Genomic DNA, 57,671 nt, shown 5'->3' on the forward strand with positions numbered 1-57,671 from the left:
TATTTACCTCAAAATACTCAAAAGTATTTGAAGAAGCGGAAAATAGATTACACACTATTAAAGCAATAATGTTAGCAACTTTAAGAGGTTAATGGTGAATTTTTAAACATTTGCTTATTGTTATTATCTTGATTTGAAAAATTAATTTAATGAAAGGAGGGGAGGGAGATTAAATGCCTGCTCTTAAAAGTGGCAAACGAAGAAAATTTAAATTGCCTGCCGCAATTACCATCTTATTCTTCATTATTGCTATTGTAATTATTGTGTCATGAATTCCAGGGACAGCCAAACCGTATGATCCAGTAACTGGACAATATGGGAAGGCCGGGGTTTTTGAGCTATTCTTAGCACCCTTAGAAGGTTTTGGAGGTAAATTAGACACTATCTTATTTGTTCTTGTCTTAGGGGGATTCTTAAACGTTATTATTAAATCCGAAGCGTTAGGCGCTGGGATTGGTCGTTTAATTGTAAGAATGAAAGGGAAAGAAATTTGAATTATTCCTACTTTAATGTTCTTATTCTCAATTGGGGGAACAACTTACGGAATGGGAGAAGAAACAATTGCGTTATATCCTGTTTTAATTCCCGTAATGCTAGCTGCAAGATTTGATGTTGTAACATCAGTTATGACAATCTTATTAGGAGCTGGAGTAGGGTGTGTTGGTTCATTCTTAAACCCATTCGTAATTGGGGTTTCATTTAGTCGAACAGATACTGCAACTTTTGGAATTACTAACTCAGCTGGGATTATATGACGGATTATTGCTTGATTAGTACTAACGGCTGTAACAATTGCATTTGTAATGTGATATGCGATGCGGGTTAGAAAAAATCCTGAAAAATCACCAATGTATACTGAACGTGAATTTTACTTAAAAGAATTTGGGATGCCAGATAGTATTCCAGAATTCACTAAAAAACGTAAAGCAATTATGATTGTCTTTATGTTGACGTTTATCGTCATGATCTTTTCATTAGTATCATGAAGTTCATTTGGTTATAATGCAGCCACAAATGCTAATGATTGAATTAAAGAACATGCCCCTTATATTGCAAGATTCTTTAGTCCATTTGGGGACTTCTCGTTATTACAAGTAGCGGTTGTCTTCTTAATTTCTTCAATTGTTATTGTGGCAATTGACTGAAAAGGAGAAGAAGAATATGTTAGAACATTTATCGCGGGGGCAAGTGATATTTTATCAGTGTGTTTAGTTATTGCAACTGCTGCTGGAATTGGATGAATTTTGAACAAAACCGGAATGCAAATTAACTTAGTTAATGTGCTTGCTTCGCCAATGAAAAAATTAGTAACAACCGGGTTCATTATTGTTGGATTCTTCTTCTTCTTAATTATTTCAATTTTTATTCCGTCAACCTCGGGATTTGCCGCAGCAGTGTTCCCAATTATTGGGCCGGTAGCGGAAGGAATTCAACCAGGGTTATGGTCGGGTTCAATTACGGCGTTTTCGTTTGCAAACGGAATTATTAACCTAGTTAGCCCAACCAGCTTTATTTTAATGGCAGCATTAAGTATTAGTAAAGTCTCATTAGATAAATATCTAAAAGTAGTGTGACCATACTTAATCGGATTAACTGCTTTAGCAATTGTCTTGTTGGCAATTGGATCACAATTACCAATTAAACCTGGTGGAATGTGATTCTAATTTGCGTAACAGATTAATATTTAATAAAATTGAAAGAAAAGATATTGTAATATCTTTTCTTTTCCTAATTTTAAAAAATTAAATTAATAGTAAATCAAATGATGTTAATTAATATCAGAAAGGAACAATTATATGTCAAGAATTGTTGTCGCTCTGGGAGGAAACGCCTTAGGAAATTCTCGTGATGAGCAACATGAAATAGTGAAAGTAACAGCCAAAGCAATGGTTGATATTATTGTCGATGGTAAAGAACTTGTGATTACCCATGGAAATGGTCCACAAGTGGGGATAATTAATAATGCTTTTGCGCAAGCATCAAAAGTAAATAGTAAAATCCCAATGATGCCGTTCCCTGAATGTGGGGCAATGTCACAAGCTTACATTGGTTATCATTTACAAAATGCGATTTTAAATGAGTTAAACAAGAGAAATATCAAAAAAAATGTGGTAACAATTGTGACTCAAGTGGAAGTTGCTGCTAACGATAAAGCGTTTGAAAACCCAACTAAACCAATTGGTTCATTTTATACTGAACAAGAAGCCAAGGATTTAGCAAGTAAAAACGGATTTACTGTTAAAGAAGATGCCGGACGGGGATGACGAAGAGTTATTGCTTCACCCCAACCAGTTGATATTGTGGAAAAAGACATTATTAAAGATCTAATTAAACAAGGCCATGTTGTAATTACAGTGGGTGGGGGAGGAATCCCTGTTGTGAAAGGTAAAGATGGTTATCAAGGTGTTGATGCTGTTATTGATAAAGACTTTGCCAGTGCGAAATTAGCCGAATTAGTGGATGCTGATCAATTAATGATCTTAACAGCAGTTCCAAAAGTGGCCATTAACTACGGAAAACCAAACCAAACAACATTAGATACTTTAACAATTTCAGAAGCCGAAAAATATATTGGTGAAAATCAATTTGCCCCAGGAAGTATGTTACCAAAAGTTCAAGCCGCAATGAAATTTGCTCAACTTGATGCCAAAAAATTAGCGGTAATTGCTGAACTTTCATTAGCAAAAGATGCTTTAAATGGTAAATCAGGAACAACAATTAAATTAAAATAACAAAAAAATGGTAATGATCTTAATTACCATTTTTTTATATTACTTGTAAAATAATTGCTAGGATTAAACTGTAAAAAATATTAAGACTACTAATTAGGAGGAACAGATAACCCCGACGGTTATTAAAGTTAATATAACCACTTTTTTCATCTAATATTTTCGGATGTAGTTTCATCACCTCAAATCCGATTTCTTCTTCATAATCTGACAAAACTTCTTTTTTGGCAATCTTCTTATTAAGGCGGTTAATCCCAAAGTAATTGTATAAAACAACACATAAAACAACAAAAACAAGGATCCCAAAAAAGATTTTTGAAATAGTATCATGCGCTAATTTATTCTTATCTTGCAGTGTTAACAAGATAATTGTTAAAATAACTTGTAATAATAAGAAAATACCATTGGCAATTGAATAAATTGTTAAGTATTTATGCATTTCTTTTTTCATAAATTAATTCTAACATATTATTATTAATTATCTTAATAATCAAAAAAAAAAAAAAATTTACACGCCTTGTAATTTTTTTTGGTGTGAAAATTTATTCACCTGGAATTAATAGTAAAATTCCCGCCACAAGACCAAAAAATCCGGCAAATAAAATTGAACAAACTCCCAACCCAACTGCTGACTCTGAATTCCCAATTTTTCTTTTAGCTGCTAAGGTCATTGGAATTAGTCAGGCCAAGGGAATTAAAAATAATCCGATTGTACAACATGATAAAATTAACATAATATATGCTGCTTGTTTCACTTATCAAACACCTCTTTCTCTTTTAAAATTGTACTTTTTAATTTTAACATAAAATAATTTTTAGATTAATAATTTAACTTAATAAAAATTTTTAATTTAATGAAAAAAATTATGCGCATTAACATAATTTTTATCGTTCTTGTTTAATAATTGCAAATTCTTCTTGGGAAATTCGAACGCGGGGATAACAAGTTCCTGGTTTTGTTTCATCAAAATATCCAAACACCATTCCTAAGGCAATGTGATATTTTTGGGGATCAACAAGATTATTATACGCTAAGAACTGCGCGGTACTACTTTTAATAACTCCCCATAATTGAAGTTCCAATTTGTAAGTCAGTTGCTTGTAAACTGATAAAGCTAGCAATAATATGGACTTGTCTTCGCTATAAATATCCATATTTTTTTTGCCCTTTAACATATTTACTCATGCCCTCAACGCGTTGTTTTAAAGCATCACCTTGAAAAATTATTCCTAAGCGACTAGTTAAAAATTCTCGAGATGCTAAATAATCACCATGGGCAAATAAGATTAGTGCCGCAATTGATGCTTCTTTCATCCAATTAATATTTGGTCCCATAAAATATTGTTCGGCAGCTTTTGCTTTTAATGTTTTATCTTTTAAGAAAACAATTTTTACGGGTTCTAAACCATTTGAAGTTGGCGCTAATATTCCCGCTTCAATAATCATTTAAAAAAAATCTGCGGCGCTAATTTCTTTATTAGGATCGTATACCCGCACTGATTTTCGAAATTCAATTGCACTTTTTACACTCATTTTATTTATGTTCCTCGTTATAACTTTTCAGTACTATTTTTATTATAGCATTATCAAATTAAATAAAATTTAGGAATCTTGGAATTATTAATATATTGCAATTTAATTATCTTTTGAGGAATATTAATGTAAAATTAAACGGAAAAATAGCATTAAATTATTTTTTCCCCACCGAAATTCAAAGTGTAAATGTTATAATCTTAAATAAGATTAGTGAAACAATGATTAGAGAGGACTAAATTAATGGAATTTTCACACAAAGCAATTGAACAAAAATGGCAAAAATATTGAGAAGAAAATAAAGTTTTTAAGACAACAAATAATAGTAGTAAAAAAGCATATATTTTAGATATGTTCCCGTATCCGTCGGGGATGGGATTACATGTTGGTCACCCCAAAGGTTATACGGCAACTGATATTATTAGTCGAATGCGCCGAATGCAAGGATATGATGTTTTACACCCAATTGGTTGGGATGCTTTTGGATTACCCGCTGAACAATATGCTATTCAAACGGGAAATGATCCCGCAATTTTTACTTTAAAAAATATTGATCATTTTCGGAGCCAGTTAAAAGCGTTGGGGTTTTCTTATGATTATGTGAAAGAAGTTAATACTTCTGATCCGAGTTATTTTAAAACAACCCAATGAATTTTTGAACAGTTATATAAACATGATTTAGCAGAGATGCGTGAAGTTGATGTTAACTGATCAGCTGACTTAGGAACCGTGTTAGCAAATGAAGAGGTATTAGTAATTGATGGGAAAATGGTTTCTGAACGCGGTCATTTTCCGGTGGTTAAAAAACCAATGAAACAATGGGTGTTGAAAATTACTAATTATGCCGAAAAATTATTAGCAGGGTTGGATGAACTAGATTGACCAGATTCAGTTAAAGAATTACAACGAAATTGAATTGGAAAATCAGTGGGCGCTGAAATTAAATTTGCGGTTGAAAATCGCCCCGAAATTATTGATGTCTTTACAACAAGAGCAGACACAATTTTTGGGGTTGAATATATCGTATTAGCACCTGAGCACCCTTTAGTTGATGTTTTAACAACCGCTGATAATAAACCGGCGGTTGCTGAATTTATCAAAAGTATTGAAAATAAAACAGAACTTGATCGGCAAGATACTAGCAAAGAAAAAAGTGGAGTTTTTCTTGGCACTTATGTTATAAATCCTGTTAACAATAAAAAACTTCCAATTTGAATTGCTGATTATGTGTTACCATTTTACGGGACAGGAGCTGTTATGGCGGTTCCTGGGCATGACGAACGTGATTTTACCTTTGCAATAAAATATCATTTACCAATTAGCTACGTAATTGCCGGAGAACATCATAATAATGTTTATGTCAAAGATGGTAAACATATTAATTCAGAATTCCTTAATGGGCTAGACACGAAGTCTGCTATTGAGAAAGCGCTTGAAGTGCTAGGCAAAAAAAACATTGCAACCCCAAAGGTTAGTTATAAATTACGCGATTGGTTATTTTCCCGTCAACGTTATTGGGGAGAACCATTCCCTGTTATCCATTGGGAAGATGACTCAATTAGCTTAGTGGATGAAAATGATTTACCATTAACATTACCAAAAGTAGACAATATTAAACCATCGCAAACTGGTGAATCACCCCTGGCAAATGTTTCAGAATGATTAACAGTTGTTGATAGCATGGGGAAAAAAGGGCGCCGGGAAACTAATACCATGCCCCAGTGAGCTGGAAGTTGTTGATATTATTTAGGATACCTTCTAAAACAAGAGGATGGGACAATGTTAGACATTCAAAGTGCTGAAGCCCACGCGTTATTTAAAAAATGATTACCAGTTAATTTATATATTGGTGGTCAAGAACATGCTGTTTTGCATTTATTGTACGCGCGATTTTGACATAAGTTTTTATATGATATTAAAGTAGTTCCTACTTCTGAGCCTTTTTTTAAACTGGTTAACCAAGGTATGATTCTTGGTGAAGATGGTACAAAAATGAGTAAATCAAAAGGTAATATTATTAATCCTGATAATATTATTCAATCACATGGTGCTGATGCGCTCCGACTATATGAAATGTTTATGGGACCATTAGAAGCATCACTACCATGAAGTACGAAGGGTTTAGATTCCGCTCGAAAATGATTAGATCGTGTGTATCGCTTAGCAAAAAATACTAATTTTATCACTGTTAATGATGGAACTTTAGACTATGCCTACCATACAATGGTGAAAAAAGTTAGTGAGATGTTAGAAAATTTAAACTTTAATACAGCAATTTCACAGTTAATGGTTTTTATTAATGCTTGTTATAAAAATGAAGAACAAATTTACCAACCATATTGAAAAGGGTTCCTTAAATTATTAAGTTGTTTTGCTCCCCACTTAGCAGAAGAATTATGGTTTATGTTAGGACATCAGCACAGTATTAGTTTAAGTGCATGACCAGATTATGAAGAAAAATTCTTAGTTTTAGATAAAATAGTAGTTGCCGTTCAAGTTAATGGTAAATTACGAGCAAAATTAGAAGTAAAAAAAGATACTAGTGAAGACGAACTGCTAATGCTTGCAAAACAGCATTCTAATGTCCAACCATACTTAGAAAATCGCCAGATTATTAAAGAAATTATTGTTAAAAATAAAATTGTTAACTTGGTTGTTAAATAAAAAATCACTTTTTTAAGTGATTTTTTTTATTTACATAAATGTTATTCTTTAGTAAAATAAAATTACTTATTAACTAAAAGTAATAAATAAGGAGAGATGTCAATGCGTTTTATACCGTCAAGTAAAGGACCATGAGGTTTTTTTGACCCCGCGGGTAATTATATGCCAAATGCTCCCTGAGGTGAACAATGATTTGTGAAAGGTCATAGCTATGTTTACCAGTTAATTGGGGTTGCAATTTTTCTTTTGCTAATTGGTTCCTTATTTATTTTTAAAAGATATTATCAAAAAACTGTTAATTTTAAATGGTTCCGAATTTCAATTGGAGTATATCAAATTGCTTCATATTTTGCTTATTATATTATGATGGCAATTTATTTAGCAACAGTGCTTCATACCAATTGGTTATCTGGTCCGATGGACCCTTCCCAAGTCCGTAGTTTAAGTGAAATGATGCCGTTACATTTATGTAGTATCCACCAAATATTATCTGGCTTAATTTTAATTTTTCCTTCAGCTCGCTTTTTTGAAATTTGTGCGCCTTCAGCGTTAATTTTACCAATCTTAGAATTATTACACCGGTTAATGGTTATTGAACGCCGGATAATTTCTTCTTTTATAACTATTTTATCTTACACTCATTAATTATTTTTGCTTATATTTATGTTTATAAATATGGTTTAGTAGAACACCGATATAGTGGGTTAATGTTACGTTGAGAATTATTATGACTGACGATGTTTTTATTTGTCGCGGTAATTTGAGATGGTGTTTTCCAAACTAACATGTTATATGTTGGTCCTAATGGGAGTGAAGAATGAAATAAAGGTGGTTTTAATGTCGGACTTTGAAATACTAATTATTTGGGTGGTAAATATTTATGACCGTTCTCATGAATTCCAATGTTCTTCTTGGGGTTGTCAATTATTTCATTGACGCATATTATGCTATTCTATTTTGCCCAATCATATCATTATGATCGCAAAACAAAAACTTTTAGTGAAGTTTCAAAAGCCGAAAAACAATTATTTAAATCAAAACATGGGTTTAAATTTATTACCCTAACTTTTAAATTTATTTTCTTATCAAATAATAAAATTAAAGAAGCAATCCGCCAGTATGAATTTGAGCGTTATTATGTTACAAATGTGTTAGAAACAAAGAATTAGCAATAATTAGCGGCGACGAAAGATGTTAAAAATATTAGTTATTCACTAATATTTTTAACATCTTTTGTTATATAATAATCACATATAAAGACTGGGAGTTGTTAAAATGTTTAAATTTTCAATTATTGTTAATGAGTATGAAGAATCACAAACTTTAGCTCGCGAAATTAACCAGCAATTAACTAGTCATGGCTTAGTCGAAGATGTGATTAACCCGGATTATGTTTTTGTGATTGGTGGGGATGGAACATTACTAAAAGCAGTTAATGAATTCCAAGATATTATTGATGAAGTTTGTTTTGTTATTATTAAATCTGGTTCCCTAGGTTTTTATGCAAACTATACCAAAGAAACCTATTCCAAAGTAATTGCCGATATTGCAAATGATAGGTGTCATTTAAAACAATTACCATTATTAGAAGTTGCTTATAATAATAATCAAATTAACTATGCGTTAAATGAAGTTAAAGTTGTTGACCATGTTAAAACTTTACGAACAAAAATTTTTATTAATGATGAATTACTAGAATATTTTCGGGGTAGTGGGTTAGTTTTTGCGACAAGTACTGGTTCAACTGGTTATATGCGTGCGATTAATGGCTCAATTATTACTACTAATAAATATAAGTTATGGCAATTAAAAGAAATTGCTCCGGTGGCGAATGTTCGTTTTATTACTATTAATGCGTCATTAATTTTGGATGATAGCCAAGTTATTGTGCTAGAAGGTGAGTTAATTGACAAACGGTTAATTATTGATACTTTTGAATTTGCCCTAAGCGCAAATGAATTAGAAATTAAAATTAGTGAAAAAACTTTAAATATTGTTTATGATGAAGATAATGATTTATCAATGACAGAAAAAATGAAATCATTATTTGCGCATTGCATAATATAAGAAAAGAGGAAATTGATGGATCCGTTAAAAATTATTTTAATTGTTGTCGCGATGATAATTATGATTTTATTTATTTTGATGATGATTTTTTGAAAAAAAATTTTTAATTATCGTAAAGCATTTACCGCAAGCATAAAAATTCCGTTTTCTGTAAATGATTTAATTAGTATTTTAGGTTCAATTAATAATATTGAAGAAGTTAGAGCAACCTTAACCAGATTAAAAGTAACAGTTAAAAATTTAGATGATGTTAATTTAACATTGCTAAAAACAAAGTTTAAACTAAAAAATCCTGAAATTATTAAGAATACTGTTATTTTATCCTTTGGGAATATTAGTTTAGAGATTAAAAATATTATTGACCAACAAAAACTAAATAATTAATCTTTGATATAATAACAATATACTTATGAAAAAAAATATGAAGGTGTTTTACTAAGGAGGCTCATTAGATGAGCAATAATCTTGGATACAATTTTTTTGCAATTAATTTAAATCATCTTTTTTATTCTGAACAAGTTCTTTTATTATCCACCATTTGAATATTAACTTTTATTATTAGTTGGAAGTTAATATTTTATACTTTTAATTTGAAAACTATTAAACAACATTATAAATTATTAACCCGCAGTAGTGCCATTTTAGGGCAGTTATTTATTTACGGTTTTTTAGCAATTAGTTTTGACTATTCACCAGCAAACACCTTACCAATTAATATTTCTATTCTTTTAACAGGAATAACTTTTTGTGAATTAATTTTAATGGTGAGTTTGATGGTTACCAATAATAAACTATGAAAAGCAATCCGTATTATTAATTTCGTAATTTTATTATTAGGGATTATTTATTTATTCTTTAAATTTATTATTTTAGTTGGCGGGCAATTAGACCGTCCTTTAGTAACGGGGTTAAACTTAATGGTGTTTTTAATCTGAGCTTTTATAATTATCCAAATTATTGATTATCGTTTTCAATATTCAAAAGGATTACTGATTAAATTTTTAATATTACCATTAGTTAAAAATGCAAAAACAATTACTTCGCATCATCACCATAAATTTAATTTTCAGTATTTTTCTTGGCTTGTTTTAATACAAATTATTAAGTTATTTGTTGTTTTTAAAATAATTTTAAATAATTTTTATCAGTTTATTAATTTTTTAATTGCCCACTTTAATGCGCACTATCAAAAAAAATGACGAATGCCATAACAAAACTACGACAAATTTTGAACAATGATTTTTACACCAGTTTTTATTATTAAAAAATATTTTAAATAATAAAACAATTAAAGAACAGTTTGTAATTATTAATGGTTGAAAACAGGAAGTTTTAGAATAGTTTGGTCAGATTATTACTAACTATTTTGACAATATAATTCGAAAAGATAGGAGTCGATAAAATGTGAAAATTATTAAGTGCATTAGGAGTATTAAGTTTAGCAAGTACTCCGATAACAACAATTATTAGTTGTAAACCAAAAGCAAATTCAATAAATAATAATCCTTTTGAGGATAATGAATTAAATAACTTACCAGTCCAAATTAGAAGAATGGTTACGAATACTGATTTTATTACTAAACTAATTTTATTGGGCCGTCATGAAAATTTAAACTATAATATTAACGAGATTTTATCAATGTATATCACACCAGTTTCAACTGCCCAATGATTACCATTTTCTTATACTGTTACTGGTGATGGGACCCACGGAACTGTTAAGGGAAAACAGTATGCTATTAATTTAGGAAAATATATTAATGGATTTTTAGATAACATGACTAATTTACGAGTAATTGATGCTAGTTATAATGGTTATGGAGGAACCTATGCTAGTTATATCATGGGAATGTATGGTGATAATTTTTACCGTAATTTTGTTAAAAATAAAATGTTTAGTGATTTTTCTGATAAGAATGGTGATGTTACAAAACCACTTGGTTATAATGCCGGGGCTGGTTTACAATTAAGTGATTATATGAATCGTCGTAACTTGGCATGAGGAATTCAAGATACAGGTGCTTTAACAAACTATTTATTAAATAATGGTTTTCACGGAGGAAATCCCCAGGGAATTGGAGCATCACCTGGTCCAAGTTCTGTTCCAAAAGGAACTACAAATTATGATGGTTATTTATTTTACAATAGTCATCTCTTTAATCCGGACAAAAATTCAGCAACTATTGGTGATGGTCAAAAAATTAATAATATTTTAAAATCCCATAATTTAAAAGTTACCCAAGATAGCAAAAACTATGGTGTTACTTTAACTGATCTAAGTGGGAATTATGTCCTGCCAGAAAACCAACCATATTTTGGTTCAATGCAATCATTTATTACTCAACAAGGTGGTTCATTAAACCGTGCTTCGAAGATTAACCAATACATTTCATTAGTTAAAAACTTTACGGAGTCCGTAACGGGAGCCACTTATGGGACAACTTTAATTAGTCAAATGTTTCCGATGGTTGAAAATATCCAATCTCATGAAGGGTTCTTACTATTTGGAATGTTTTCCGCTGCTGTTGGAGAAACCTTAAAAGAAATGGGAGATATTAATAAATACCCTCAATATAAAGATTTGGGACTAAGTGATAGTAGTTTTCAAACAATTGTTCAAAATTACCTCGATGCGATGAAAACAGCTGGGACAAAAATGATGGGGAGTTATGATAATAGTACAAGTTGAGTGACTCAATTATTAAGCCCATCGGTGGGAATTACGATTCCAAAGTTTATGGATAATGATGCGGATGTTTTTGGTAAATTAAATCTTCTTATTAACCAATTAAAAACAATTTCCCAAGGTTGAAACCAAACACAAAAAGATAAATTTAGTTTAGATTTAATTGGCTATCAAGAAAATGGTACTCCGAAAGGTTTTTTAGCTACTAAATTTTATAATTTAATTTCCCTAGTTCAACCAACCTTAGCTAGCTCATTCTTTAATAAAGACTTTGTAGCATCATTAAATGTTTTAAAATTACTTTCTGGATTAGGAACAACTGCCAAAGCTCTTAGTGATAGTAAAGACCAAATTTTAGCCCTAGGAAAAAAATTTGATGGCCAACAATATGGACAATTAAGTAATACTGACCGAATGTATATTGCTAGTCAACTTGGAAATGATAATGGCAAATATAAGCCAGGATCACTTTTTAAAGTATTATCTGATTCCTTCACTAACCCGCAAGCAGATGCCTATGATGCAATGGCTAAAATCTTTTATAGTTCTAATGCTCCCTTCCGAACAATGGTGGGGGATCAAATGAAAGATGTGCATGATAAATTCTTAGTAAATGCAATTGCTAATGATAATTGAAATATTTCGAATGTTAAAGTTAAGGGTGATAGTAGTGCAATTGGTTCAACAATGAGTTATACGATGGACTATACTGGGTTAGGTGACCCCACAGTATCGTTATATAAAAAAGCCCAACCAAAAATTGGTGATGATTTTAATCCTTACCAACAAGCAACAACTGCGAAGCCATTAGTAGCCTGTGGTAATGAAGATTATATTAAATATGATGGATTGGGTAACTTCCAAGATTATCAAAAAGTTCATCATCGTTATGAAGTAACTTGAAAAAATATTTCAGATAGTCCAGATAATCCTTATTGGGTAATTGTTGGAATTAATAACTTTGATTTAGCAAGTGGTAAACCAGAACAATTCTATAATATATATTAATATATATTCGAATTTTTCAGAATTACTGACTAATTTAAATATTAAGTATTTAAAATGTTAGTAATAATTTAAAGTAATGATAATATTACTTTAAATTATTATTGGTATTTTATCCAATGAATTATAATAAATGAAAAAAAGGAGTTTTTATAAATGTTATTGATTAAACAGTGTATTATATCTGCTTTTAAAAATAAGGCCCAAATGATTGTCTTTACAATTTTAATTTTATTATCTTCGTTATTAGGAACAACATTCTATGTAACTTCCAATAGATTAATTGATGGTAATAATTATATGGGTTATGGTAATTTTCATTATGATTACTCCTTTAATTATATTTCTTCAGGTTATGATGCTAATAATGTTCAAACAATATCACCATGATATACTTTTGATGCTGATTATGCTTCAACAGGTTATGGGGTTGCGGAACTTGATTTTCCAACTTTAACAATTGGAAAAGCTGACTCCGCCTTATTACCAATTAACTTAGCAGCAACTAATTTTACGCCCGGAAAAACTCCCACTGCATTAGTAAGTAGTTTAGATTTTCAGTTGGATAAAAAAGATGTGGAAAATGGTGTTTTTGGTAGTTTATATTGTTTTAACTTTAAAAGTCCAAGTTTTTTAAATTCAACAATTGGCCAAATTTACCAACGTGATATTTGAGGAAAACCAACAAGTGCCCAAAAAACCAAAGCAATCACTTTAATTTCAAATTATATGGATATGATTAATAATTCACAAATTACAACAAATTTAAAATTAACAATTATTGATTTTATTAATCAAAATTATAAAACAACTGGGTGAGATCTTAACCAAGCTGCTGAATTTGCTAATAAATTTATTAATGGTTCAACTTGAGACCCCTTAAAACCAACAGCCTTTGTTAGTTCAACTGATAGTTGAGAAGTGAAAGGAATTTTAAATGATACGCAAAATATTCCAACAATAGAATATGATAAATCAACAAATAAAGAGATAAGAAATGATATTTTAACTTATAATGGTAGTTCAGAAAAATGAGGATTACGAGGGAATATTGGTGTTATTGCACATACTATTAATAAAACAGTGCAAAAATCATCTAATTTTAAATTTTATTATGCCAATAGTCAAAATCCAGAGATTATCAAATCAAACCAAGCAATTTTAGAAAAAGGATCATTTCGTGTTCGTAATTTAGATACTTATGATTTCTTTGATACTTTTGCTCCATTTCGTGGTTATAAAAATCAAGATTTCTTTAACTTATATTATAACTTAATTGGATTTTTAACAAATTTTGAAATTGCAACAAGAAACCAAGCGGTGGTGTGATCAGTAACCGGGAAGAAGTATCGTTTTATTGCGGCATGGTCATCAATTATTGATAGTGAAGGAAAATTCATTCCTATTTATGATGACCCTGATCAGATAAAAATTATTCAACAGTCAAATTACTGAGATAGTTTAAAAGGAATGCGTGACACGGTAATTGTGTCGCCTCAATATGCTAAGGCTACTGGTCAATCGTTTGATTCAAAGATTAGTGTTGGGCAAAGCCAGGAGTTATATATTGGAGCTTATGGGGGGGGATACTCAAGATATTTATCCAACAATCTATGATGATGATGTGATACCTTCTACCGATTCTCAAGCAATTTTATATATTTCGCACCCAATGTTTCAAGAATTATTTGGGGAAAATAATGCCACTGGTTATTTGGATGGTGAATTTCAAGATGTTTCCCGGGGATTATTAACCCATACTGGAAATATTAAAAATAAAGATGCTGACTTTCTTAATTTTAAAAAATATCTAGCGGATAATGTTAATGATTTAAGAAATGTTACCACCGCAATTAATAACAATACTGATAATAATCTTAATAATAATTCAATTTTTAAAACCTATGCAGATAATGCAAATGTTAACCGTCGTTATACGTTATTAAACTCAACAATTAAGTTATATTTAATTATTGCTGTTGTTTGTGTAATTTTATTCTTATTAGTAATTAGTTTTGTTAGTTTTGTATTATTGAAAAAAATAATTGAAAAACAAAAAACACAAATTGGAATTTTAAAAGCCAATGGGTATACTACTTTTGAAATTTCTTCTGCCTATTTATTATATTTATTAATACCAATCATTATTAGCGTTCCGATTGGGTGAGCGTTGGGATTGGTATTACAAATACCAATTATGGATATCTTTAATAACTACTTTATTATTCCAATTAAATTTAGTTCTAATGCGTTCCCACTTCTATACTTTTTCTTATTATTTATTATATTAATTGGTTTAATTGTCGTCTTGACTTGTTATACAATGTTAGGAAAAAGTGTCCTTTTATTAGTAAATGCTAACCAAAATATTAAACCAAACCTGTATTTGAGTAGATTAGTTAGTCGGATTAAATTTAAACGGTTTACTAACAAGTTCCGGTTAATTTTAATTTCAGTATCCTTAAAGAATATTATTTTATTTATGCTAACTTTTATTGTCGCAACGGCTATTTTGACCTTATCATTATTAATTCCCACAACAATTAATAATATTTCCCGGGAATACTATAAAAATATTAAGTATAAAACGGAATACAATCTAAATAATGTCCAATATAATAATCCATTATCTCGTTATGGGCTTTATAATATGACTTCACCCTTACCAGAATTTGATGAAAATAACCCAACCCCTGATCCGATTGGCGAAGATATGGCATTTGCTCAGTATGTAAGAAATAGTAGTGGGGATTCTTGGCAAGGCGTTAATGATCCTGAGTTTCAACAATATTATAGTGAATATGTGACAAATATGTTATTATACAACATTGCGCAATTAAAAGGGACTAACATTTCGTTAGCAATGCTAGACTATATTGTTAAACAAGCACCAGTGGCTAAACAAGATGATGTTGCTAATTTATTACAAACAATTGTATGTAATATGTTACCCCAAGTATTTGGCCAAGAAGCAATTGATAATATTCCCAATGATAGTTATTTACAAAAATGAACTTATTGTGTAGAAAAAGCAACTAACACAATTTTACCTTCGGAAATTAAAGAAATGTGGTCACGTAATAGTACCATTAAAAACCGTTTTTCATTTGGTTTTGGTTCCTTACCATTTGATCGCCAGCATGATGAATTATATACCGGTTATCAAGCAAAACTGATGAATATTAATGGGCAAGATGTTACCGATAATAATATTTTAATTAATAGTTATGGTTATACTAAAGGCAACCTTAATAAAATGAATCTTAATAATGATGATATTTTTAAATATGATCCTAATAATAAAACAATTCCGGTTTTAATTAACCAAGCTGCTGTCAAAACTTATGGACTTGGAGTTGGGGATAAAATTAATTTTGGAACAATGAGTAATGCCCTTCAATACTTAGGAAAAGATAATAAAATGAATGATATTAAATCAGAGTGGTGATATTTTAAAACAGATGATGAGATGGGGAACCAACAAATTTATCAGATGGATTTAAGTAAATTTACTTATTCACCCCAAAATGACAATAGTCAACAAGTATGAGGTTATAATGTTGGAACAACAGACCATCCGAACATTATACCTTATCATCAAATGAAAGATATTATGTTAAAAATTCCAAAGAACTTAATTGATGTTAGTTTTTGAAATAAAACTCCAATTAAAATTAATAGTAATACTGGTCAAACGGAAACGCATCTCTTTTGTAATGAGACCGGGGATTGTGCTGAAAATGGGATTGTAACAAGTGCTGGTGATTCTTATTTAATTAGGGTCTATGACTTAGGGTTTGATCACACCTTAAATAATTTAGGCGATTTAGTATCTTCGGAGTTCCCAACCACATGGTATAACAGTGCAATGACTCTGGGATTATTAAAATCAACTAGTTTAGATAAAATTCCAACCTATAATTTGTCAGATTATCAATATCAAGTTATTGGAATCCAAAATACTTATGACCATCCGCGGATCTTTTTAGACCAACAATATGCTAATAAGGTGTTAGGTTATCCAACGGATGTTAATGCTAATAGCCAGCCATATTGGTTTAACGGGAAATATTCAACGAATGAAAAAGCAGTTGATCAAACTGAACGCTATATCTTAAATTCAACAAATGGTAATTATTCAATGCTGAATTTTAAAGATAATTTTGCCCCGGCAATTACGAATGCTGATTATGTGGGGATGAAACAACAAATTTTAATAAAATTAACTTCAATTACTATTGAAATTGCAACCTTTTTTATTGTTTTAACAATTATTAGTGCTATTATTATTATTTTCTTGATGACGGATGCCTTTTTAGCTAAGTATACCAAATTTATTGCCACTCTTCGGATTCAAGGTTATGCTGTGCGAGAAATTAACAGTATGATTTTAGGAATGTTTATTCCATTCGTGCTAATTGGATGAGCGTTAGGATTTGGACTATTGTGAGTTATTATTAAAGAAGCAGTTAGTGCTGTTTTATTAAATGCGGGCTTAGTAATTCCCTTCACAATGAGTTATTATATTATTCCAATTGTGTTTGTAATCGTCATGTTTATGTTTGCCATTACCTTTTTAATTTCTTCAAAAAAAATCTTAGCAATGAATGTTCAATTATTAGCAACAGTTAATGATGAATAATTACCACAAGATATTTAATTTAATTAATTTTTTGGTAAAATTAATCAGATAATTATATCTTTATATAATTATCTTTTAATTAAGACAGAAATTCCTTTTACTTGTCTAATTAATTAAACCCTTTTAATTTAATGAAAAAAACTAAAAATAGAACTAAGAAGCGTACTTTATGACATTTATAAAGAGTAAGTTTAAGCACCTTTTAATGGGGGTTACCCTATTGATGTTTATTCTAATGTTAGATTTAGGAATCGGATTAAGTGCCTCTGGAATGGTGGGAATGGATTTACAGAAGTTTATTAATAGCGTTGAACGATCAATTGATCACTATTTGCCAAAAGGAAAAGTGGTGCTAGATTCGAAAGGTGGCGCTTTTAAGTTAGCAAAAGATATATTAAAAGTGCCTATAAAAGTGATGCAATTTCAATTTTAACAACCCAAGAAATTAATAGTAGTGTTAAAGATGAATATTTAAAATATGCTGATGATTCTTTTGATAGTTGATGAGGAGCATATTTTGGGTCGGATAAAAAGGATATTGATTTAAATGAGTTTTCACATGAACTAGTGCAATTTGATATTAGTGTCGCTAAAAAATTCCGTAATTATGGTTATACTCATTCAGGAATTGAATGGTTTAGCCATCATGCTCTTGGTAATTTATTGAAAACTAATTATAAAGATAGTGTCACTTATAAAGATGCAAGTCATCAACAAATAATCCTTGACCAAAATAACTATGATTCTAATATTGTGGGAGGGACAACAGATGCCACAGGATTTATCCCAACCAATAATCCCATAACAACATCTTTAGGAACTTATATTGTTAACAACAAAGTATGATTTTTAAATACCCAAATTGATAACATTATTAAAGCAAACAATGCATTAGTATTACCGTTTACGGCAAATTCAAAAACATGAATTACTAATAATTTAGAAACTTATGATAAAAATACTGATAGTGTTACTCGTAAAGAAATAGCAACAGTTAATGACTATTATCAACCTAATTTTACCAAAGCATTTTATCAAACTCTAATAGGAGCTGTTTTCCTAATTATTTTAACCCCAATTTTTGGGTTAGTATTTATTGGCTTAACAACCTATGGATATTTAAAATTCCCGAATGGACTAAAATAAACAAAAAATAAGTTATGGTTACAAAACCATAACTTATTTTATTATTATTTATTTTGAGAGTTGAGAATTTAATATAATTCCATTAGTAAAAGATTATTAATGGGGATTTATATTAAGTTGATAATTAATGGGAAAGAAAATATGTTGGGTGGATTTACTTTCCCTATTAATATAATATGTTAATATTTTATGAAAAAAAGTAATTTCATAAATTAGAAAATTATAATTTAACATTAATAATCTTATCCATTTTTTTGTTTAAGTTTGTTTAGATATTAATACTTTTGGTTATTAATATAATGAAGGATCTTATCTTATTAACAGAAACTTAATAAACAAGACAATATGGAAAAGAATTTATTGATTAGAATAAAATTCTTTTTTTTATTTTTTATAATTTTAGTTTAAAATATGTCTAGGAATAAGATTAAGTAAAACAGATTTATTCAGTTTACGATATAATTTAAGTAAATGAGTTTTATTAATCAAAGGAGCGAGTCTTGATGAGTGCAGATCACAACAAACGATTTTATGTTACAACTCCAATTTATTATCCGAGTGCCGAATTACATATTGGGCACGCGTACACAACTACTTTAGCAGATGTCTTAAAACGTTATAAAAAATTAGATAATTACGAAACATTTTTTTTAACTGGTAGTGATGAACATGGGGAAAAAATTGAAAAAAAAGCCAAGGAGGCAAACATTAGACCCCTAGAATTTACTACTAAAATTGTCAATAATTTTAAATTGTTATGACAAGAATTAGGCATTGACTACGATAAATTTATCCGCACAACTGACCCGCAACACGAAGCTGCTGTGCAAAAGATTTTTAGTAAGTTATATAATAATGGAGATATTTATGCTGGTGAATACGAAGGATTATACTGTGTTAACTGTGAAGAATTTGTGACCGAATCACAAATTGATAAAGAAAATCTAACCTGTTTAATTTGTGATAATGTTTTAAAAATTGTTAAAGAAGAAACGTACTTCTTTCGTGTCTCAAAATATAGCAAATTTTTAATAGATTATTATAATAACCATCCAGATTTTATTGAACCAGTAAGTAGTAAGAATGAAATGTTAAATAATTTTTTCTTACTAGGATTAACTGATTTATCAGTAACACGTACTAGTTTTACCTGGGGAATTAAAACATTAGAAAATCCGACCCATATTATTTATGTTTGAATTGATGCATTATCAAATTATATTACAGCGTTAGGATATTTATCAGATGATGAAACATTATTCCAGAAATTTTGAAATAATCCAGAAGTTGAAATTGTTCAATTATTAGGAAAAGAAATTGCTCGTTTTCATATGATTTATTGACCAAGTATGTTAGAAAGTTTAGGATTGCGTCAGCCTAATAAGTTACTTTCGCACGGTTGGATTTTATTTAAGGATACTAAAATGAGTAAATCAATTGGAAATGTTGTTAGTCCGTTATACTTAATTAAAAAATATGGCCGTGATGCTTTACGATTTTATTTATGTTATGAAATTCCAACAGATCACGATGGAAAGTTTTCTTATGAAATGTATTTAGAATCTTATAATACTAATTTAGTTAATAATATTGGAAACTTAGTATCACGGGTTACAAATATGGTAACTAAATATTTTAATGGTCAATTAACGGCAAATGGTGATCTTCATAATGATTTAATAACTAAAATTAAAGAAACAATTAATAATTATCATTTGGCGATGAATAAGTATCAAATTTCGAAAGCCTTAACCGAAGTGTTAGCACTATGTCAGTATGCGAATAAATATATTGAACATAATAAACCATGAGAATTAGCAAAAAATAACGCAATAGATAAGTTGCATGAAATTTTAGCCGGGTTATCATATGCAATTGTAGTAGTGGCAGTTTTATTACAGCCAGTCTTAATTGATAGCAGTCAAAAAATTGCTAATCATTTTAGTATTAATTTACAAGATTTATCATTTACTGATTTAACTAACCAAAACATTATTTATGACAAAGTAATCAGCAAAAAAGATATTCTATTTAACCGTCTTGATATTAAAAAAGAATTAGAGCAAATTACAACCGAATTAAAAAGTGAATAGGGGAATGAAAATGAAAGAATATGATGTGATTGTCGTTGGTGGTGGTCATGCCGGTGTGGAAGCAGCACTTGTTGCTAGCCGAATGGGTAAAAAAACTTTAATGGTGACTTTAAGCAAAGATAAAATTGCTAATATGCCATGTAATCCTTCAATTGGCGGACCCGCCAAAGGAATTGTTGTGCGTGAAATTGATGCGATTGGTGGCGAAATGGCCAAAGCTGCTGACAAAACAGCCCTTCAGATGAAACTTTTAAACTCATCACGAGGTCCCGCTGTTTGAGCTTTACGGGCCCAATCCGATAAAATTAAATATGGAAAATATATGCAAGATATTATTAGTAACCAAGAAAACTTGAATCTTTTAACATTGCCTGTTGATGAATTATTAGTTAATAATCAACGTGAATGTTATGGGGTTGTTGTTGGTGGTGAACAAATTATTGCCAAAGCTGTCATTTTAACTACGGGAACTTATATGGCATCGGTTGTTTTACGCGGACAAGAAAAAAAATCATCCGGACCAGATGATGAAATTACTACAAATGGTATTTCCCAACAATTGGCTACTTTAGGATTTCGCCTAATTCGTTTAAAAACTGGAACACCCGCTCGCATTAAACGTGATTCAATTGATTTTAGCAAAACACAATCTGAACCGGGAAGCGATATGCCCCTGGCATTTTCGTATTCAACAAAAGATTTTTTACCTTTTGCAAAACAAGAATTATGCTGGTTAATTCATTCCAACGATAAAACCCACCTGTTAGTTACTGAAAACTTAACAAAATCAGCAATGTATTCAGGCAATATTGTGGGGAGAGGGCCACGCTATTGTCCAAGTTTTGAAGATAAGATTACCCGTTTTCCTGATAAATCTCGCCACCAAATTTTTTTAGAGCCCGAGTCAAAAGAATTAGATACAATTTATGTACAAGGTTTTTCGACTTCAATGCCAATTGACATTCAAGACCAAATGTTAAGAACACTTCCCGGGTTAGAAAATTGTGAAGTTGTTAAATGGGCTTATGCAATTGAATATGATGCAATTGATCCTACACAAATGACTCATACATTAGAAAGTAAGTTAATTGCTAATTTATATACCGCGGGACAAATTAATGGAACGAGTGGTTATGAAGAGGCAGCTTGCCAAGGTTTAATGGCGGGAATTAATGCTTGTTTAAAAATTGATTATCAGGAACCTTTTATTTTACGTCGGGATGAAGCTTACATTGGTGTCTTAATTGATGATTTAGTAACCAAGGGAACTAAAGAACCATATCGTTTATTAACATCGCGGGCTGAATATCGCCTATTATTACGTAATGATAATGCTGAGGAGCGCTTAAAACATTATGCAAAAAAATTTGGTTTAATTAGTGACGAGGAATGAACAGCTTACCAAGCAAATGTGGCTAGTTATAATCGTGTTTACCAATTATTAAAAAAAACAATTTTTGATCACCAAGCACCAATTATTTCACAGCTAAAAAACAATGGGATTATTATTAATGAAAAAATTAGTGCTTATAATTTATTAAAACGCCCAGATATTAATATTAAATATCTTGAAGAAGCTATCAGTGCTTTAAAAAATTTACCAGCATTCTTAAAACAAAACTTACTAATTAATATTCGTTTTGAGGGTTATATTAAAAAACAACAAGAAATTGCTTTAAAAACAATTAAACTTGAAAATAAAAAAATCCCAACTGATCTTAATTATGATGAGGTTGATAATTTAGCAATTGAAGCGCGCGAAAAATTAAAATTAATTAAACCGATTTCAATTGGTCAAGCAAACCGAATTTCAGGAATTAACCCTTCTGATATTCAGATGTTATTATTTCATTTAAAAAAAATCAGCAAGGATAGAGATGGAAGTGATGCTTAATGATGAAATTATATAATAGTTTAACCCACACATTAAGCAATTTAGACCAACCAGAAGTTAATATCTATTCTTGTGGGGTAACTGTTTATAATTATATTCACATTGGGAATACCCGTCCGCTAATTACGGTTGATTTATTAATAAATTATTTAGAATTTAATAATGTTAAGGTTAATTTTTTACAAAACTACACTGATATTGATGACAAAATTATTAACCAAGCACTTTGTGATCAAAAAACCGAAAAGGAAGTTAGTGAATTTTTTATTGCGGCTTTTCAAGAAGACATTACCCGTTTACAAGTTCGCAAAGCTGATCGCTATGTACCAATTAGTATGCACATTGAAGATATTATTAATTTTATTGCTGCTTTGGTTAACAAAGGCGCTGCCTATGTTGCGGAAGGGAATGTTTATTTTGCTATTGATAAATACGAAACGGAATATGGGTGCTTATCGAATAAAGTTATTAGTGAATTAACATCTGGGGCCCGCATTGAAGTTGATCCGGCAAAAAGAAATCCGCTTGATTTTACTTTATGAAAAAAAACAACCACCGGAATTTTATTTGATTCACCATGAGGAAAAGGGCGCCCCGGATGACACACAGAATGTGCCCTTTTAATTGATTTATATTTTAATCATCAAACAATTAATATTCATACGGGAGGGATTGATTTAATTTTTCCCCACCATGAAAATGAACGGATTCAGTATTTAGCAAAGAACCAAAAAGAAATTGCCGATATTTGGTTACATAACGGTCATTTAAATTTAGATAATGAAAAAATGAGTAAGTCATTAGGAAATATTATTCCCTTGCGTCAGTATCTTGATGAGTATGGCGCAAATAGTTTGAAGTATTTAATGTATTCAACAAATTATGCTCAGCCTTTAAATATTACGGATGATTTAATCCAGTACGCTATTAATAAGACCAACAAAATTTTTAATTTATTAAAAAATCTTAACCGCTATTTAGGACAACATAATTTACATATTAATTTAAAAGAACGAGGGGCAAACTTAACATTAGCTAATGATCATTTAGCAAATAATTTAAATACTCCAAATGTTTTAACTGTGGTTAATAATTTAATGAAGACTCTCAACCACCAGTTAAAAGAAAACAACTTAGATTTAATAATGACTAGTGATTTTTATAATATAATTTTTAATCTCTTAAATTTTAATTTTGTGTTGCCAAAAATAACTCCAGAGGTGATTAAATTATTAGCACAATGAGAAACATATAAAAAAGAGAAAGAATATGATAAGGCCGATCAAATTAGAAGTCAGCTCATCCAAAAGGATATTATTTAAAATGAAAAATAAAAAAATTAATGTTGTTGGAACTGGTTTAGCAGGTTGTGAAATTGCCTACCAATTAGCTAAGACTAAGCGAGGATTGTCAGTAAACCTTTACGAAGTAAAACAAGTTAAAAAGAATCCTGTTCAGAATTTAGATTCCTTTGTGGAATTAGTTTGTTCTAATTCTTTTCGTAGTAAGTCAATAGAAAATGCGAGTGGAATTTTAAAAGAAGAATTAAAAATCTTGGATTCTTTAATTATTAAAGCAGCGTTAGCGAGTGCAATTCCGGTTGATGATGCTTTAACAGTTGACCATCAACTTTTTAGTAACTATGAGTTGATTACATCATCCACAGTCACGTTAAAAGAATTTGAAAAATATTTTAAAGGTTGTCAGCTAATTGAATTACTAGCTAAGCAGTCAAAGAAAGTATTATTAAACGGGTCGATGAGTCCCAACCATTTAGAAGATGATCAGGGTAATTTACCTTTTGCTGTTATGCAACTACGAAAAGATAATTTAATTGATACTTTATATAATATTGTGGGATGACAAACAAATTTAACCTTATCGGAACAAAAAAAGAATTATTAATAATTTTATTTCGGGGTTAGCAAAAGTTAATATTGTCCGTTATGGGGTGTTACATAAAAATAATTATATTAATTCCCCAAATCTATTAAATCAATCGTTACAATTAAAGCAGAATTCTAATATTTTCTTTGATGGCCAAATTACCAGAGTGGAAGGTTACTTAGAATCAACGGCGAGTGGATTACATCGTGCTTTGAATGTTTATCAATATTATCATCACCAAAAGCCAATCATTTTTCCCCTACAACAAGTATTAGGATCGTTAATGAATTATGTTACTAATCTTCGGCAAAAAAATTTAAAACCAATGAAAGTAAACACTGGAATTATTGCAATGTTAGATCAATCTTATGATAGTAAGAAGGCGAAAAATCTCGAAATTTATTAGCGGGCAATTAAAGTATTAACAAAACTAATTTCTGATAATAGCATTTTAAATCTTTCTAGTTAGATGTATTATTAATGTGTAATTTATGCATTTTTTGTTAAGAAAGGGTAAATATTATGCAAGAATATATGTATATTTATGGAATCAATGCTGTTAAAGAAAGTTTACTTAATAAGAATATTAAAATTAAGTGTTTATATGTTAGCGAGAATAGTAAGTTAATGGCTCAAATTATAACAATTGCTCAAAAAGAACACATTCCGGTTAAACAAGTTAGTAAACAAATCTTATCAAAATTAACAAATAGTGAAAAAACCCAAAATGTGGTGTTAGAAATTTATAAACCACAATACTATACGTTAGAAGAATTGATGATGAAAGCTAGTCAAAAACCACATCCGTTTTTGTTAATTCTTGATAAAATTTTTGACCCGCATAATTTTGGAGCAATTTTACGAACTTGTGACATGTTTGGTGTTGATGGGGTCATCATTCTGGATAAACGCCAAGTTGAGTTAAATGCAACAGTGGCGAAAACATCAGCGGGAGGATTTAACTATGTTCCGATCTGCAAAGTTAACAATTTAACAAATGCTGTTGAATACTTAAAAAAACACGGTTATTGAATTTATGCCACTAGTTTAAACGATAATGCCCAACGAGTTGACAGTTTAGAATATGATACTCCAATTGCCTTAATCTTAGGAAATGAAGGAAAGGGTGTTAGTCAAAAATTATTACAACATTCTGATTTTAATATTTTTATTCCGACAAATGGTCATTTAGATTCCTTAAATGTATCAGTTGCCACGGGAATTTTAATTTACCAAATTAAAAGCTCCCAACAGCAACTATAAAATAATAAGGAGGTATTATGAGAGATGAATAAATATGAATTATTATATTTGTATCAAGATAAACATAATGAAAAAGCCCTTTTAAATTTGTATAAAATTTATTGTTAAAAATTAGAAACAAGCAAACGCCGAACTTACTATAAATATTTTAGTCTACCCGTTAAATTAGAAAATTTAGAAACAATTAAGTATTTTTCAATTATGAAAAGTGACCAGATTTATAATCTGACTTCTAAGAAAAAATTAAGTGATTTTATTGAGCAAAGATTTATTTAAAATATTCACAATTATTTGCGAAAACATTTAAATAGTAAGAATTATGTTCTTAACGGTTATTTAAAAATGTTGGGGACTACTAGTTTTGACCAAGACAGTGCAGTTAATCTTGAACAAGATTTATTAGAAGCAGAAGCGCTTATTTTAATCAAAGAATATTTGTTTACAGTCTTGTCACCTCTTGAGGAAGAGGCTTTTCTTTTTTTGAATAAGAGGATATAATATAAGAGTAATTTCACACGATACTGACAAGTTGATAATGCCCAACAACGGATCATGAAAAAAATTAGAAATTTTAGTAAAAATAATGCATCTTGGGTATAATTTTTGGTATTAATATACTATAATTAAATATGGTGAAATAATATGCGCGAAAAAATCATATTAGTATGTTCAGAATGTTTAAATCGAAACTATATTACTTATAAAAACAAGTTAACTCATAAGGAACGTTTTGAAATTAAAAAGTTTTGTAAAACATGTAATAAACATACAATTCATAAGGAAACACTGTAGGTGATAAAAATGAGTAATAATAAGGATAAAAAAACACCAAAAACTCCCAAAGAACCAAAAGTTAAAGCGGAAAAATTAACAAGAGCCGAACGAAAAGAACAACGTGCCCAACTAAAAGTTGAACGTGCCGCAGCAATGTTCCAAAAACGAAAAGCAAAAGAGGCACCAATTAAAATTGGTAGTATTAAAGAACCAGCGGGAGTGGATGAAGCACCAACAGCGGAAAAACCTAAAAAAAGTTTTTTTAGTCGTAAAGGTGAAAAAAAATATAAAGACCGTATTAATTGAAAATTAGCTTTCCGTGAATTTCCAGTAAAAATGGCAAAAGAAGTGAGCCGAATTCGCTGAGCACGGAAGGGTAGTCTCGGGAGAAAGTTTTTAATTACAATTCTTTTTATTATCGCATTTGCAGTATTTTTCTTCTGCTTAGATGAAATACTATCACATGTTTTAAAAGTCGCACATATTATTTAAAGAAAATAAAATAATTTAAAAAGGGGTAAAAAAATGAGTGAAAATAATTTAAATGTAACACAAACTAACCAACCAGAACTTGATGATATTAATAAGTATAAAGGGAAATGATATGTAATTAATAGTTATTCAGGACATGAAGATCGTGTTCGCGATGACTTAATCCAACGGGTAGAATCTTTGAATATGAAAGATGTTATTTTTGATATTCGAGTAGTCAAAGAAATGATTCCCTCAAAAGGAAAAGGAAAAAAACCAGTTGAAAAAAACCTTTATCCAGGTTATATCTTTATTAATATGATTATGAATGATGATGCTTGATATATTGTTCGTAATACCACTGGAGTTACCGGGTTTATTGGTTCATCAGGACGGGGAACAAAACCATTTCCACTAACAGACCAAGAAGCCCGCACAATGTTAAGTAAATCTACTTCATTTAAAGAAGCACAAACAAATAAAAAAGTTAAAAAAGTTTATGTTGCTAATTTTGAAGTTAATGATTATGTAAAAATCATTGCTGGTCCGTTTACTGATATGGAAGGACAAGTTACAAAATTAGATACAACAAAGGGAATGGCAACTGTTAATTTAGAGATGTTTGGGCGGTTAACACCAACTGAAATCCCTTTTGATCAATGTGAATCAATTAAATAGTATTTAACATCAAATGACAAATTTACAACAAAGAATTACTAACCCCCAGTTTTTTATTAATAATGCCATTGTCGTTGCCCAAAGATTATTAAATAAGTATTTGGTGCGGATTATTGATGGGAAAAAAATTATTGCTCGCATTGTCGAAGTTGAAGCCTATGATGGTTCAACCGATGATGCTAACCACGCTTTTAATAATAAAAGGACAGCGCGCAACGAAACCTTATTTTGAAAAGGCGGTTTTGTTCATATTTTTATTATTTATGGTATGTATTATTGTTTAAATTTTGTTTGTGACCAGGAAAATTATCCAAGTGCGGTTTTAATTCGAGCTTGTGAAATTATTAGTGATGAGCGTGACGAAGCTTTTCAACCCAACTTTAAACTCGCCAATGGTCCGGGAAAAGTTTGTCGCTATTTAAAGATTGATAAAACGAATGATGGGTTAGATTTATTAACAAATGATGAATTATTTTTACTAGATAATGAAGACTTGCCACCAAGCGCAATTGTAACGACTCCCCGGATTAATGTTGATTATGCCACTGTTGCAAAAGATTATTTATACCGGTTTTATATTAAAAATAATCCCGCAATATCAAAGAAATAAATAATAAAAAGGTGAAACAATGAGTATAGAGAAAAATGAAATATGAAAAGTTCATTCTGATTTTCCGCACTTGGAATTTAGTAACTTAGGGCGAATTCGGAACAGTCAAACTAAACAAATTAAAGAATTAAAAAAACCGAAAAATACCAACTATTTTTTAATTCGCCGTCGGGTTGATAACAAAACAAAAACAAAACCACTCCACCGCATTTTAGTTGAGCTATTTATTGGCGACGTTCCCCATAACATGACTGTTGATCATATTAATGGAAACCCCCGCGATAACCGGGTGGAAAATCTGGAAGTTGTTTCGCGCAAAGAAAACACCGTTCGGCAAATTAAAATGTGGTCTCATCCGCACAGCTTTTATGACCGCCAGTTAATCCAAGCGCATAATGAAAAAAAAATGGTTATATAAAGATACCCTTTACAATTGAATTGATTTATTAAAACTTCTTTATCGACAAAATATTATTTATTATCAAGTACAGTGAAGAAGTAGTAAAGAGGGAAGAATTGGTTATTTACCAAATGGTGAATTGATTAAGCGGGTTAAATTTAAAGAAATGGAAAAATTACTTGACGATTAATTTCCTCAAAAGATTTTAGTTTTAATGAACCACCACTAATATTTAAATTAGTGGTTTTTATATTTAGTGCTTATTTATAAAAAAAAGGAATAATTATAATTATTTCTTTTAAAATTTTATGTGGTTATCAATTCCGGCACAAAGATTTAAGTCAACATAACCATGGTAACCTAATTTAATTGCATCAACTAAAGTTGCTGAAACACAAACATCAAGGGCAACTCCGACAATACAAAGTTCTGTGATATGGTTTGTTTTTAAATATTCATCTAACCTATTACTAGTATGGTCATCATCAAAGAAGCCACTGTAACTATCGGCATTTAGCTTTGTTCCTTTTAAAATAATTTTGTCAAAACTACTTTCTGATAAATTATATAATTCACTACCCTTGGTATTTTGAATACAATGGGGTGGTCAGATTTCAAATGAGCAATGATGTTCAGGGTGTCAGTCTTTAGTGGCAATGACTAAGTCATTATTATTTTTATATTTGTTAATTAATGCTAATAATGGTTTTTGCAATTTTTCACCATCTTTAACATATAATGAACCGTTTGGATCTACAAAATCATATTGGTAATCAACAACTATTAAGGCCTTTTTCATTTTTATTTACTCCTTTATTTATTAATATTATTATGATAGCATTAGAAATTGATATAATAAATAATAAAGGAATAAATAGTAAGGAAACTGAATAATGATTGAAATAATTACAAATGTCTTTCCCAATTTAATAATTACTGAGTACCAACAAAACCAGTTAAAAATTTATTATGAATATCTAATTGCCCAAAATAAAGTAATGAATTTAACAGCCATTACAGATGAACAAGAAGTATATTATAAACATTTTTTAGATTCGTTATTATTATTAAAACATTATCAAATTAGCGAAAACAGTAATATTTGTGATGTTGGTAGTGGAGCTGGTTTTCCGGGAATTGTGCTAAAAATTATTAATCCTAATTTTAAGTTAACTATTATTGAAGCGTTAGAAAAACGTTGCAAGTTTTTAACTAACTTAGTTGCTAAACTTAATTTAACTAATATTACTATTATTCATGCTCGAGCTGAAGAATATAGTTACAATCATTCTGAAACATTTGATATCATTCTTTCTCGAGCAGTTGCCAACTTAGGAATGCTATTAGAATTAACCGTGCGGTTAGCAAAAGTTGGGGGTTTGTTAATTTGTTATAAAGGTGCTAATATAAAAATAGAATTAACTGCTAGCCAGAAAACAATTGAAGTTTTAGGGTTAGAACTAATTAATTTACAATATGAAAATATTGACCACTTAGGGGAACGAAACATTTGTTTTTTTAAAAAGCGCCAACCAACTAATAATAAATACCCACGTAATTTTAGTCAAATAAAAAAATGACCAATTGGTTAAAGTGTTATATAATATAATTGGATATTTTATTATTAAATTAGATAGAAAAGAGGATAGGAATTATATGGGAAAAATCATTGCGGTTACTAATCAAAAGGGTGGAGTTGGCAAAACAACAACTTCGATTAATTTAGCAGCCGGGCTGGCGTTACATGGTAAAAAAATACTTTTAATTGATATTGATCCCCAGGGGAATTCTACAACGGGGATTGGTACCAATAAAGATGATATTTCAGAAAGTATGTATGATGTTTTAATTGGTCAAGTACCATTGAAAAATATTATTATTCCAAATATTATTCCCAATGTTGATTTAGCTCCAGCGACAATTTCCTTAGCAGGAGCGGATATTTATTTAATGGAGCAATCAGAAGATAGTCAAAGTTTATTATTAGACCGTATTAAACCAGTGCGCGATAACTATGATTTTATTTTAATTGATTGTCCACCATCATTAGGATTAATTAATCGGAATGCCTTAGGTTGTGCTGACTCAGTCTTGATTCCTATCCAAGCTGAATACTATGCGTTAGAAGGATTAGCTCAATTATTAACTTCAATTCGGTTTGTCCAAAAAATGTTTAATAAGAATTTAACAATTGAAGGAATTGTCTTAACAATGTTTGACTCACGCACCAAACTATCCTTTGAAGTAATGAGTGAAGTTAAAAAATATTTTAATGAAAAGGTATATAAGACTTATATTCCCCGCAATATTAAAATTAGTGAATCACCATCCCATGGGTTAAGTATTTTTGATTATGATAAGGGTGGTGCTGGTGCAATTGCTTATCGGGAATTAACAAAGGAGGTTTTAGCAAATAATGGCAACTAAAAGCAGATTAAGTTCAAAAGGTTTAGATAAAATCTTTGGTGAAGGTATTAATGATGTAATTAAAGAAATTGAAAATAATGAAGAATTGAAAGAAACGGCCAGTGAAATTAAGTTAGAAGAAATTCTTCCCAATCCCCACCAACCCCGCAAAGTTTTTAAGGAAGAAGAATTGCAAGAGTTATCAACTTCAATTAAAAAACACGGAGTTATTCAACCAGTTATTGTTAAAAAAACAACAAATGGTTATTATTTAGTAGCGGGAGAACGTCGTACGCGTGCTGCCAAACTAGCTGGTTTAACAACAGTTCCGGCAATTGTTGTTGATTTTGATGATCAACAAATGAAAGAAGTTGCGTTAGTAGAAAACATTCAGCGCGTTGATTTAAATGCCATTGAAGAAGCGAATGCCTATAAAGAATTGTTAGATTTATTAGATATTACCCAAGAAGAATTAGCAACCCGGATTGGAAAATCACGTAGTCATATTGCAAATACGATGCGGTTATTAAATTTACCAAAAGAATTACAAGCTGATGTGTTAGAAGGAAAATTAACAATGGGGCAAGTAAAACCATTAGTAAGTTTACAAGCTGATGTTAGTGAAGTTAAAAAAATTGCACAACAAATTATTAAAGATAATATGAATGCCCGCCAAGTTGAAGAATTAGTTAAACGTTATAATAGTGGGGATAATATTAGTATTAAACTAAAACCAATTAAAAAACTTGAACAACGAACAATTAATGAATTCTTAGAAAATAAAATTATGCGGAAATTAGGAACCAAAGTGATTATTGATAAGGATAAAATTATTATTAATTACTTAGGAGTTAAAGATTTAAACCGCATCCTTGAAATTTTAGGATTAACAGATGAATAGAAAGCGAGTATTACTATGCCGTTAAAAATAGGAATCGTTGGTTTACCAAATATTGGTAAATCAACATTATTTAATGCGATTACTAATTCCCAAGTTGAAGCTGCGAATTATCCGTTTGCAACAATTAACCCGAATATAGGTGTGGTCGAAGTCCCCGATGAACGAATGCACCATTTAATTGAGATCTTTCAACCATACAAAGCAATTTATACAACCTTTAAATTTTATGATATTGCTGGTTTAATTGCTGGTGCCAGTAAGGGAGAAGGGTTAGGAAATGCTTTCTTAGCTAATATTCGTGATACCGATGCAATTTGTATGGTTGTCCGTTGCTTTAAAAACAAAGATATTACCCATGTTGAAGGAAGTATTGATCCGCTTCGTGATATTGAAATTATTAATTTAGAATTAATTATTGCGGACCAAGAACAAATTGAAAAACGGATTAATAAAATTGCAAAGCGGGCACAAACCTTAAAACAAAAAGAAGATGTTTTTGAATATGAACTTTTACAAAAATTAGACCAGCAGTTAACAGCAAATAAATTATTAAAAGATTTAGTTTTAACTGCCGAAGAGTACAAAGCAATTAAAAATTTTAATCTGCTTACAATGAAACCTTTTATTTATGTAGCAAATATTGCTGAAACTGATTTACAAACAAAAACTAACCCGTATGTTGCAAAAGTACAACAGTATGCCCAGGATAATAATATTGAAGTTGTGACAATTTGTGCCCAAGTTGAACAAGAATTATTAACTTTAAATGATGAAGAAAAAACAATTTTTATGGAAGGCTATGGGATTCAAGAGTCAGGATTAAGTCAGTTAATTAAAAAATCTTATGCTTTGTTAGGTTTACAAACTTTCTTTACTGCTGGAAAACAAGAAGTCCGCGCCTGAACTTTTAAAAAAGGCGCAACGGCTCCTGAATGTGCCGGAATTATCCACACTGATTTTGAAAAAGGTTTTATTAAAGCAGATATTTATGCTTACCAAGATTTAATTACTTATGGCAGTGAAAAAGCAGTAAAAGAAAATGGTAAAATGCGTAGTGAAGGAAAAACTTACATTATGCAAGATGGTGATATTTGTTTCTTTAAATTTAATGTTTAGGAGTGGTTTTCATGCGAACTGGTAATAGTTATGATTTACATAATTTAATTCCCGGGGAATTTATTAGCTTGGGGGGAGTAAAAATTCCTTGTCAATGCCAAGTCCAATCAATTTCAGATGGGGATATTTTATTACATACCATTAGTGAAGCTATTATTGGAGCGTTAGGGTTTGGTGATTTAGGAGATTGATTTGATGAGAGTAATGTTGGTTTGTCTTCCCAAATTATTCTTGCCAAAGCGCTCGACTTGTTGAAAGACCAAAATTACGAAATTGCCAATGTTGATAGCACTATCATTGTTGATAGTCCCAAACTCCAACCCCATAAAGAAAATATTAAAGATAATTTAGTTAAATTATTAAATGTAAATCCAAGCCAAGTTAATATCAAAGCCACAACTTCTGAACAAAACTTTCCTAGTATTATTCAAGCTTATACAACAGTTTTATTAATTAAAAAATAATATTAAATTTTTTTAAAAGTTTATCAATTATTTCAAAATTTCTTAAAAAACTAGCAAGAGATACCTTGTTTTTTTTGAAATAATGAATTTGTTTAGCGAAAAAGTGAGGGAAAGAAAATGAAAAAATTATTAAGTATTTTAGGTTTTCTTTCTTTAATTGGGACTTCAGCAATTTCTGTTGTTGCTTGTTCTGGCACTAGCGGTAGTGTGATACAGACGCTCTATTAGAATAAACCTTAACAAGTACCAAAAGTTTATCAAAATTGATGATTATGAGCCGTCATGAAAATTTAAATTTAACACAAGCGGAGGCTAATTCATTTATTAGTCATGATAGTGTTAATAATGTTTTAAGTAACCGAGAAATTAATTTAGGGAATAACCACAGTTTTATTAAGTTATATACTTTATATAACCAATGGAAAAACTGATTTGCAACAGCAAGTCAAGATGAATTTAAGGATTCGGCAGATTTTATTCAAAAAGATGATTAAGTAACAATGGGGCCAATTTTATTGGTTAAGTGGCGACTCGTCTAATTTAAATACGGGAGGAATAAATAGTTTAGATTCTAATTTATATACTAGCTCAACCACTGTTAATAATGGTTTAAGTAATATGGATACAGTGTTAAAATTATTTGATAAAAATTCACTAGATAGTATGGTTAAATTATTATCAACTTTCTTACCAACAACAAAAACTGAAGGGCAACGGCCATATGGTTTAGGAAATCTTAATATGATTTATAAAGATTATGCTTTTGGGATTATTGTCAATGGAGATCAAGGAATGTTTTTAAATGCTGTGTATAAAGTTGCTGAGAATGATGAAAGAAAACAAAAAGCAATTGCTTTATATGGTCAGGACCTTTATACAAAGTTATTTGGTAATCCAGATAATAATTCAATTGTAGATGAAGATGGAAATAAAGCGCTTTGAAATAAAAGTGATACAAAAAAATGGTGATGATACGGGATTATTTGGGCAAACTATTAAAGAACAAATTGCCTTAGTGAAACCTAATCTTGATTCATCAACTGCTCATGATGATGACTTCTTTAAATCTGACTATGCTGTATGGCAAGATGGTGTAAAAAAATCTTAAAAGATAGTACGACATTATTAGAAATTGCAATGGCTGCTGCGCACGCTAAACCTGCTCAGTTTGATGAGTTTATGCACTTAACAGATAATGATCGAGGAATTAAAGCGATAGAATTAGGAATGCAAATAAAATTACATATTAATTTAAAATTTAGTGATGTTAATTATAAATTATTTTTATCAGGAATAAACCAATTTTTAACTGCCTTAGTTAATTTTAAAGGTGATGATACAAGTTAAGATGCTTTAGAAAATGATAGTAATTACAAATGAACCACAATTGATAAATTACATCATGCAACTTTAGGAAAAGATGGAAAAGGAGACTATAATAAATTTTGAACTTCAAATAATAATACTAATTATCGTGATGAAGTAAATTGAATAATGGGTTATGATTCTAGTGGCACATCACCAACTGGATTTATTAAAAACTCATTATATGATGTTTTATATTCATGAGGTCACGATAAAAATGGCGATATGTATAATGCTTTATATGGTCCCGTAAAGTGCCTTTGCGAAAGGAATAATTAATTTTAACAAATAAGCTGATTTTGTTTATGATAATTTATATGGACCATGGTTAGAAGGCAAAAAATACTGAACATATGAAAACATTAAACATCAATATCATGCAACAGGAAAATTAGCAGCGGTGTCATTTAATATTGAATACCATGGGTTAGGAGATTTATTGACAAGCCTTTAATTTAGATAAATTAAAAAATAATGAACAATATCGTGTTAGTTGAAACGGAACGGGGTTTATATTTTGATTCATCAGATCTTAGCAAAATTCTATATGGACAAGTTAAAAAATAAATCCCATGTCGAATGAACAAACATTTGAACTTCAGTAATTAATGATATGATGTTAACTGATATGAAATGATATCAGCCAAATGGTGTTGATTATTATTACTTTTAATTTAATAGGATAGAAAAAGCATTATTCAGTTTATGAAGAATAAAAAAGGATAATGTTTTTCTTAGGTAGGAAGAAGATAATATGAAAAAGAATTTTTTATTAATTAAGCAAAATTTACTAAGCGCTTTAAAAATTAAAATTCAATTTATTGTTTTTTTCGTGCTCCTTTTTTATATTCTTTAATCATTGCCTTATTTTCTTCTACAATTAATCGGTTAAATAAAGCAAATGCTTTTTTATACCCGAAGAGTGTGGACTATGATTATTCGTATGCTTTTAAAACTCGTGATACCAATAAAGCAAACTTACAATCGTTTACACTGCTTTTTGCGCTTAGTGATAGTGATAATTATGTGTCATATAATGATTTACAAGATAATGTTTTTTCGTTTCCAACTTTAAGCATTGGTGGTGACGATAGTGCGTTTTGCGAGCTTTAACAACAAGCGATTATCTTATTAATGTTGATAATACTAACCATGCCACATATTAACGTGAACATCAAAAAACCAATTTTATAATTTTAATTATGATGGTGCTGATTTTAAAAATTCACTAATTGGTCAGTTATCCCATAAAGCTGAAGATAGTTTTAATCCTGCTTATCAACAAGAAGTTAAAACCACAATTACTAATTATCTTTTATTTTTAACTTACACTAAAATTACGGATAACATTAATCAGATGTTAACCGGTTTAATTAACTATAATTTAAATAAAGCGGTTAATCCGTGAACAAAAGAAAATGTTAATGATAAGTTTAAAGATTGAGTAAATTATGATGGTACTAGTGCGCAATGAAATCAGCACATTAATATTAATCATTCTACTAATATCGCCATTGTTAAAGAATACCAAACAAAAGTTAATCCCATTGTTAGCAATGATTTTTTTGAACAAGGTTTAAATGGGAATCTAGGAAGTGTTTAACAATATGAATATTATGATAATAGTAGTGGGGAACTAAAAAAATGGTTATACCTATTTTTATGGGGGTAGTATTCTAACTTCAACGCAATTTAAGAATCCCTCGGCGCCCGAAAATTATGCTTCGTTAAGAATTGGAAGGTTATATGATAGTAGTTATTATCTTTTTAATAGTAGTTTTTGTGGGCACACTAACTTAGAGTTTTTCCAACTTTATAATAAGTTATTAGAATTAAATGAGGGATTTAATGTTTTTGATTGCTGCGAATTCATTACTTGGGATACGAAAAATAATGTAAAGTTTAAATTAGTTGATAAAAATAGTGTTAATTTAAAAATCTTTAGTGCGTTGCCAAGTTATAATCCGAACTTTTGAGGCTATGTGGTAATTACACCGGGCGGGCTATTATGCTAAAAAACACCATTTAAAATTAGAAGATCATATTAGTGTTAATAATTATCAGCAGGACCAGGATTTAGTAATTGGGGCGTTTGGAAGTGACTCGCAAAATGGTTATCCAACAATTTATGATGTTGATGTATTACCAAACTCTAATAGTGAAGCAACGATTTATGTTACTTCTGATGTTTTTGCAAATAATAAATTAGGTAATCCGACAACAGCATTTGAAACATCGCGGGTATTTTTAAAAGTTATTACTAAATAATAGTGATATTAATATTTTTCAGCAACATTTTGCTGATGAATATAATAATATTTTAAAAAACTATGTAGGGATTAAAAACAATACTCCGTTAGTAAATTAACTAAAGATTCAAAGCAAAGATGATGGTCCAAAAATTTATAATCGGTACCAAATATTGGGAAATGTAATTCATATTTTTACCATTGTTATAACTGCCATTATTATTTTCTTTGGAATTATTGTTTTATTTGCATTATGAATAATTATTAAAAAGTAAATTGAAAAAGAAAAAAATAAAATTGGAATTTTAAAATCATTAGGTTATAACCAAGTTCAAATTACCTTGGCGTATTCTTTTTACCCATTAATTCCAATTCTTATCGGAATTATTTTTAGTTAGGTAATTGGGTTAGTGCTTCAAATTCCAATTATTGGGGTTTTTAGTAATTTCTTTACCTTGCCAAACCAGTTTGATGCTTATTATCCATCATTATTTTATAGTTTAATTGGTTTTCTAGTGTTACGTAGTTTAGTATGTTTCTTTATTTCGCTCCGAATGATTTCCATTAATACCTTATATTTAATTAACTTTAATAAAAACTTACGCCCTAATTTGTTAATTTTAAAACTAAGAGCAAGTTTACCGTTAAAACGATTTAATACTAAATTTAAATTTTTGATTGCAGCAGTTTCAGTCAAAAAAATTGTGATGATTTTTGGAACAATGTTAATTGCTACTTTTGCAATCGCCATGGTGATTGCTTACCAGTAACTGGTTCGTCGATTGTCCGTGATTATTATAAGTATTGGAATTTTAAAAACGAAACGGATTATGAAGCTCCGATTCCCAATTCATCAATTACGCACTATGATGTTTAACAATGGCAAGGAGTTGGCCAGGGGAATAGTATTGATTATCCCTTAACAAACAACGGAGTGATTCCCAAGTATTAAACTATGGTTAATTCCGGTAATTTTTGATAAAACTGTATAAGTAACATTATCAACCATAAACTGGATTTGATCATCTGGTTTACCTGTTGTTAGGTCGCGATAATCATCTAAAATTTTTTGTAATGATCCAATCGAAATATTAGTTCCGCGAAAGGCCAATAAGTTATATCCTAACATATTAATAAGTTCACTGGGGTAATTACCACCTTTATCAATTGTAGTATCATATTCATTCGTATTAATTTTGCTAGTTTCTCGTCATGATGGATTACCAATTGAATTATAGTTGGTGATTGAAAATCATGTATTCAACAAACCGTTAGTGCGTTAGCACCAGCTTATTTTATGGAATATTGAAATAAATCAGTGGAACGTCAAAATGAATTTACAATTACTGCTCAAACAGTACCGTATGACCAAGCAAGCGATGAATTCTTTACGAAATTTACTTCAACTGTGCAATTAAACAACCAAGCGTTAGGGATTGCAACATATGGAATTAATCCTAATAGTCGGATGATTACTTTTAATAAGGATTTATTACAACAAGATAAATATCAAAATAATACACTTCCAATCTTAATCAATAAAGCTTTTGAAAACTGGTTCGCAATATTTTGGTTTAAATAAATTAGTGGTTTTTCATAAGAATTTTGAACCGACCACCTTATAATTAACTTTCTTTTGGCAAGGATTACTTGCTAAATCATTTGCATTAGCATTCTTTAACAACCCGGTTTTAAAAGCTTCCGTGTACCACTGTGTGGGAATTCCGGCATCACCAATCACTTGTTGCACAATAGTAATTGCAATAAAACTATAATTTCAATCAAATGGACGAATAACATAACTATTATCCCGTGTTCGTACAACACCATATTTACTATCAATTAACGATGGAAACAGGTTTTCCAAAGGATTTTTGTCATTAACAATAACTTTATTCAGGTCAATATCATTGACTCCTGGCTGGTAATTTTAGTAAGATATTTTTTATTAAATAATATGGACAAATATGCCCCCACTACTATCGGTATAAGTTAGATCATAATATCCATATTCTAATGCAGTATACCGACTAGGATTAGTTATCCCTTTATATTTAACTAAAACAGAATTTCCATAACTTAGGTGGCTAAAATCAATTTGGTCCAAGGGAATATCCTTGTTAGGGTCATACGAATCAATGCCCTGGTCATTATCTAAAGTATCATTATATAAATTCACCAGGCAGGATCAATTGGAACTGTTTGACCTAAGGTATTTGTATAAGTTAGAATATCAACATTTGGTTGGGCGCTAATAATATCATTAACATGATAGTTATAACTTTTGTTAGGTTATGCTACAACTTATCATCAGAACTTGGGGGTTCCCACTTATTTTAATGGGAAAGTTACCTTTAATCCAGAACCAACTGACCAAACACCAAACAACAAGATTGAGATTGGCTTCAATAACTGGTGGGTATGATATTAATAATTTTAATGACAACTTTAACTGAATGGTCAAAGATAATAATATGATTAGTACAAAATTAATATTTTAGACCGGGTTGCTTTAATTGCCTTAATGTTAGGAATTACCTTTATCTTAATTAATATTTTTGCGGCAATTGCCATTGTCAATATGATTATTAATTTATTTGTTAATCAGTTTAGTAAGATGATGGCCTTATTACGGATTCAAGGATATACGAACCGGGAAATTAACTCTTTTACCCTAGGGTTATTTACTCCCATTGTGATGATTACTTTAATCCTTGGTTTTATTGCCGGATGGTTTGCGAATGTCGGGGGAATCATTATTTTTGAAAACGCCCATCTGATTATGCTTCCTTATTCATTTACATGGTATTTAATTATTATTGTACTATGTACAATTGCCATCATTTATTTAGTAACTTATCTGTTATCAGCACATAGTTTACGAAAAATGAACATTCAAGAGCAGGTTGCTTTATTAGATGAATAGAAATTACGAAGATTAATTCGTAATTTTTTTGCCTTTTTTAAGAAAATACTTATATAATTATTATGTTAAGGGTAGGAAAAATACCAGCATTGAGAAGGAGTTATAATGGAAAAGAAAATTAGATTACGATATGCTCCCAGCCCAACGGGATTCTTACATATTGGAAACACCAGAACAGCATTATTTAACTACTTATTAGCAAAACATTACCAGGGTGCTTTTATTTTAAGAATTGAAGATACTGATGTCGAACGAAATGTTGAAGGAGCAATTGCCTCACAATTAGATAATTTACGATGATTGGGAATTGAACCAGATGAAACTATTGATAAACCTGGTCAATATGGACCATACACCCAGTTAGAAAGATTACAAACATATGAAGAATATGCTAATAAGTTGTTAGCCGCTAAAAAAGCATATTATTGTTTTTGTACGGCCCAGGAATTAGAAGCTTCGCGTGAAAAACAACTAGTCCAGGGTTATGCTTCCCCTCGTTATGATCGTCGATGTTATCGTCTTTCGGAAGCCGAAGTTAATGAAAAATTAAAAAATAATGTTCCGACAAGTATTCGCTTTTTTGTGCCTGATAATGAAAGTTATGATTTTAATGATTTAGTGCGTGGACCAGTTCACTTTGAATCAAAAGATCTTGGGGACTGAGTAATTATAAAATCAAATGGGATTCCAACTTATAATTTTGCGGTGGTAATTGATGATATTTTAATGGAAATTAGTCATGTTGTTCGGGGTGAAGAACATATTTCAAATACCCCAAAACAATTAATGATTTATCGAGCTTTTGAAAAAGAACCACCAATTTTTGCCCATCTGACTTTAATTGTTAATGAACAACATAAAAAATTATCAAAACGTGATGGTCATTTAATGCAGTTTATTAGTCAATACCGTAAAATTGGATACTTACCAAATGCCATTTTTAATTTTATTGCCCTATTAGGATGATCACCATTAGGAGAAGAAGAAATCTTTATTAAGGAAGAACTGATTAAAATTTTTGATGAAACAAGACTAAGCAAATCACCAAGTATGTTTGATGTCAAAAAATTAACTTGAATGAATAATTTATATATTAAAAAAATGAGTGATGAGGAATACTTAGCATTTACCAAACCCTTTTTAGCAAGTGCTTATGATTTAACAAATAAAGCGGATGATTGATTAACAATGCTCTTATTAATTTTTAAAAAAGAACTGCAATATGGCCAAGAAATTGTTGCTTTAACAAAACCATTTTTTGTTCAGGTTACTGAATTAAGCTCAGAAACAATTGGAATGTTAAATAACTTAAATAATTATCAGGAATTAATTACCGAGTTTCGTAACCAAATTAACCAGTTAACAAACTGAAAAGAAATTAGTATTAAAGAAATTATTAGTATGCTGGGGAAAACTTTAAATGTTAAAGGAAAAGACTTGTTTATGCCAATTCGGATTTTTGCTTCACACCAAGAACATGGTCCAGAATTAGCAAAAGTTATTTATTTATTAGGAAAGGAACAAGTTATTAAAAACATTGATAACTTATTAAATAGTAATGAAAAGTAAATTACCATTAATTATTCGTGATAGTGTCCATGGTGACATTGAGTTATGAGAACAAATTGCCGTTAACCTTATCAATAGTCAAGAATTTCAACGCTTGCGTAGAATTAACCAACTCGGTGGTGGGCAGTTTATTTTTCCGAGTGCTTCACACACTCGTTTTACTCATTGCATTGGAGTTTATCATTTAATTAGTGAAATTTTAAAAACAAAATCATTCCAAGAAAATTATCCCAATCCGCGTCAGCAGTTACTAGTCAAATTAGCGGGATTATTACATGATATTGGTCACGGACCATTTTCACATACTTTTGAAATGGTAAATTATGTTAATAAGGCTAATATTAGTCATGAAGAATATTCAGCGTTAATTATCAAATCACCAATAACCCAAGTTAATCAAATTTTAAAACAGGAATTAACTGATGAAGAAATTGCTGAACTATGTTTAATGATTGAAGGAAAACACCCTGATAAAGTATTATCATCCTTAGTATCTTCCCAAATTGATGCGGACCGGATGGATTATTTGTTACGTGATGGGAAAAACAGTGGGGTTGAATATAGCCATTTAGATGTTCAGTGAATTATTCGTCATATTGATATTAAAGATCACAAAATTGTATTTCCGCAAAAAACTCAGTATGCCATTGAAAGTTATTTAATTGGGCGTTATCATATGTACAAACAAATCTATCTCCACCCTTTAAGTATTGGTTTTGACTTAACCTTTAAGATGTTTTTTCAAAGATTATATGATTTATACCACGCAGGATTTCAATTTAAAAATAATGATATAATAGATTTATTAAAACCATTATTGGAAGGGAAACAAATGACAGCAATTGCTTATTGCCAACTTGATGATTACACTTTTTTTACTTACATTAAAATGTTAAGTAATGAAGAAGATGAAATATTACAAAAACTAATTACAATGTTAACTAACCGTAATTTCTTACGTCAAATTGATGCTAAACGGACTGATTTAGAAGAAATTAAAAAAAATTTGGCAAAAAAATACAAAAACTATTATAATTATTTTATGGTTGAATTTGAGTTAAAACAAGTAAAACTTTATGATGGTGAAAAAAAACCAATATTTATTCAAGTCAATACTGATATTAAAAATCTAAATGAAATTTCTGAAATCTTTTTAGCAAATAGTGATAAAAAATTACATGGTTCAATATCATATTACACAGTAAATGATGTCTTGAAATAAATTATTAATAATTTAAAAGGGGTAGAACAGATGATGAATGATAATGTTGAATTATTAGAATTAGTATATGAATATTTAAAGAAAATTAAACACAGTGATACTTTTGAAAATATTTGAAATGCAATTGCTGTGAATGATATCAGTGTCCAAGGACATAGTAAAGAAGATGTTATTGCCGAATTATATACTGATTTAGTATTAGATAATCGTTTTGTTTTAACAAGTGAAGGTATGTGAGGTTTACGTGAACTTTTAAAATATGATGAAATTAAAAAACAATATGATTATACTGATCAATTTGAAACAACTGAAGAGTTTGAAGATATTGATTTAGATGAAGAAGAAGATGAAGGTGATCTTTCTGATCAATTAGATTTTGATGATGACGATGAAGATTTAACTGAAATTGATTTAGATGATGATTTAGCAGAAACTGAGTTTTTGGTTGACGATGATGACCAAACAGTGGCTGCTAAATTAGGAATTACCGAAGAAATTGACTGACAAGCTTTAGAAAAAGAAATGGAAGAGAATAATTAAATTTTATATGTAATTAGAAACAATTATATATTAATTTTCGATTGTTTCTAATTTTTATTTTTAGTGCAGAAAGGATGGAAAAACTATGACTAAGTATATCTTTGTAACCGGTGGGGTTGTTTCAGGACTAGGGAAAGGAATTATGACTTCTTCAATTGGGGTCTTGTTAAAAGCAAGTGGTCTTAAGATTTTTATGCAAAAATTTGATCCGTATTTAAATGTTGACCCAGGGACAATGAGCCCTTATCAACATGGCGAAGTTTATGTAACTGCCGATGGTGGTGAAACTGATTTAGATCTAGGACATTATGAACGTTTTATTGATGAAAATTTAACAAAAGAATCAAACATCACATCTGGTTTTATTTATAAAAATGTTATTGAAAAAGAACGCCATGGCGAATATGATGGACGAACTGTCCAAGTTGTTCCTCACATTACTAATGAAATTAAAAATAAGGTTTATTCAGCCGCAAAAAATTCGCAAGCAGATGTTATTATTACTGAAATTGGGGGAACAGTTGGGGACATTGAATCATTACCTTTTATTGAAGCAATTCGTCAAGTTCGGATTGAAAAGGGTCGTAAAAATGTTATTTTTATTCATGTTTCGTTAGTTCCTTATATTGCAGCTTCAAAAGAATCAAAAACTAAACCAACCCAACATTCCGTAAGGGAATTATTATCATTTGGAATTCAACCCGATATTATTGTGGCTCGTACAGAACAACCATTAGATAAAAATGTTCTGGCCAAAATTGCTTTATTCTGTAATGTTGAATTGCAAAATGTCTTAGTTGCTAATGATGCCAAAACAATTTATGAAGTTCCGTTACATATGTATGAACAAAATGCCCAGTTATCAGTAGCAAAATTATTAAACTTAAAATTACCTCGAACAGATATTAGTCAATGAAACCGTTTTGTGAACCAGATTCATAATTCGCAAGCAGAAATTGTCATTAAACTAGTTGGTAAATATGTTGAATTACCGGATGCTTATTTATCGGTAATGGAATCATTGTACATTGCCGGCTATGAAAATAATGTTAAAGTTAAAATTGACTGAATTAAAGCTGATGATGTTTATGAAGATAATTGTTCAGAATTATTAGCCGGGGTGAGTGGAATCTTAGTTCCTGGTGGTTTTGGTGAACGCGGATTTGAAGGTAAAATTTTAGCGGTTCAATATGCACGTGAACATAACATTCCTTTTTTAGGAATTTGTTTTGGAATGCAAGCAGCAGTCGTTGAATTTGCCCGTAATGTTTGTAAAATTCAAGATGCAAATTCAAGTGAATTTGGAGAAACTCCGCACCCTGTAATAGATTTAATCCGCGGAAAAAATAAGGATGAAGCACGGGGTGGGACCCTGCGCTTAGGAAATTATAAAGCAACCCTATTAAAAGGATCACTAGCAGCTCAATTATATCAACAAGATGAAGTTTGAGAGAGGCACCGACACCGTTATGAATTTAATAATGACTATCGTAAATTATTGCAAGACAACGGAATGATTTTTAGTGGTATTTATCAGGAAAAAGACTTAGTAGAAATTATTGAAATTCCTAGTCATCGGTTCTTTATTGCTTCACAATACCATCCAGAGTTTACTTCGCGACCAAATAAACCAAATCCGTTGTTTAATGGGTTTGTAAAAGCAGTCATTGATTATAACAATAAATAAAAAAATAGTAAGGATTTAGATTATTCTTTAATCCTTACTATTTTTATTTAAGTTGTAATTTGTTAACCCATGGTTTTGCAAAAATATCAACCTGACCACTATCTTCATAAATCTTGATGACCATTCCATGGTTCAATACAAATAAATTTGGTTTGATCATTAATTTTGGTAACAACACTGTCTAAGATAAATTCTATCTTCGGATTTTTCTTCGCTTTGGCTAGTAAATTATCATCCGCACGAAACTCTTGGCGACGATGAACTAAATAAACTTTGTTAACAAATTTAGTTAAATATAGCGCTTCTTCTAAAGCTGCATAGCCCCCACCAATTTGATCAATAATGTTATGGAGTACTATAAACCGGGTAGTTTGGTAAAATTGGTTATTAGCATATAAAAACCCAGTTAAAATGTTATCTTGTGGAGATATAATTTCTCTTTTGGTACACGCCAAAAGCTTCAACTTAGGAAATTCAGCCATTAAGTTTTGTCATCCGGTTTGTAATTCTAATTGATAATCTTCGCTGCTATTATTAACAATTAGATTAAGAATGAATTGTAAATCTTTGTAACCGCAAAAAGCATAATCAACATATAGCAAGATTGTTAAAATTGCTTGTTGGGCTTCTTGAATAGTTCACAAATTAGCTCGGTAGTTAAAATCAAAACTTATTGTTTTTTTTTTTTTTTGCATTGCTTGAATTAAATTCAAAGTATTTGTTTGAACTGTTTGGTTTAATGCTAAAGTAATTCCTGAAAGATGGAGATGGTCAATTGTTTTGACAATTTTGTTAATTGTTTCATCATCAGGATTTCAAGTTTAAAATGCTGAATTGTTCCGATCATAAGTTACTTCACCATTTTTAATACTAGTGGGGGATGATAAATAATATAATCCAATCCGGCTATTGTGAGTTGAAGTAATGAAATTGGTTTTAACACCAAATGAATTTAAATGTTTTTTAAATTTATTACCAATTTGATTTTCGGGAAATTGGCTAATTGCATAAACCTCATTATCCCACCCAGCTAAATTGATACCAACATTCATTTCTGCACCACCATAATTAAAACGAACAAAACTACCATCTTCAAAACTAGTCCCCATTTTTATTGTTAGTCGTAACAACGGATCTTCTAAAATACCAATGACTTTTTTCTTCATTTAAATATTTTATGTTAATCGCACGTATTCCTTTGGTTTATTAACAACGGCAAGATAAACATCTTTTTCAATTGGATTAATTAAATTACCACTAATCACACATGCTAAACAATCATTTTTCAACCATGTTTGGAGATTATGCTCATCTTGGCATAATTTCATTATTTGGTAAAGGTGCTTTAATTGCTTTAATATTATCAGGACTAAAACAACTTCGTGGAAATAGTTTTACTAGTTTTCAACCATTCGCTAAAATATTAGTAATTTCCGTAATTGTCATGACCCCGGGAATATATAAAACTTTTTTGCTTAGCATAACTTACTGATTGCCAAGTTAAAATTAGGTCCAACAATAAATTGACATCCCCAAGCAATTGCTTTTGTGCTGTTGTGGTACGAATTACTGCCACAATTTTTTCGTTCTTTAATGTTAATAGAACATTTTCCATTTCTTTCACCTCACAAAACTACTATATTACTTTTTTAACTTATATACAAGTTAAAAAATAAAAAAATAAATAACCCTTTAATTGACAAGGATTATTTAAAAATATTAGGAAATTTTTGGCGCATATAAGGAATTGTTTTTAAAAAGTTATGGGTATGATTTTGCATAAATTGATCAATTTTATCAATCCAACCATTTTTAATAATTTCCAACTCTTCTTTATGCTGGTTTAACACAATATCTAGGTTAATTTGATCAATTACTTCAATAATTCGAATCCGATCGTAACTTGCCGCCATTTCTCGTAACTTGGTTCAAATATGTTCATGGTTAGCACCAAGGAAAATTAAACGATGAAATTCATTATTTAATTCATAAAATTTCATTACATCAAAAATTTCTTGACTAATTAATTTTTCTTGTTTTTGAATAATTTTTTCTAGGTGGCTTCATACTTTTTTGTCAAATTTAACACAAGCTTGTTTTAAAATTTCAATTTCAACGGCTTTCCGAACTAAGATGCCATCTTCTGCTTGTTGAATATCAATTTTAGAAACAAATGAACCTTTTTGGGGCAAAATGTCAATTAACCCTTCTGTTTGTAAAACTTTTAAAGCTTCGCGAATTGGAGTCCGCGAAATATTTAATTGTTTACTTAATTCATTTTCAGAGATTAAAGTACCAGGTAAAATTACAAATTCAAGAATATTTTGCTTTAGTAGTTGGTATGCATAATCACGAGAATTTAAACTGCTTAAATTTTTGTCTTTCTTAATAAACATTACTGTTACTCTGCTACCTTTCTATTTTTTCTATAATTTTATTCTATCAAAAATCTTTTAATAAAAATCATTAAAATCATGTAAATACCAATTTTAGATTATTATAATCATTTAGTTGCCAAAGAATTAGCCGATAATATTGGTTTTTGTAATTTAACGGAATTATGGTTAAAAGGTGGCCATTATAAATAACGACAAATGCGAACATGTGGAATTCAAGAAAAATATATTACTGGTGATGCTAATGATTATGATAAGTATTTAAAATGAGTTTAATGTTGTGAAATGTTAATTGGTAATCCCTTAATCCAATGATTTCAACTAGAGTTGAGAATTTACTTGGGAATTACCAAAACATTAATATTAAAAAATGCTAAAGCAATTTAAGGTGAAGCCCAAGCAAAATTATCAACAATGACTTGTCGAACATTTTTAGAAAAATCTAATGTTTATGCAATTTGTATAACCGATGATCCCATTGATAATTTAGAATATCACCAAGAATTAAAAACTTCATGACCAGTGCTAAAAGTAATTAGCAATTTCCGTCCGGATAAAGTGATGAAAATTAATACCGATGGTTTTGGTGATTATATTGCAAAGCTAAGTAGTGTTAGTGGAACTAATATTAAAGATTATGATTCTTTAATGAATGCTTTAAAAAAAAGAATTAATTTTTATGACCAAATGGGTGGTAAAACAGCCGAGCATGGTTTAAAGGTTTAAATGAACTTCAATTTATTCCAACTACAATTGCTGAAGCAAACACAATTGTTAAAAAACGATTGAGTGGTCAAAAATTAACTGAAGAAGAATTCTTTAAATTTATTTCAGCATTATTATTAGATCTATCTAGAATTTATAAAAAATATAAATGAGTAATGTTATGATATATTAATTGTTTACGCAACAATAATCTGGAATTATTTAAAAAATTAGGTAGTGATATTGGTACTGACAGTACCGCGGAAGGATTTTAGCAAAACCGTTAAATCAAATGTTAGGAATTTTAAAAGCGGAAGGAAACTTGGAAAAATTAAGTATCTTTTCATTAAACTCTAATAATTGAGCTGCGATTGCTACTTTAACGGGAAATTTTCAAAATAATGATGACGGAATTAAAGGAACGATTCAGTTAGGAACCGCATGGTGATTTGCGGATACTTATACTGGTAATATTATGCAAATTGAAAAATTTGCTGAGTTGTCAACCTTAGGAATTAATATTTAGATGCTAACTAATTCGCGCGCTTACTCATCATTTGCTCGTCATGATTATTATCAAAGAATTTTATGTAATATGGTCGGAGAATGAGTGGAAAGAGGAAAGTGCGTGAATGATGATGCTATCTTGAAAAGATTAATTGAAGGGATTTGTTTTAACAATGCCAAAGAATATTTTGGATACTAATGTAATTGATTTTTAATTAAAAACTTTAGCTTAGTTAACAAAGTTGCCCTCATAACTTGGGGTAACATGCGGATTGGTTATGAGATTGCGTTAGCCTTAGCAAAAGCAGGAGCTGATTTATATATTTTTTGTTATGACAATACGAACACTGCACAAATGGGAAAGGAAGTAGTAAAATTAGGAAGAAAAATAGTTTTTAAATATGGTGATTTAACTAATTCAAAAACCTTAGTTCAAATTGTTCCGCATGTTTTGCAAAATTTTCAACACTTAGATATTGTTGTGAATAATGCTGGAGCTATTTTCCGAACACCAATTTTGGCCGGAACTGATGAAGAATGGCAGCGTGTAATTGCCATTAATTTAACCACTGTTTATCAGTTATCACGCGAAGCTGCACAGGTTATGGTTAACCAACAATCTGGTAAAATTATTAACATTGCTTCGATGTTATCTTATCAAGAAGGCAAATTTGTTCCTTCATATAACAGCTTCTAAACATGGGGTTTTGCTGGTTTAACCAAAGCCTTTTGTAATGAACTAGCAAGTTACAATATTCAAGTAAACGTCATTGCCCCCAGGTTATATTGAAACCGCAAAACCGATTCAATTTGTCAAGATCCTTTTCGCAGTGCAGAAATTTTAAACCGGATTCCAAGTGGACTTTGAGGACAACCCCGTAATTTAGGACTAACTGCTGTTTTTTGAGCATCACCTGCTAGTGTGATTATCTAAATGGTAGTTTAATTCCCGTGGATGGGGGGATGACTGGCCTGCTAATAAATTAAAAAAATAGAAAGAGGAAGAGAAATATGAAATTATCGTTTCGTTGATATGGCCCTGATAAGGACCCCATATCGTTAGAATATATTAGCCAAATACCAAATGTTGCTTCTATTGTTATGCAATGTTATAAATTTAAACCAGGATTGGCATGAGAAAGTGATAAAATTATTCGCATTAAAAAATTAATTAATGACCATCATTTAAACTGAGATGTTGTTGAGTGAATTCCTGTCCATGAAGATATTAAATTAGGACTACCAATCCGTGATAAATATATTAAAAATTATTGTACAACAATTGAAAGATTAGCAAAAGAGGGAATAAAAGTTATTTGTTATAATTTTATGCCTTCTTTTAACTAGGTGCGCACTGATTTATATAAAAAAATGGCGGATGGATAGTTCATTATGTGAAGCATATAACCAGTATGTAATTGAACAGTTAGATGCTAATAGTGCAATTAAGAAGTTCAAAGAACTACCAGCTTGAACTTTAAGTTTTCCAGATGAACAAACAGCAGAAATTTTTGGTGCATATCAAAAAATGAGTGATGAAGAATTATGAGATAATATTGCTTATTTTATTAACAAAGTAATACCGGTTTGTGACCGGGTAGGGGTTAAAATATCAATTCATCAAGTTGATCTCGCATGACCTATCTTTGGGATTCAACGGTTAATTATTAACGAAGAAAATTTAGCAATATTTTTAGCAATTAACCCATCACCAAATCATGGCTTAAGTTTATGTGTTGGTTCATTATCAACTAATTTAAAAAATAATATGGAGCAAATTGTGCGTCGCTTTGTTAGCCGCATTCATTTTACTCATATTCGTAATATTCGCTATGATACTCCGCACTCATTTTATGAAATTGCCCATGGTGATCATGATGGAGTTTTAGATTTACCAGCAATTGTAAAAACCTATGCTGATAATAACTACCAAGGTTATGCATGCCCCGGACCATGGCTGCGTAATTTTAGGTGAATAAAACCAACCCCATATTCCTGGATATGGATTATATGATCGGGCATTAGTGTTATCTTACATTAACGGATTATGAGATGTTTATCAAAAAACTAAAAAATAAATTATTTTTAACATAAATATTTATAATATTTATGTTTTTTTATTAATTACTTTAAAATTCTACATATTTATCTTATTTTATATTATTATTACCTTGTAAATAAAAAATCTAAAATTTAAGGAGAGAATAAAATGCAAGAAGATAAAATAAGAACTTTGGCTGTAGTTGGTAGTCAATGAGGCGATGAGGGAAAAGGAAAAATTACCGATTATTTTGCCCAATCAGCAGATTATGTTGTGCGATGAGCTGGTGGGGATAATGCTGGCCATACGATTGTTATTGGTGGGAAAAAATATAAATTAAGTATTGTTCCCTCGGGAGTTTTTAACCCAAATTCAATGAATGTCATTGCAAATGGTTGTGTTGTTAACTTACGTAAGTTAGTTAGTGAGATTAAGTATTTAGCGGAAAATGGTTATGATTGTAAAAACCTTCGAATTAGTAACCGTGCACATTTAATATTACCGTACCATATGAAAATTGATGAATTACAAGAAGAATATCGACAAGGTGATTTAATTGGAACTACTAAAAAAGGAGTAGGACCATGTTATCAAGATAAAGCTGAACGAATTGGAATTCGGGTGGGTGATTTATTTGGACCAGAAAACTTTAAGAAAAGATTAACGGCTAATTTAAAATTTAAAAATGAATTATTAACCAAATTCTTTAACGCTGATCCATTTAGTGTCCAAGAAATTTATGATGAATATTTGGAATTATTTAACCAAATTAAAGATTTAGTTACTGATACTTCATTACTAATTAATAATGCTATCAAAGCTGGCAAGAAGGTTTTATTTGAAGGAGCCCAAGGAGTTATGTTAGATCTGGACCATGGTACTTATCCATTTGTAACTTCTTCTAATCCTTCCGCAGCTTCAATCCCAACTGGATGTGGAATTGCGCCCCGTTATATTAGCAATGTAATTGGAATTGTGAAAGCATATAATACCAGAGTGGGAACCGGACCATTTCCTTCGGAAATTACTGGCGAAGTTGCAGATTATATTAGGGAAACTGGACATGAATATGGGACAGTATCAGGAAGAGCTCGCCGCATTGGGTGATTTGATGCAGTGTTAATGAAACATTCATTGCGAGTTAGTGGTTATACAAGTATGGCTATTATGTTATTAGATGTTTTAACTAGTCTTGATAAAATTAAAATTTGTACGAAATATCGTTACCAAGGGCAAGAAATTGATTATATACCAAGTACAATTGCCGAATATAATCAATGCCAGCCAATTTTTACGGAAGTTGATGGCTGAACAGAAGATATTAGTCAAGTTAAAACTTATGAAGAATTACCAACTAATGCTAAAAAATATTTAGCTAAATTATCAGAAATAGTTGGGGTTCCTATTAGTTTATTTTCCGTTGGTCCTGACCGTGCCCAAACAATTTTAATTGATAAGGAGATATTTTAATAGTTATGATTGAAAGATATTTGGTAAAAGAAATTTCTGACATTTGAAGTGATGACAATAAGTATGTAACATGAGGATTAGTCGAGTTATTAACTTGTAAAGGTTGAAATCACCTGGGTTTAATTAGTGATCAAGAAATTACTGCTTTAAAACAAAATCTAAAAGTTGATATTCCCCGTATGTTAGAAATTGAAACAGAAACCAAACATGATGTTGTCGCCTTTACGAGAATGTTATCAGAACATATGGGTCCAGAAAAAAGATGGATTCATTTTGGGTTAACTTCAACAGATGTTGTTGATACTAGTCAAAATTATCTAATTAAACAATCTAATCTTATTGTTGATAAGTATTTAAACTTATTATTAGCAAGTTTAAAAGCAAAAGCATTGCAATATAAAACCCAACTAATTATGGGGCGAACTCATGGAATGTACGGAGAGCCAACTTCGTTAGGATTAAAATTTTTACTGTGGTATGCGGAGTTAGGACGAAATATTAAACGTTTTAATTTTGCAAAAGAAAATATTGAGGTAGTGAAGTTAAGTGGTTCAGTTGGTAATTTTGCACACATTGAACCTGAAGTGGAAGCCTATGTTGCTAAAAAATTAGGATTAGGAATTGATCCAATTTCAACTCAAGTTACTTCCCGTGATCGTCATATTAATTTATTTACTAGTTTTAGTCAGATTGTTAGTCTATTAGAAAAAATGGCTATTGAATTTCGCCATTTCCAACGAAGTGAAGTTAACGAAATGGCGGAGGGGTTTAGTAAAAACCAAAAAGGTTCTTCTTCTATGCCTCATAAGAAAAATCCAATTAGTTCAGAAAATATTTCAGGTCTCGCCCGGTTAGTTCGCAGTAACATGTTAGTTACTTTTGAAAATAATTTATTGTGACATGAACGTGATATTTCGCATAGTAGTAATGAACGAATTATTTTACCAGATACTTATCATTTAGTGGTTTATTTATTAAAACGAATGATTAATGTTATTGATAATCTAGTTGTTAATAATGATAATATTAATCAACATTTAGCCCAAGCAAATAATATTTTTTATAGCCAAGTAGTGCTAACGGAAATTATTAAAAAGACAGCATATAGTCGCGAAGAAATTTATGATTTTATGCAAAAATGTACTTTAGAAACGCAACAAACAAACCAAGATTTTTTTCAAGTGTTAATTAAAAATAATGTTGAAAAATATCTATCAAAAGCAGAATTAATAAAATTATTTAATTTAAATTATTTTATTCGGAATGTGGATAAAATTTACGCTCGCGTGTTACAGAAGGAGTCATAAAATGAAATTAATTGTTGGTTTAGGAAACCCTGGGGATGAATATAAATACACTCGTCATAATATTGGTTTTTTAGCCTTAGACCGCTTAGTGGAAAAATTTAATCCGTATGGTCCGAAAAAAAATTTTAATGCTTTTTATTGAGAAACGAAAATCAATGATGAAAAAATTATTTTGATGAAGCCCCAAACTTATATGAATCTAAGTGGGAACGCGGTTTTAGCTATTAAGCAGTTTTATAAAATAAATTTAGAAGATATTATAATTATCCATGATGACAAGGATATTAAATTTGGGGCGTTAAAAATAAAAATGGGTGGTTCAAGTGCTGGTCAAAATGGAATTAAGGATTTAATTAATAAATTAGGGAGTAAAAATTTCAAACGGATTCAGGTTGGAATTGGTCGTGACCAACAAATTGATTTAAAAGATTGGGTTTTGGGAAAATTTACTAAACAGCAACTAGCAACTATTAATGATGATATTTTGGTTCGGATTGAAGAAATCTTTATTCGTTATTTGTTAAAACAAGAAAATTTTAATAAAATAATGATTTTATATAATGCAAAATAATAATGAAACAATATAGTTTTAAAAGTAATAATCCCAAACTTTATTTAATTGCGACTCCAATTGGAAATTTACAAGAATTTAGTCTCCGGGCAATAGCGATTCTTCAAAACGAAGTCGAGAAAATTTATTGTGAAGATACCCGCAATACCATTAAACTACTTAAGCATTTTAATATTAAAAAGAAATTAATATCCTTAAATAAGAATAATGAAAAAAAAAGATATCAAGAATTGCTTCATAGTATTGATCAGAGTGAATCAATTGCGTTAGTTAGTGATGCTGGATATCCGTTGATTAGTGATCCGGGTTATTATTTTGTTAACCATTTAATGCAAGAACTAAACTATGATATTGTACCAGTTAATGGATCTAGTGCTTTTTTAAGTGCGTTAATTAGTTCCGGTCTTGATCCTCGTCATTTTTTATTTTATGGTTTTTTAAGTCACCAGAAAAATAAAAAGCAGGGAGAATTAGAAAGTATACAACGGGTGCCGTACCCAATTATTTTTTATGAATCACCACACCGTCTAATTGAAACGTTACAATTATTATTAAAAATATTTAATGATCGGCAAATTTGTGTTGCCAAAGAAATGACAAAAATTCATGAACAATTTTATCGTGGTAAAATTAGTGATATTATAGAAGAAATTATGAAAGATGACAATTATCAGTTTGGAGAATATACCATTGTAATTGCCGGGAATGCTAAAAATTTAGCTGAGGTCTCGCTTAGTGATGAGCAATTAATTGCTGAAATTAATGTTTTAATTAAAGAACAAAATTATAAAGCAAAACAGGCAATTGATATTGTGGCAAATAAATACCACATTAGTAAAAATATTTTATATAATAAATATCATAAGAAAGACTAGCAGATCATTAAAGGTGTAAATTATGAAAAGTCAAAATATTAAGATCGCAAAATTAGTATTTTATCTAGCAATTATTGTGCTAGTTTTATTTTCACTGTCCTTATCTTTTTGGTACACTTTAATCCATTATAAATTAAATTTAATTAACTTTGCTTTTACACTTTTTCATGATGAAGTGTGCAAACTAGTTTAATTTTATTACTGTTTGCCATTGGTGGGGCAATTAATATTTTTTCGCCAAAATATCTGCAGTTTATTAATAATGATAATTTTAAATTATTCTTAGTTTTTATCTTCGTAGTAACTTTTTTTATCGTTGGCATCTTTGTTAGTTTAGTAACCAATACTAAATTTACACATAATAATGATGGATAAACAATTTACTACTGAATCTCAACCGCCATTGGCCATTGAATTTTACCCAGCGCCATTATTGTTTATTTTTTTGTTAATACAGAAGTTAAGGAAATTAATCTTAAAAAATTTTATTTAAAGGACTTGCATAAGTTCTATTATTTCCCAATTATTTATACAATTTATATTGCAATTCGCGAAGTTGTTTTATTAGTGCTTCCAGTTGATGAGAAGTTATTTAACTATGCCAAAGGGGTGGATAATTATTATGCCCCATATTTTTTTTCAAGATTTTCTCCATACTGCTTATTATATTTTATATTTAATTGTACTAGCAATTCTTATTTTCTTGATTTTAACAATTTTAATTTTAATTAATAATATTCATTATTATAGAAGAAAAAACCAGTTGCTTAAAAGAAGAATAATTTTATTTTTTCTTAATATTTATGCAATTAAAGAGTATAATAAATAAATGTAGGCGAAATATTAAAACTGAATCATAATTAGAGTATTCAAAATACCAAATTTATTCGTGAAGATAATTTTGGTATTTTTAATTAAAACAGCGAATAATAATTAATATTTATAAATGAAAAACTAATTAGGTTAATTAATATCATATTTTAGTTTTTTAGGATAAAATAATAGTGTTAATATACTAAAAAGAAGGGAAAACCAATATGTCAGAAAATAATTTTTGAAGTAATGTCGAAACTGGGATGAATAACTATTTAGCAAAATATTTAAGTTTGTTTAAAGAAAGTTACCAAAAACCAGAAGTTTATAAAGATGAAAAAGTTGATGCTTTTTTAAAAGGTTTAGAAGGTAAGGAAGGATTTGAACAAGTTTTTAATTATGTGCGGGTAGAAATTAAACCCTTATTTGACCAAATCCGTACTAGCTATTTAGTGAATAAAAAACCCGAAGAAATTGAACAAAATAAAATTAATACTTTAATTGAAGTAAGTAAACTATTTAATGCTATTATTCCGTTACCACGATTTTTAAATGATTTTATGGTGAGTGCTAAAGAATCATCACCGGTTGATTTAAATAAATTATTTGTTAATATGATGAAATTAGAAGTTAATGAATTAACAAAAATTTATGATGAAGAAATTAAAGGGATGGATCCGGTAATTGATAACTGTGTTACTGATTTAAGCAAATCAGAGGATGCCTTAGAAATTTGAAATTTTATTAACCAATTTGGGTTGTTCTTACAACGCGATATGGCCCTAACTGAATATAACCAAAGTGAAGAAGAAAAAAAATTTGATGAACAACTTAAAAACATTGATAAAATTGAACAAGACTTTAAAGATGGAAAAATTCAATTACCAGAATTTAATAAAGATTGCTTAGTGGAAGAAGTAAATAAATACCATAGTTTTGTAACGGAAATGACTCCGGAAACCCGCAAAGAAGTAGCTGACAAAGCAATTAATTACCGTAATAAAGTTTTACCATTAGTGCAAATTGTTCAATGTTTACATGATTTATTAATTAATATTTTAACAGCAACCAACATTATCAATGCTGATAAACAATAACTAAAATTTTAAAATATAACTTTGTTATCTTGAAATATTTTAAATTCAAGATATAATAGAAGTATGGAGTTAGATATAAATCTACTCTCGGCAAAAACGGGCATACCCGTTTTTTTTATTTACTAGTAATCAACGCTAATCGTGATTACATTTTTTTTATTTTTTTTGTTATGATAAAAGTCATATAAAATAAATTAAAACATTAACGTTGAGGGGAGAGTTTAATAACTGTGAAAAAAATAATGACCGTCTTTTTATTATTTTTTCCTGTCAGTGTAACTGTTACCAATGCCGTAATTGCTGTCATCTGAAAAGATACCAATGATATTAAATATTTAATTACGAAAGAAACTTTAACTCGTAATTATTTGTAGTCGTTAACAAGTTTACGTGGTTATGATGATGGGTTAATGCCTTCTATTAAAATAAATGTGCTATTAGCACTTAGCCAAAATGAGCCATGAATTGATATCAATACTTTAGATATTCAAGTCTATTATGGTGATATTAATGATAATAATTTTTATAAAGCAACTCCAATTGATTTTACCAATTTTAAAAATGATGGATTAATTTTATATTTTACCGTGGGAATTTTTACGAAAGCCGGGAAAAATATCAGGGTCATCAATTCATTAATTTTGATTTTTAACCAACCTAAGATTTTCCAACAGAAGATAAAGTTAGTTTAAATAATAATGGTACTCCAATTAATAGTATTGATAGGTTGGTCAAAGCTTGAAATAGTCTTTTACAAAACCAAGTTATTATTAATAATTTTAATCAGCAATTTAAAACAATGGGAGTTGACATTTCACTCAGGATGGGGTTACAATCTGGCCAAATGTTAATTAGTGGTGATACAAAAAATTATTTAAAATTAAGTGGTGAAGAAATTAAA

The 57,671-nt window shown here is 29.9% G+C and carries 77 protein-coding genes and 1 pseudogene (1 of these 78 cut by a window edge); 65 read left to right on the forward strand and 13 right to left on the reverse strand.

Annotated elements, in window-relative coordinates; all coding sequences use genetic code 4:
* The 3 genes from argF to arcC form a co-directional block, all read left to right on the forward strand.
* Nucleotides 1–92 carry the end of an ornithine carbamoyltransferase gene (argF, locus tag P344_RS00815; protein ID WP_025316996.1) on the forward strand. 910 nt of this gene lie to the left of the window's left edge, so the window shows 92 of its 1,002 coding nt (coding positions 911–1,002); its start codon lies off the left edge, out of view; it ends in the stop codon at nt 90–92.
* Nucleotides 93–173: 81 nt separating this feature from the next.
* The gene (locus tag P344_RS00820) at nt 174–1,664 is read left to right on the forward strand and encodes a YfcC family protein (RefSeq protein WP_025316997.1); all 1,491 of its coding nucleotides are present in this window, start codon (nt 174–176) and stop codon (nt 1,662–1,664) included.
* A gap of 132 nt (nt 1,665–1,796) precedes the next feature.
* The gene (gene arcC / locus P344_RS00825; protein ID WP_025316998.1) at nt 1,797–2,732 is read left to right on the forward strand and encodes a carbamate kinase; all 936 of its coding nucleotides are present in this window, start codon (nt 1,797–1,799) and stop codon (nt 2,730–2,732) included.
* Nucleotides 2,733–2,766: 34 nt separating this feature from the next.
* Here the strand turns inward: arcC and P344_RS00830 are convergent, their stop codons facing one another.
* From P344_RS00830 to P344_RS05905, 4 genes are all read right to left on the reverse strand, one after another.
* On the reverse strand, nt 2,767–3,180 hold the full coding sequence (locus P344_RS00830; RefSeq protein ID WP_025316999.1) for a hypothetical protein: 414 nt from the start codon (nt 3,178–3,180) through the stop codon (nt 2,767–2,769).
* 91 nt (nt 3,181–3,271) lie between these two features.
* Complete coding sequence (locus tag P344_RS00835; protein WP_025317000.1) at nt 3,272–3,484, reverse strand: hypothetical protein; 213 nt, start codon at nt 3,482–3,484, stop codon at nt 3,272–3,274.
* A 130-nt stretch (nt 3,485–3,614) separates the two neighbouring features.
* Nucleotides 3,615–3,884, reverse strand: coding sequence for a hypothetical protein (locus tag P344_RS05900; protein ID WP_025317001.1), 270 nt, complete (start codon nt 3,882–3,884; stop codon nt 3,615–3,617).
* Nucleotides 3,871–4,176 carry a nitroreductase family protein gene (locus P344_RS05905; protein WP_025317002.1) on the reverse strand — a complete coding sequence of 102 codons (306 nt, stop codon included), beginning with the start codon at nt 4,174–4,176 and terminating at the stop codon, nt 3,871–3,873. Before P344_RS05905 ends, P344_RS05900 begins: the two co-directional genes overlap by 14 nt.
* A 330-nt stretch (nt 4,177–4,506) precedes the next feature.
* Here P344_RS05905 and leuS point away from each other — a divergent pair, with 330 nt between their 5' ends.
* The 25 genes from leuS (at nt 4,507) to P344_RS07290 (ending at nt 28,733) form a co-directional block, all read left to right on the forward strand.
* Nucleotides 4,507–6,927 (forward strand): leucine--tRNA ligase, encoded by a 2,421-nt coding sequence (gene leuS / locus P344_RS00845; RefSeq protein ID WP_025317003.1) that lies wholly within the window; start codon nt 4,507–4,509, stop codon nt 6,925–6,927.
* 102 nt (nt 6,928–7,029) lie between these two features.
* The gene (locus tag P344_RS06495; protein ID WP_248679154.1) at nt 7,030–7,572 is read left to right on the forward strand and encodes a YwaF family protein; all 543 of its coding nucleotides are present in this window, start codon (nt 7,030–7,032) and stop codon (nt 7,570–7,572) included.
* A 62-nt stretch (nt 7,573–7,634) separates the two neighbouring features.
* Nucleotides 7,635–8,096, forward strand: a complete 462-nt coding sequence (locus tag P344_RS07035) for a hypothetical protein (RefSeq protein ID WP_211232550.1) — start codon at nt 7,635–7,637, stop codon at nt 8,094–8,096.
* A gap of 106 nt (nt 8,097–8,202) precedes the next feature.
* Nucleotides 8,203–8,994 (forward strand): NAD(+)/NADH kinase, encoded by a 792-nt coding sequence (locus tag P344_RS00860; RefSeq protein WP_025317004.1) that lies wholly within the window; start codon nt 8,203–8,205, stop codon nt 8,992–8,994.
* 15 nt (nt 8,995–9,009) lie between these two features.
* Entirely contained in the window at nt 9,010–9,378 is a 369-nt protein-coding gene (locus tag P344_RS00865; protein WP_025317005.1) for a PTS sugar transporter subunit IIB, read from the forward strand.
* A 68-nt stretch (nt 9,379–9,446) separates the two neighbouring features.
* Entirely contained in the window at nt 9,447–10,205 is a 759-nt protein-coding gene (locus P344_RS00870) for a hypothetical protein (protein ID WP_025317006.1), read from the forward strand.
* Nucleotides 10,171–10,335 (forward strand): hypothetical protein, encoded by a 165-nt coding sequence (locus P344_RS06500; protein WP_156028669.1) that lies wholly within the window; start codon nt 10,171–10,173, stop codon nt 10,333–10,335. Before P344_RS00870 ends, P344_RS06500 begins: the two co-directional genes overlap by 35 nt.
* Nucleotides 10,336–10,396: 61 nt before the next feature.
* On the forward strand, nt 10,397–12,688 hold the full coding sequence (locus P344_RS00875) for a hypothetical protein (RefSeq protein ID WP_025317007.1): 2,292 nt from the start codon (nt 10,397–10,399) through the stop codon (nt 12,686–12,688).
* Nucleotides 12,689–12,841: 153 nt separating this feature from the next.
* Nucleotides 12,842–14,386: a hypothetical protein gene (locus P344_RS07995; protein WP_025317008.1), complete on the forward strand. Its 1,545-nt coding sequence runs from the start codon at nt 12,842–12,844 to the stop codon at nt 14,384–14,386.
* Nucleotides 14,358–17,327, forward strand: a complete 2,970-nt coding sequence (locus P344_RS00880) for an ABC transporter permease (protein WP_334198875.1) — start codon at nt 14,358–14,360, stop codon at nt 17,325–17,327. Before P344_RS07995 ends, P344_RS00880 begins: the two co-directional genes overlap by 29 nt.
* 220 nt (nt 17,328–17,547) lie before the next feature.
* On the forward strand, nt 17,548–17,760 hold the full coding sequence (locus P344_RS00885; RefSeq protein WP_148552273.1) for a hypothetical protein: 213 nt from the start codon (nt 17,548–17,550) through the stop codon (nt 17,758–17,760).
* 134 nt (nt 17,761–17,894) lie between these two features.
* The gene (locus P344_RS00890) at nt 17,895–18,473 is read left to right on the forward strand and encodes a hypothetical protein (protein ID WP_025317011.1); all 579 of its coding nucleotides are present in this window, start codon (nt 17,895–17,897) and stop codon (nt 18,471–18,473) included.
* 503 nt (nt 18,474–18,976) lie between these two features.
* Nucleotides 18,977–20,566 (forward strand): methionine--tRNA ligase, encoded by a 1,590-nt coding sequence (metG, locus tag P344_RS00895; protein ID WP_025317012.1) that lies wholly within the window; start codon nt 18,977–18,979, stop codon nt 20,564–20,566.
* Between the two features lie 10 nt (nt 20,567–20,576).
* Nucleotides 20,577–22,460 carry a tRNA uridine-5-carboxymethylaminomethyl(34) synthesis enzyme MnmG gene (gene mnmG / locus P344_RS00900; RefSeq protein WP_081717374.1) on the forward strand — a complete coding sequence of 628 codons (1,884 nt, stop codon included), beginning with the start codon at nt 20,577–20,579 and terminating at the stop codon, nt 22,458–22,460.
* A complete protein-coding gene (gene cysS / locus P344_RS00905; RefSeq protein ID WP_236681403.1) occupies nt 22,460–23,782 on the forward strand; it encodes a cysteine--tRNA ligase in 1,323 nt (440 codons plus the stop codon). Before mnmG ends, cysS begins: the two co-directional genes overlap by 1 nt.
* Before the next feature lies 1 nt (nt 23,783).
* A complete protein-coding gene (locus tag P344_RS07280; protein ID WP_236681404.1) occupies nt 23,784–24,365 on the forward strand; it encodes an FAD-dependent oxidoreductase in 582 nt (193 codons plus the stop codon).
* 31 nt (nt 24,366–24,396) lie between these two features.
* Nucleotides 24,397–24,753 (forward strand): FAD-dependent oxidoreductase, encoded by a 357-nt coding sequence (locus P344_RS07285; protein WP_236681425.1) that lies wholly within the window; start codon nt 24,397–24,399, stop codon nt 24,751–24,753.
* 116 nt (nt 24,754–24,869) lie between these two features.
* Nucleotides 24,870–25,610: a 23S rRNA (guanosine(2251)-2'-O)-methyltransferase RlmB gene (gene rlmB / locus P344_RS00915; RefSeq protein ID WP_025317015.1), complete on the forward strand. Its 741-nt coding sequence runs from the start codon at nt 24,870–24,872 to the stop codon at nt 25,608–25,610.
* Nucleotides 25,611–25,952: 342 nt separating this feature from the next.
* The gene (locus tag P344_RS06505; RefSeq protein ID WP_156028499.1) at nt 25,953–26,108 is read left to right on the forward strand and encodes a hypothetical protein; all 156 of its coding nucleotides are present in this window, start codon (nt 25,953–25,955) and stop codon (nt 26,106–26,108) included.
* Nucleotides 26,109–26,252: 144 nt separating this feature from the next.
* Nucleotides 26,253–26,402, forward strand: coding sequence for a 50S ribosomal protein L33 (gene rpmG, locus P344_RS06255; protein WP_081717375.1), 150 nt, complete (start codon nt 26,253–26,255; stop codon nt 26,400–26,402).
* Nucleotides 26,403–26,411: 9 nt separating this feature from the next.
* The gene (gene secE, locus P344_RS05915; protein ID WP_025317016.1) at nt 26,412–26,876 is read left to right on the forward strand and encodes a preprotein translocase subunit SecE; all 465 of its coding nucleotides are present in this window, start codon (nt 26,412–26,414) and stop codon (nt 26,874–26,876) included.
* A 33-nt stretch (nt 26,877–26,909) separates the two neighbouring features.
* A complete protein-coding gene (gene nusG, locus P344_RS00930) occupies nt 26,910–27,533 on the forward strand; it encodes a transcription termination/antitermination protein NusG (RefSeq protein WP_025317017.1) in 624 nt (207 codons plus the stop codon).
* Nucleotides 27,534–27,546: 13 nt separating this feature from the next.
* Nucleotides 27,547–28,143 (forward strand): DNA-3-methyladenine glycosylase, encoded by a 597-nt coding sequence (locus tag P344_RS00935; RefSeq protein ID WP_025317018.1) that lies wholly within the window; start codon nt 27,547–27,549, stop codon nt 28,141–28,143.
* Between the two features lie 19 nt (nt 28,144–28,162).
* Nucleotides 28,163–28,561, forward strand: coding sequence for an HNH endonuclease signature motif containing protein (locus P344_RS00940; RefSeq protein WP_248679156.1), 399 nt, complete (start codon nt 28,163–28,165; stop codon nt 28,559–28,561).
* Nucleotides 28,539–28,733, forward strand: a complete 195-nt coding sequence (locus P344_RS07290; RefSeq protein WP_248679158.1) for a hypothetical protein — start codon at nt 28,539–28,541, stop codon at nt 28,731–28,733. The genes P344_RS00940 and P344_RS07290 overlap by 23 nt, the downstream gene beginning before the upstream one ends.
* A gap of 108 nt (nt 28,734–28,841) precedes the next feature.
* Here the strand turns inward: P344_RS07290 and P344_RS00945 are convergent, their stop codons facing one another.
* A complete protein-coding gene (locus tag P344_RS00945) occupies nt 28,842–29,342 on the reverse strand; it encodes an isochorismatase family protein (protein WP_038677543.1) in 501 nt (166 codons plus the stop codon).
* A gap of 94 nt (nt 29,343–29,436) precedes the next feature.
* Here P344_RS00945 and rsmG point away from each other — a divergent pair, with 94 nt between their 5' ends.
* The 15 genes from rsmG to P344_RS01000 all read left to right on the forward strand — a co-directional run bounded on the left by rsmG (nt 29,437) and on the right by P344_RS01000 (nt 37,814).
* Entirely contained in the window at nt 29,437–30,135 is a 699-nt protein-coding gene (gene rsmG / locus P344_RS00950; RefSeq protein WP_025317020.1) for a 16S rRNA (guanine(527)-N(7))-methyltransferase RsmG, read from the forward strand.
* 64 nt (nt 30,136–30,199) lie between these two features.
* The gene (locus tag P344_RS00955; RefSeq protein WP_025317021.1) at nt 30,200–30,970 is read left to right on the forward strand and encodes a ParA family protein; all 771 of its coding nucleotides are present in this window, start codon (nt 30,200–30,202) and stop codon (nt 30,968–30,970) included.
* Nucleotides 30,960–31,850 (forward strand): ParB/RepB/Spo0J family partition protein, encoded by an 891-nt coding sequence (locus P344_RS00960; RefSeq protein WP_025317022.1) that lies wholly within the window; start codon nt 30,960–30,962, stop codon nt 31,848–31,850. Before P344_RS00955 ends, P344_RS00960 begins: the two co-directional genes overlap by 11 nt.
* A 15-nt stretch (nt 31,851–31,865) precedes the next feature.
* Entirely contained in the window at nt 31,866–32,966 is a 1,101-nt protein-coding gene (ychF, locus tag P344_RS00965; protein ID WP_025317023.1) for a redox-regulated ATPase YchF, read from the forward strand.
* A gap of 11 nt (nt 32,967–32,977) precedes the next feature.
* The gene (ispF, locus tag P344_RS00970) at nt 32,978–33,430 is read left to right on the forward strand and encodes a 2-C-methyl-D-erythritol 2,4-cyclodiphosphate synthase (RefSeq protein WP_025317024.1); all 453 of its coding nucleotides are present in this window, start codon (nt 32,978–32,980) and stop codon (nt 33,428–33,430) included.
* 117 nt (nt 33,431–33,547) lie between these two features.
* On the forward strand, nt 33,548–33,658 hold the full coding sequence (locus tag P344_RS08035; protein WP_158500441.1) for a lipoprotein: 111 nt from the start codon (nt 33,548–33,550) through the stop codon (nt 33,656–33,658).
* Between the two features lie 44 nt (nt 33,659–33,702).
* On the forward strand, nt 33,703–33,924 hold the full coding sequence (locus P344_RS00975) for a hypothetical protein (protein ID WP_148552275.1): 222 nt from the start codon (nt 33,703–33,705) through the stop codon (nt 33,922–33,924).
* Nucleotides 33,925–34,048: 124 nt separating this feature from the next.
* Nucleotides 34,049–34,429, forward strand: coding sequence for a hypothetical protein (locus P344_RS00980; RefSeq protein ID WP_025317026.1), 381 nt, complete (start codon nt 34,049–34,051; stop codon nt 34,427–34,429).
* Between the two features lie 81 nt (nt 34,430–34,510).
* Nucleotides 34,511–34,777 carry a hypothetical protein gene (locus tag P344_RS00985; RefSeq protein WP_025317027.1) on the forward strand — a complete coding sequence of 89 codons (267 nt, stop codon included), beginning with the start codon at nt 34,511–34,513 and terminating at the stop codon, nt 34,775–34,777.
* 147 nt (nt 34,778–34,924) lie between these two features.
* Nucleotides 34,925–35,074, forward strand: a complete 150-nt coding sequence (locus P344_RS06510; protein WP_156028501.1) for a hypothetical protein — start codon at nt 34,925–34,927, stop codon at nt 35,072–35,074.
* A 238-nt stretch (nt 35,075–35,312) separates the two neighbouring features.
* Nucleotides 35,313–35,468, forward strand: a complete 156-nt coding sequence (locus P344_RS06515; protein ID WP_156028502.1) for a hypothetical protein — start codon at nt 35,313–35,315, stop codon at nt 35,466–35,468.
* Nucleotides 35,469–35,719: 251 nt separating this feature from the next.
* A complete protein-coding gene (locus P344_RS00990) occupies nt 35,720–35,908 on the forward strand; it encodes a hypothetical protein (RefSeq protein ID WP_025317028.1) in 189 nt (62 codons plus the stop codon).
* Between the two features lie 244 nt (nt 35,909–36,152).
* Nucleotides 36,153–36,398 carry a hypothetical protein gene (locus tag P344_RS00995; RefSeq protein WP_025317029.1) on the forward strand — a complete coding sequence of 82 codons (246 nt, stop codon included), beginning with the start codon at nt 36,153–36,155 and terminating at the stop codon, nt 36,396–36,398.
* 921 nt (nt 36,399–37,319) lie between these two features.
* Nucleotides 37,320–37,442: an FtsX-like permease family protein gene (locus P344_RS08040; RefSeq protein WP_408069009.1), complete on the forward strand. Its 123-nt coding sequence runs from the start codon at nt 37,320–37,322 to the stop codon at nt 37,440–37,442.
* Between the two features lie 12 nt (nt 37,443–37,454).
* Nucleotides 37,455–37,814: a hypothetical protein gene (locus tag P344_RS01000; protein WP_025317030.1), complete on the forward strand. Its 360-nt coding sequence runs from the start codon at nt 37,455–37,457 to the stop codon at nt 37,812–37,814.
* Nucleotides 37,815–37,963: 149 nt separating this feature from the next.
* Here the strand turns inward: P344_RS01000 and P344_RS01005 are convergent, their stop codons facing one another.
* Complete coding sequence (locus tag P344_RS01005) at nt 37,964–38,308, reverse strand: hypothetical protein (protein ID WP_025317031.1); 345 nt, start codon at nt 38,306–38,308, stop codon at nt 37,964–37,966.
* Between the two features lie 33 nt (nt 38,309–38,341).
* On the opposite strand from P344_RS01005, the gene P344_RS01010 reads away from it, so the two are divergent.
* Nucleotides 38,342–38,626, forward strand: a complete 285-nt coding sequence (locus P344_RS01010) for a hypothetical protein (RefSeq protein WP_025317032.1) — start codon at nt 38,342–38,344, stop codon at nt 38,624–38,626.
* Here P344_RS01010 and P344_RS01015 read toward each other — a convergent pair.
* Complete coding sequence (locus tag P344_RS01015) at nt 38,576–38,911, reverse strand: hypothetical protein (RefSeq protein ID WP_025317033.1); 336 nt, start codon at nt 38,909–38,911, stop codon at nt 38,576–38,578. The genes P344_RS01010 and P344_RS01015 overlap by 51 nt on opposite strands.
* Nucleotides 38,912–38,992: 81 nt before the next feature.
* Nucleotides 38,993–39,223 carry a hypothetical protein gene (locus P344_RS01020; RefSeq protein WP_025317034.1) on the reverse strand — a complete coding sequence of 77 codons (231 nt, stop codon included), beginning with the start codon at nt 39,221–39,223 and terminating at the stop codon, nt 38,993–38,995.
* Between the two features lie 160 nt (nt 39,224–39,383).
* Between P344_RS01020 and P344_RS06520 the strand changes: the two genes are divergently transcribed.
* The 6 genes from P344_RS06520 (at nt 39,384) to P344_RS01045 (ending at nt 44,988) form a co-directional block, all read left to right on the forward strand.
* Complete coding sequence (locus tag P344_RS06520; protein ID WP_156028503.1) at nt 39,384–39,545, forward strand: hypothetical protein; 162 nt, start codon at nt 39,384–39,386, stop codon at nt 39,543–39,545.
* Nucleotides 39,546–39,568: 23 nt separating this feature from the next.
* Complete coding sequence (locus tag P344_RS01025) at nt 39,569–39,970, forward strand: FtsX-like permease family protein (protein ID WP_025317035.1); 402 nt, start codon at nt 39,569–39,571, stop codon at nt 39,968–39,970.
* A 105-nt stretch (nt 39,971–40,075) separates the two neighbouring features.
* Nucleotides 40,076–41,539, forward strand: a complete 1,464-nt coding sequence (gene gltX / locus P344_RS01030; protein WP_025317036.1) for a glutamate--tRNA ligase — start codon at nt 40,076–40,078, stop codon at nt 41,537–41,539.
* On the forward strand, nt 41,529–42,761 hold the full coding sequence (locus P344_RS01035; protein WP_025317037.1) for an HD domain-containing protein: 1,233 nt from the start codon (nt 41,529–41,531) through the stop codon (nt 42,759–42,761). Before gltX ends, P344_RS01035 begins: the two co-directional genes overlap by 11 nt.
* 30 nt (nt 42,762–42,791) lie before the next feature.
* Nucleotides 42,792–43,301, forward strand: a complete 510-nt coding sequence (gene rpoE, locus P344_RS01040; RefSeq protein ID WP_245565525.1) for a DNA-directed RNA polymerase subunit delta — start codon at nt 42,792–42,794, stop codon at nt 43,299–43,301.
* A gap of 85 nt (nt 43,302–43,386) precedes the next feature.
* On the forward strand, nt 43,387–44,988 hold the full coding sequence (locus P344_RS01045) for a CTP synthase (RefSeq protein WP_025317039.1): 1,602 nt from the start codon (nt 43,387–43,389) through the stop codon (nt 44,986–44,988).
* 98 nt (nt 44,989–45,086) lie between these two features.
* Here P344_RS01045 and P344_RS01050 read toward each other — a convergent pair whose 3' ends face one another.
* The 5 genes from P344_RS01050 to P344_RS01065 form a co-directional block, all read right to left on the reverse strand.
* Nucleotides 45,087–45,683 carry an NAD-binding protein gene (locus tag P344_RS01050; RefSeq protein WP_081739920.1) on the reverse strand — a complete coding sequence of 199 codons (597 nt, stop codon included), beginning with the start codon at nt 45,681–45,683 and terminating at the stop codon, nt 45,087–45,089.
* Nucleotides 45,684–45,809: 126 nt separating this feature from the next.
* Nucleotides 45,810–46,154 (reverse strand): PfkB family carbohydrate kinase, encoded by a 345-nt coding sequence (locus tag P344_RS01055; protein ID WP_025317041.1) that lies wholly within the window; start codon nt 46,152–46,154, stop codon nt 45,810–45,812.
* A gap of 9 nt (nt 46,155–46,163) precedes the next feature.
* Entirely contained in the window at nt 46,164–46,316 is a 153-nt protein-coding gene (locus tag P344_RS06525) for a hypothetical protein (protein ID WP_156028504.1), read from the reverse strand.
* A complete protein-coding gene (locus P344_RS01060) occupies nt 46,291–46,470 on the reverse strand; it encodes a beta/alpha barrel domain-containing protein (RefSeq protein WP_025317042.1) in 180 nt (59 codons plus the stop codon). Before P344_RS01060 ends, P344_RS06525 begins: the two co-directional genes overlap by 26 nt.
* 224 nt (nt 46,471–46,694) lie before the next feature.
* Nucleotides 46,695–47,384, reverse strand: coding sequence for a GntR family transcriptional regulator (locus P344_RS01065; protein WP_025317043.1), 690 nt, complete (start codon nt 47,382–47,384; stop codon nt 46,695–46,697).
* Nucleotides 47,385–47,477: 93 nt separating this feature from the next.
* Here P344_RS01065 and P344_RS08045 point away from each other — a divergent pair, with 93 nt between their 5' ends.
* From P344_RS08045 to P344_RS01115, 15 genes and pseudogenes are all read left to right on the forward strand, one after another.
* Complete coding sequence (locus tag P344_RS08045) at nt 47,478–47,576, forward strand: glucuronate isomerase (RefSeq protein ID WP_408069010.1); 99 nt, start codon at nt 47,478–47,480, stop codon at nt 47,574–47,576.
* A 222-nt stretch (nt 47,577–47,798) separates the two neighbouring features.
* A complete protein-coding gene (locus P344_RS08050; RefSeq protein WP_025317044.1) occupies nt 47,799–48,110 on the forward strand; it encodes a glucuronate isomerase in 312 nt (103 codons plus the stop codon).
* Nucleotides 48,111–48,154: 44 nt separating this feature from the next.
* On the forward strand, nt 48,155–48,364 hold the full coding sequence (locus tag P344_RS07775) for a glucuronate isomerase (RefSeq protein WP_269078620.1): 210 nt from the start codon (nt 48,155–48,157) through the stop codon (nt 48,362–48,364).
* A 17-nt stretch (nt 48,365–48,381) separates the two neighbouring features.
* Nucleotides 48,382–48,795 (forward strand): annotated as a pseudogene (locus P344_RS07780) (glucuronate isomerase).
* Nucleotides 48,796–48,861: 66 nt separating this feature from the next.
* Nucleotides 48,862–49,293, forward strand: coding sequence for an SDR family NAD(P)-dependent oxidoreductase (locus tag P344_RS07040; protein ID WP_201773797.1), 432 nt, complete (start codon nt 48,862–48,864; stop codon nt 49,291–49,293).
* A 314-nt stretch (nt 49,294–49,607) separates the two neighbouring features.
* Nucleotides 49,608–49,943 (forward strand): mannonate dehydratase, encoded by a 336-nt coding sequence (locus tag P344_RS06260; RefSeq protein ID WP_081717376.1) that lies wholly within the window; start codon nt 49,608–49,610, stop codon nt 49,941–49,943.
* Between the two features lie 31 nt (nt 49,944–49,974).
* Nucleotides 49,975–50,637 (forward strand): mannonate dehydratase, encoded by a 663-nt coding sequence (locus P344_RS06265; RefSeq protein ID WP_081717377.1) that lies wholly within the window; start codon nt 49,975–49,977, stop codon nt 50,635–50,637.
* 168 nt (nt 50,638–50,805) lie between these two features.
* Nucleotides 50,806–52,107 carry an adenylosuccinate synthase gene (locus tag P344_RS01085; RefSeq protein ID WP_025317048.1) on the forward strand — a complete coding sequence of 434 codons (1,302 nt, stop codon included), beginning with the start codon at nt 50,806–50,808 and terminating at the stop codon, nt 52,105–52,107.
* Between the two features lie 5 nt (nt 52,108–52,112).
* A complete protein-coding gene (gene purB, locus P344_RS01090; RefSeq protein ID WP_025317049.1) occupies nt 52,113–53,414 on the forward strand; it encodes an adenylosuccinate lyase in 1,302 nt (433 codons plus the stop codon).
* Nucleotide 53,415: 1 nt separating this feature from the next.
* Entirely contained in the window at nt 53,416–53,985 is a 570-nt protein-coding gene (pth, locus tag P344_RS01095) for an aminoacyl-tRNA hydrolase (RefSeq protein ID WP_025317050.1), read from the forward strand.
* 2 nt (nt 53,986–53,987) lie between these two features.
* Nucleotides 53,988–54,860 carry a 16S rRNA (cytidine(1402)-2'-O)-methyltransferase gene (rsmI, locus tag P344_RS01100; RefSeq protein ID WP_038677546.1) on the forward strand — a complete coding sequence of 291 codons (873 nt, stop codon included), beginning with the start codon at nt 53,988–53,990 and terminating at the stop codon, nt 54,858–54,860.
* A gap of 177 nt (nt 54,861–55,037) precedes the next feature.
* Nucleotides 55,038–55,235, forward strand: a complete 198-nt coding sequence (locus P344_RS05940; protein ID WP_025317052.1) for a hypothetical protein — start codon at nt 55,038–55,040, stop codon at nt 55,233–55,235.
* 662 nt (nt 55,236–55,897) lie between these two features.
* The gene (locus P344_RS01110; protein WP_025317054.1) at nt 55,898–56,770 is read left to right on the forward strand and encodes a hypothetical protein; all 873 of its coding nucleotides are present in this window, start codon (nt 55,898–55,900) and stop codon (nt 56,768–56,770) included.
* Nucleotides 56,771–57,000: 230 nt separating this feature from the next.
* Nucleotides 57,001–57,144, forward strand: a complete 144-nt coding sequence (locus tag P344_RS06535) for a hypothetical protein (RefSeq protein ID WP_156028505.1) — start codon at nt 57,001–57,003, stop codon at nt 57,142–57,144.
* A gap of 36 nt (nt 57,145–57,180) precedes the next feature.
* Nucleotides 57,181–57,462: a hypothetical protein gene (locus P344_RS01115; RefSeq protein ID WP_025317055.1), complete on the forward strand. Its 282-nt coding sequence runs from the start codon at nt 57,181–57,183 to the stop codon at nt 57,460–57,462.
* The last annotated feature ends 209 nt before the right edge of the window (nt 57,463–57,671 follow it).

The organism is Spiroplasma mirum ATCC 29335 (assembly GCF_000565195.1).
GTDB lineage: Bacteria > Bacillota_I > Bacilli_A > Mycoplasmatales > Mycoplasmataceae > Spiroplasma > Spiroplasma mirum.